The organism is Janthinobacterium lyxosi, from assembly GCF_051380665.1.
Taxonomy (GTDB): Bacteria; Pseudomonadota; Gammaproteobacteria; order Burkholderiales; family Burkholderiaceae_D; genus Janthinobacterium.
In genome coordinates, this window is sequence record NZ_JBNYXM010000026.1 from 1 (window position 1) to 57,671 (window position 57,671).

At 62.3% G+C, this 57,671-nt stretch carries 49 protein-coding genes and 1 rRNA gene (1 of these 50 running past the window's edge); 26 read left to right on the plus strand and 24 right to left on the minus strand.

Annotated features, from left to right (window positions below):
* From ACQ4WP_RS22265 to ACQ4WP_RS22285, 5 genes are all read right to left on the minus strand, one after another.
* A 16S ribosomal RNA gene (locus ACQ4WP_RS22265) occupies positions 1-107 on the minus strand; the annotation flags it as partial.
* 431 nt (positions 108-538) lie between these two features.
* Entirely contained in the window at positions 539-1,267 is a 729-nt protein-coding gene (locus ACQ4WP_RS22270) for a YfaP family protein (RefSeq protein ID WP_436524469.1), read from the minus strand.
* Between the two features lie 29 nt (positions 1,268-1,296).
* A complete protein-coding gene (locus ACQ4WP_RS22275; protein WP_436524471.1) occupies positions 1,297-2,994 on the minus strand; it encodes a DUF2300 domain-containing protein in 1,698 nt (565 codons plus the stop codon).
* Between the two features lie 5 nt (positions 2,995-2,999).
* Positions 3,000-6,449 (minus strand): alpha-2-macroglobulin family protein, encoded by a 3,450-nt coding sequence (locus tag ACQ4WP_RS22280; RefSeq protein ID WP_436524577.1) that lies wholly within the window; start codon positions 6,447-6,449, stop codon positions 3,000-3,002.
* Positions 6,337-6,960 (minus strand): DUF2138 family protein, encoded by a 624-nt coding sequence (locus ACQ4WP_RS22285; protein WP_436524473.1) that lies wholly within the window; start codon positions 6,958-6,960, stop codon positions 6,337-6,339. The genes ACQ4WP_RS22280 and ACQ4WP_RS22285 overlap by 113 nt, the downstream gene beginning before the upstream one ends.
* 164 nt (positions 6,961-7,124) lie before the next feature.
* On the opposite strand from ACQ4WP_RS22285, the gene ACQ4WP_RS22290 reads away from it, so the two are divergent.
* The 9 genes from ACQ4WP_RS22290 to ACQ4WP_RS22330 all read left to right on the plus strand — a co-directional run bounded on the left by ACQ4WP_RS22290 (position 7,125) and on the right by ACQ4WP_RS22330 (position 15,841).
* Positions 7,125-8,645 (plus strand): B12-binding domain-containing radical SAM protein, encoded by a 1,521-nt coding sequence (locus ACQ4WP_RS22290; RefSeq protein WP_436524475.1) that lies wholly within the window; start codon positions 7,125-7,127, stop codon positions 8,643-8,645.
* Positions 8,646-8,702: 57 nt separating this feature from the next.
* Complete coding sequence (locus ACQ4WP_RS22295; protein WP_436524477.1) at positions 8,703-9,836, plus strand: MlaE family ABC transporter permease; 1,134 nt, start codon at positions 8,703-8,705, stop codon at positions 9,834-9,836.
* Positions 9,836-10,738, plus strand: a complete 903-nt coding sequence (locus ACQ4WP_RS22300) for an ABC transporter ATP-binding protein (protein ID WP_436524479.1) — start codon at positions 9,836-9,838, stop codon at positions 10,736-10,738. Before ACQ4WP_RS22295 ends, ACQ4WP_RS22300 begins: the two co-directional genes overlap by 1 nt.
* On the plus strand, positions 10,738-11,697 hold the full coding sequence (locus tag ACQ4WP_RS22305) for an MlaD family protein (RefSeq protein WP_436524481.1): 960 nt from the start codon (positions 10,738-10,740) through the stop codon (positions 11,695-11,697). The genes ACQ4WP_RS22300 and ACQ4WP_RS22305 overlap by 1 nt, the downstream gene beginning before the upstream one ends.
* Positions 11,698-11,709: 12 nt before the next feature.
* Positions 11,710-12,324: an ABC-type transport auxiliary lipoprotein family protein gene (locus ACQ4WP_RS22310; RefSeq protein WP_436524483.1), complete on the plus strand. Its 615-nt coding sequence runs from the start codon at positions 11,710-11,712 to the stop codon at positions 12,322-12,324.
* 10 nt (positions 12,325-12,334) lie between these two features.
* Complete coding sequence (locus ACQ4WP_RS22315; RefSeq protein ID WP_436524485.1) at positions 12,335-13,522, plus strand: VanZ family protein; 1,188 nt, start codon at positions 12,335-12,337, stop codon at positions 13,520-13,522.
* Positions 13,523-13,562: 40 nt separating this feature from the next.
* Positions 13,563-13,880, plus strand: a complete 318-nt coding sequence (locus ACQ4WP_RS22320) for a (2Fe-2S) ferredoxin domain-containing protein (protein ID WP_034781335.1) — start codon at positions 13,563-13,565, stop codon at positions 13,878-13,880.
* Between the two features lie 48 nt (positions 13,881-13,928).
* A complete protein-coding gene (locus ACQ4WP_RS22325; RefSeq protein WP_436524487.1) occupies positions 13,929-14,582 on the plus strand; it encodes an alpha/beta hydrolase in 654 nt (217 codons plus the stop codon).
* Positions 14,583-14,695: 113 nt separating this feature from the next.
* Positions 14,696-15,841, plus strand: coding sequence for a D-alanyl-D-alanine carboxypeptidase family protein (locus tag ACQ4WP_RS22330; protein WP_436524489.1), 1,146 nt, complete (start codon positions 14,696-14,698; stop codon positions 15,839-15,841).
* A gap of 72 nt (positions 15,842-15,913) precedes the next feature.
* On the opposite strand, the gene ACQ4WP_RS22335 is transcribed toward ACQ4WP_RS22330, so the two are convergent.
* Genes ACQ4WP_RS22335 through ACQ4WP_RS22345 form a run of 3 tightly spaced genes read right to left on the minus strand, consistent with a single transcriptional unit; the run spans position 15,914 to position 19,854 of the window.
* Positions 15,914-17,299 carry a cytochrome c gene (locus ACQ4WP_RS22335; RefSeq protein ID WP_436524491.1) on the minus strand — a complete coding sequence of 462 codons (1,386 nt, stop codon included), beginning with the start codon at positions 17,297-17,299 and terminating at the stop codon, positions 15,914-15,916.
* Between the two features lie 14 nt (positions 17,300-17,313).
* Positions 17,314-19,110 (minus strand): GMC family oxidoreductase, encoded by a 1,797-nt coding sequence (locus ACQ4WP_RS22340; RefSeq protein ID WP_436524493.1) that lies wholly within the window; start codon positions 19,108-19,110, stop codon positions 17,314-17,316.
* 51 nt (positions 19,111-19,161) lie between these two features.
* Positions 19,162-19,854 carry a gluconate 2-dehydrogenase subunit 3 family protein gene (locus tag ACQ4WP_RS22345; protein ID WP_436524495.1) on the minus strand — a complete coding sequence of 231 codons (693 nt, stop codon included), beginning with the start codon at positions 19,852-19,854 and terminating at the stop codon, positions 19,162-19,164.
* Between the two features lie 230 nt (positions 19,855-20,084).
* Here ACQ4WP_RS22345 and ACQ4WP_RS22350 point away from each other — a divergent pair, with 230 nt between their 5' ends.
* Both ACQ4WP_RS22350 and ACQ4WP_RS22355 read left to right on the plus strand, forming a co-directional pair.
* On the plus strand, positions 20,085-20,648 hold the full coding sequence (locus ACQ4WP_RS22350) for a TetR/AcrR family transcriptional regulator (RefSeq protein ID WP_436524497.1): 564 nt from the start codon (positions 20,085-20,087) through the stop codon (positions 20,646-20,648).
* Between the two features lie 53 nt (positions 20,649-20,701).
* A complete protein-coding gene (locus tag ACQ4WP_RS22355; protein WP_436524499.1) occupies positions 20,702-21,628 on the plus strand; it encodes an aldo/keto reductase in 927 nt (308 codons plus the stop codon).
* Between the two features lie 3 nt (positions 21,629-21,631).
* Here the strand turns inward: ACQ4WP_RS22355 and pssA are convergent, their stop codons facing one another.
* A complete protein-coding gene (gene pssA, locus ACQ4WP_RS22360) occupies positions 21,632-22,372 on the minus strand; it encodes a CDP-diacylglycerol--serine O-phosphatidyltransferase (RefSeq protein ID WP_436524579.1) in 741 nt (246 codons plus the stop codon).
* A gap of 269 nt (positions 22,373-22,641) precedes the next feature.
* On the opposite strand from pssA, the gene ACQ4WP_RS22365 reads away from it, so the two are divergent.
* Entirely contained in the window at positions 22,642-23,592 is a 951-nt protein-coding gene (locus ACQ4WP_RS22365; protein WP_436524501.1) for a CAP domain-containing protein, read from the plus strand.
* 159 nt (positions 23,593-23,751) lie between these two features.
* On the plus strand, positions 23,752-24,333 hold the full coding sequence (locus ACQ4WP_RS22370; RefSeq protein ID WP_436524503.1) for an Hpt domain-containing protein: 582 nt from the start codon (positions 23,752-23,754) through the stop codon (positions 24,331-24,333).
* Positions 24,334-24,342: 9 nt separating this feature from the next.
* Here the strand turns inward: ACQ4WP_RS22370 and ACQ4WP_RS22375 are convergent, their stop codons facing one another.
* Positions 24,343-24,543, minus strand: coding sequence for a hypothetical protein (locus ACQ4WP_RS22375; RefSeq protein WP_436524505.1), 201 nt, complete (start codon positions 24,541-24,543; stop codon positions 24,343-24,345).
* Positions 24,544-24,722: 179 nt separating this feature from the next.
* On the opposite strand from ACQ4WP_RS22375, the gene ACQ4WP_RS22380 reads away from it, so the two are divergent.
* Positions 24,723-26,420: a M1 family metallopeptidase gene (locus ACQ4WP_RS22380; protein ID WP_436524507.1), complete on the plus strand. Its 1,698-nt coding sequence runs from the start codon at positions 24,723-24,725 to the stop codon at positions 26,418-26,420.
* A 24-nt stretch (positions 26,421-26,444) separates the two neighbouring features.
* On the opposite strand, the gene ACQ4WP_RS22385 is transcribed toward ACQ4WP_RS22380, so the two are convergent.
* The 6 genes from ACQ4WP_RS22385 to rpmH form a co-directional block, all read right to left on the minus strand.
* The gene (locus ACQ4WP_RS22385; protein WP_436524509.1) at positions 26,445-26,747 is read right to left on the minus strand and encodes a hypothetical protein; all 303 of its coding nucleotides are present in this window, start codon (positions 26,745-26,747) and stop codon (positions 26,445-26,447) included.
* 6 nt (positions 26,748-26,753) lie between these two features.
* Positions 26,754-28,133: a tRNA uridine-5-carboxymethylaminomethyl(34) synthesis GTPase MnmE gene (mnmE, locus tag ACQ4WP_RS22390; RefSeq protein WP_436524511.1), complete on the minus strand. Its 1,380-nt coding sequence runs from the start codon at positions 28,131-28,133 to the stop codon at positions 26,754-26,756.
* A 186-nt stretch (positions 28,134-28,319) separates the two neighbouring features.
* The gene (gene yidC / locus ACQ4WP_RS22395; RefSeq protein ID WP_436524513.1) at positions 28,320-30,059 is read right to left on the minus strand and encodes a membrane protein insertase YidC; all 1,740 of its coding nucleotides are present in this window, start codon (positions 30,057-30,059) and stop codon (positions 28,320-28,322) included.
* Positions 30,060-30,070: 11 nt separating this feature from the next.
* Entirely contained in the window at positions 30,071-30,331 is a 261-nt protein-coding gene (gene yidD / locus ACQ4WP_RS22400; RefSeq protein WP_102123285.1) for a membrane protein insertion efficiency factor YidD, read from the minus strand.
* Positions 30,328-30,765, minus strand: coding sequence for a ribonuclease P protein component (rnpA, locus tag ACQ4WP_RS22405; RefSeq protein WP_436524581.1), 438 nt, complete (start codon positions 30,763-30,765; stop codon positions 30,328-30,330). The genes yidD and rnpA overlap by 4 nt, the downstream gene beginning before the upstream one ends.
* 23 nt (positions 30,766-30,788) lie before the next feature.
* Positions 30,789-30,923: a 50S ribosomal protein L34 gene (rpmH, locus tag ACQ4WP_RS22410; RefSeq protein ID WP_010401996.1), complete on the minus strand. Its 135-nt coding sequence runs from the start codon at positions 30,921-30,923 to the stop codon at positions 30,789-30,791.
* Between the two features lie 513 nt (positions 30,924-31,436).
* On the opposite strand from rpmH, the gene dnaA reads away from it, so the two are divergent.
* The 5 genes from dnaA (at position 31,437) to ACQ4WP_RS22435 (ending at position 39,020) form a co-directional block, all read left to right on the plus strand.
* Positions 31,437-32,831 (plus strand): chromosomal replication initiator protein DnaA, encoded by a 1,395-nt coding sequence (gene dnaA, locus ACQ4WP_RS22415; protein WP_034781304.1) that lies wholly within the window; start codon positions 31,437-31,439, stop codon positions 32,829-32,831.
* Between the two features lie 149 nt (positions 32,832-32,980).
* Positions 32,981-34,087 carry a DNA polymerase III subunit beta gene (dnaN, locus tag ACQ4WP_RS22420; RefSeq protein WP_034754341.1) on the plus strand — a complete coding sequence of 369 codons (1,107 nt, stop codon included), beginning with the start codon at positions 32,981-32,983 and terminating at the stop codon, positions 34,085-34,087.
* Positions 34,088-34,168: 81 nt separating this feature from the next.
* Positions 34,169-36,667, plus strand: coding sequence for a DNA topoisomerase (ATP-hydrolyzing) subunit B (gyrB, locus tag ACQ4WP_RS22425; protein ID WP_436524515.1), 2,499 nt, complete (start codon positions 34,169-34,171; stop codon positions 36,665-36,667).
* 165 nt (positions 36,668-36,832) lie between these two features.
* A complete protein-coding gene (locus ACQ4WP_RS22430) occupies positions 36,833-37,753 on the plus strand; it encodes a bifunctional helix-turn-helix transcriptional regulator/GNAT family N-acetyltransferase (protein ID WP_436524517.1) in 921 nt (306 codons plus the stop codon).
* A 205-nt stretch (positions 37,754-37,958) separates the two neighbouring features.
* Positions 37,959-39,020 (plus strand): GGDEF domain-containing protein, encoded by a 1,062-nt coding sequence (locus ACQ4WP_RS22435; RefSeq protein WP_436524519.1) that lies wholly within the window; start codon positions 37,959-37,961, stop codon positions 39,018-39,020.
* Here the strand turns inward: ACQ4WP_RS22435 and ACQ4WP_RS22440 are convergent.
* Positions 39,017-39,367 carry a hypothetical protein gene (locus ACQ4WP_RS22440; protein ID WP_436524521.1) on the minus strand — a complete coding sequence of 117 codons (351 nt, stop codon included), beginning with the start codon at positions 39,365-39,367 and terminating at the stop codon, positions 39,017-39,019. The two genes, ACQ4WP_RS22435 and ACQ4WP_RS22440, sit on opposite strands and share 4 nt — an antisense overlap.
* 124 nt (positions 39,368-39,491) lie before the next feature.
* On the opposite strand from ACQ4WP_RS22440, the gene ACQ4WP_RS22445 reads away from it, so the two are divergent.
* Both ACQ4WP_RS22445 and ACQ4WP_RS22450 read left to right on the plus strand, forming a co-directional pair.
* Positions 39,492-40,502: a hypothetical protein gene (locus ACQ4WP_RS22445; protein WP_436524523.1), complete on the plus strand. Its 1,011-nt coding sequence runs from the start codon at positions 39,492-39,494 to the stop codon at positions 40,500-40,502.
* A 171-nt stretch (positions 40,503-40,673) separates the two neighbouring features.
* Complete coding sequence (locus ACQ4WP_RS22450; protein WP_436524525.1) at positions 40,674-41,825, plus strand: AI-2E family transporter; 1,152 nt, start codon at positions 40,674-40,676, stop codon at positions 41,823-41,825.
* Between the two features lies 1 nt (position 41,826).
* On the opposite strand, the gene ACQ4WP_RS22455 is transcribed toward ACQ4WP_RS22450, so the two are convergent.
* From ACQ4WP_RS22455 to ACQ4WP_RS22465, 3 genes are all read right to left on the minus strand, one after another.
* Positions 41,827-43,560, minus strand: a complete 1,734-nt coding sequence (locus ACQ4WP_RS22455) for a methyl-accepting chemotaxis protein (protein WP_436524527.1) — start codon at positions 43,558-43,560, stop codon at positions 41,827-41,829.
* A 345-nt stretch (positions 43,561-43,905) separates the two neighbouring features.
* Positions 43,906-45,516, minus strand: a complete 1,611-nt coding sequence (locus ACQ4WP_RS22460) for a hypothetical protein (RefSeq protein WP_436524529.1) — start codon at positions 45,514-45,516, stop codon at positions 43,906-43,908.
* A gap of 40 nt (positions 45,517-45,556) precedes the next feature.
* Complete coding sequence (locus ACQ4WP_RS22465; protein ID WP_436524531.1) at positions 45,557-46,471, minus strand: DMT family transporter; 915 nt, start codon at positions 46,469-46,471, stop codon at positions 45,557-45,559.
* Positions 46,472-46,573: 102 nt separating this feature from the next.
* Here ACQ4WP_RS22465 and ACQ4WP_RS22470 point away from each other — a divergent pair, with 102 nt between their 5' ends.
* The 3 genes from ACQ4WP_RS22470 (at position 46,574) to ACQ4WP_RS22480 (ending at position 48,656) form a co-directional block, all read left to right on the plus strand.
* Complete coding sequence (locus ACQ4WP_RS22470) at positions 46,574-47,362, plus strand: AraC family transcriptional regulator (RefSeq protein WP_436524533.1); 789 nt, start codon at positions 46,574-46,576, stop codon at positions 47,360-47,362.
* Positions 47,363-47,479: 117 nt separating this feature from the next.
* Positions 47,480-48,079: a MarC family protein gene (locus ACQ4WP_RS22475; RefSeq protein WP_070302926.1), complete on the plus strand. Its 600-nt coding sequence runs from the start codon at positions 47,480-47,482 to the stop codon at positions 48,077-48,079.
* A 31-nt stretch (positions 48,080-48,110) separates the two neighbouring features.
* The gene (locus tag ACQ4WP_RS22480; RefSeq protein WP_436524535.1) at positions 48,111-48,656 is read left to right on the plus strand and encodes a DinB family protein; all 546 of its coding nucleotides are present in this window, start codon (positions 48,111-48,113) and stop codon (positions 48,654-48,656) included.
* Here the strand turns inward: ACQ4WP_RS22480 and ACQ4WP_RS22485 are convergent.
* Together ACQ4WP_RS22485 and ACQ4WP_RS22490 are read right to left on the minus strand one after the other, a co-directional pair.
* Positions 48,621-49,802 carry an MFS transporter gene (locus tag ACQ4WP_RS22485; protein WP_436524537.1) on the minus strand — a complete coding sequence of 394 codons (1,182 nt, stop codon included), beginning with the start codon at positions 49,800-49,802 and terminating at the stop codon, positions 48,621-48,623. The two genes, ACQ4WP_RS22480 and ACQ4WP_RS22485, sit on opposite strands and share 36 nt — an antisense overlap.
* Positions 49,799-50,980: a serine hydrolase domain-containing protein gene (locus tag ACQ4WP_RS22490; RefSeq protein WP_436524539.1), complete on the minus strand. Its 1,182-nt coding sequence runs from the start codon at positions 50,978-50,980 to the stop codon at positions 49,799-49,801. Before ACQ4WP_RS22490 ends, ACQ4WP_RS22485 begins: the two co-directional genes overlap by 4 nt.
* Before the next feature lie 112 nt (positions 50,981-51,092).
* On the opposite strand from ACQ4WP_RS22490, the gene ACQ4WP_RS22495 reads away from it, so the two are divergent.
* A complete protein-coding gene (locus tag ACQ4WP_RS22495; protein WP_436524541.1) occupies positions 51,093-51,983 on the plus strand; it encodes a LysR family transcriptional regulator in 891 nt (296 codons plus the stop codon).
* A 232-nt stretch (positions 51,984-52,215) separates the two neighbouring features.
* Positions 52,216-53,931: a methyl-accepting chemotaxis protein gene (locus tag ACQ4WP_RS22500; RefSeq protein WP_436524543.1), complete on the plus strand. Its 1,716-nt coding sequence runs from the start codon at positions 52,216-52,218 to the stop codon at positions 53,929-53,931.
* On the opposite strand, the gene ACQ4WP_RS22505 is transcribed toward ACQ4WP_RS22500, so the two are convergent.
* Positions 53,928-56,033, minus strand: coding sequence for a S9 family peptidase (locus tag ACQ4WP_RS22505; protein WP_436524545.1), 2,106 nt, complete (start codon positions 56,031-56,033; stop codon positions 53,928-53,930). The two genes, ACQ4WP_RS22500 and ACQ4WP_RS22505, sit on opposite strands and share 4 nt — an antisense overlap.
* Positions 56,030-57,671, minus strand: partial view of a hypothetical protein gene (locus ACQ4WP_RS22510; RefSeq protein ID WP_436524547.1) — the 3' portion only. Its footprint extends 185 nt past the window's final position; only the last 1,642 of its 1,827 coding nucleotides appear in the window; its start codon lies off the right edge, out of view; the stop codon is at positions 56,030-56,032. Before ACQ4WP_RS22510 ends, ACQ4WP_RS22505 begins: the two co-directional genes overlap by 4 nt.

Consider the following 57,671-nt stretch of genomic DNA (forward strand, 5'->3'; position numbering starts at 1 on the left):
CCCGTTCGCCACTCGCCACCAGAGCAAGCTCCGTGCTGCCGTTCGACTTGCATGTGTAAGGCATGCCGCCAGCGTTCAATCTGAGCCAGGATCAAACTCTTCAGTTTAATCTCTGTTACTTTGCCATTTTACCGGCATGGTCGAACTATTTAACTAGTTCAAACCCCTCGCATTGCGAGGTGTTTGCTCACTCAAAAAACTGACAGGCTACTTCCGAAGAAGTATCCTATTTCATTATTTCTTGTGAACATTTGATATTTTAAGTTAGACGCCAATCCGAAAATTGACGCTGCACTTACATCAAATGCCCACACTTATCGACTGTTAATTGTTAAAGAACTGTATTCGGTACTGCTCTCGCGCTATCGACAAAGCGTTGTGTTTGTCAGCTGCGAAGAAGGAAGAGTATGAAGCGTTTGCAGCATTTCGTCAACCTTCTTTTTCACCCTGCTTTACTCGGCATTTGCATGCATCGTTCAGCGAGGGGGCGAATTATAGCCCTGCTCCGCACGCCCTGCAAGGGCTATTTACAGGCCATTTATGGCAAGACAAACGATTTTACCAAGGTCAGCTCGCCAGCGGCCCGCATCGGCACCTGGAAGCTCTGCAGCTTTTCACGCGGCGTACCTTCGTTGGTGATGATCGATATGCGGGCGACGGTCAGCATGGCGGTGTTCTCGCCGCTGCCGTAGTAATTGACATAGGCGTGATAGTTGCCCTTCAGCGGCGCCGCGCTGGAAAAGATTTCCGGGCCATAGCCGGTGGTCACGTCCACATCCAGCGCGCCACCATCTTTCAATACGCGATTGCCGTACCAGGCGTGACCACCGTCCGGCGTGACCACATGCAGATCAAGATCGGTGCCGGCGCTGTCCCACGACAGCACAATACGCAAACGCGCCTGCGTCTTGCCCTGGTAGCTGTCGACAAACTGGGTGCGCGCGCGGCTCCTGCCATCCGGAGAACGCACTTCCACGCTGTTCGCGCCGCTGGCGAATCCATAGGGGCGGCCGTAGCTGCCGTCCTCGCCCACCTCCATCGGCATCACCACGCCATTGACCACCAGCGTGGCGGGCTTGCCCTTGACGGCGCCCGCGATACGTCCTCGTATCTGCGCCGTTTCGGCCTGGCCCGGCTGCAGGTTGACCGACGCGGCGGGGTAATTGACTGCTTGCGTATAGTCCTCGCGCGCGCCAGCCGAATTACGCCAGCCGCCCTTTGGTGCATCGATGGTGACCTGGGCCTGCGCCCAGAGTGGCAATAGCATCAGGGGAATCGAGCAACGGATATAAAAACTCACAGGGCCTCCAGGTTAAGGTCGACGAGCCGGCGGGCCAGCCGCTCGACATATTCTTCGTCCTGGCCGCGCGGATGGCGGCGCAGGCCAAGGTGCAAATATTCATGGGCCAAGGTGATGCGGTCTTCGCGCGTGGCCAGCGGGCGCATGAAGATGCGGTTGCGCAACTGCTCCGAATACGGCGCGCCGCTCGATAAGGCACAGACCAGCGGCGCTTGCGGCGGCGCCTCGTAGCCGGCCTCGCGCAGCAGCACGCGCTGCCAGCGCGGCACGGACCGCGCCAGCCAGTCCTCGTTCTGCGCCAGGCGACGGCAACGCGCGCCGGTATTGCCAAAGGTGCTCAGCGCGCCGCCAGGATAGGCTGCCGCCAGCAATTCATCATAATGCTTGCCCTGTTTGGCCTGGCGCAGCGCCTCGCTCCACGCCATCGTGCCCTCGGACGGCTGGTTGCTGTGATAGCGCACGGTGACGCCATCGACGATCAGCTGGTCGGTCCAGCGCGCAATCGCCAGCGCCGCCGGCGTGGCAGGACTGGGACTGACGCGCTGGGTCGCGCTGCTGTCGGCGATCTGCTGGCAGCCCGCCACGCTCACCGCGTTCTGCTGCAGATACGTGCGCGCGGCAATCGCCAGCGCCTTGGCCGCTTCCGGCTCATTAGTACTCGCTTCGCGATCGAGCACCCGCGCCACATATTCATTGACGCCGAAGCGGCCGCGCAATTGCGGACGGCCGCCCTTGTCTTGTACCAACATCAGCTCGCCGATGCTGCGCAAGGCGAGGTTCTGGCCACTCTCGAACTGCACATGGTAGCGGCCATGCAGCGGCCCGGGCACGGCCACGCCACGCTCGCCGCGCACGGCGCGAATCGGATAGCGCTTGAAGTAATCGACCACCACGCAGCCACCGTCGTCGGCCGCACCCACTGGCGGCAAGCTGGCGGCAAGCCTGGGCGCCCACTGTGCAAAGACATTGCTGCTGCCGCCCGCGCCGCCAAACCAGATCGGCGTGCCGTCGGCCAGCCAGCCGGCCGCGCCGCCGATACGTTCGTCTGCCCGGCGCTGCTCGTGCCAGGAATACGTCTTCACGCGCAACTGGCTGCCGAACCAGCGCGCCGTCCCGGCCCCGCGCCCACCGCGTCCATCCAGCACCACGCGCAACAGGGCCGCTTCCGCTTCCTGGCGGCTGGCGGCCGGGATGCTGTCCAGCGCGCGCAGCAGGCTGTCCAGGCGCACCATGCGCGCCGGCGCCAGCTGCGCGGGATCCGCCAGCCAGGCGAAGTCGCCCGCAGGCGCACTACCCAGGCGGCCAGTCCAGTACTGGCGCCATGAAGCCGGCGCGATCATCAGACGCCTGGGCGAGAAAAATGGGCCGCAGGATTGCGCCAGCGCCGCGTCGTGGCCAATGCTCTGGCCCGCATCGCAGCAATACACTTCTTCCGGATCGCGGCCGCCGCAGCGGTAGTCCGGCATCGCCACCTTGTTATCGGTCGCGTACACATACACGAACAGCTTCCACAGGCTGGCCAGCGGCACTTGCCGCGCGCCGTCAAACGGGGGCGGGGCCACGCCGCCCTGGCGCAGCTGCCGCACTTCGGTCTTGCCGTCGCGCCACCAGGCCACGTCCAGCGATTTTGACGATGACTGCGCCCACGACGGCGCGGCCAACAGCATGGTCGCCATCAATGCAGGAAATGCCACACGCATCACTCGACCTTCAGCGCACGCGTAGTCTTGCCGCCGCCCTCGAGCGCTGTCTGCTCCGGCTGATACATGCGGTAAAAGCGCGCCGGCGGCAGCACATAACTGCCCTTCTGCGCAAAGCGCAGCAAATGACGCACGGTCACGTCGCCGGCCAAAGGCTCGATTGGCACGGCATAGCCGTCGCGGCGCTCGGTATGACGCGCGCGTTCCAGCGCGGCCGGCTTGTCGCCCGCCATGACCATGCCCCAGGTGGTCGATTCGACCATGGCCCCGGGCGGCAGCGCCACCTCCAGCAGACCAAAACGGTGCTTCGCACCCGGCGCCGCTTTCAGGGTGATTTCATCGAGGTACAGCGCGTCCGTGCTGAGCGTTTCGCCCGCCTTGACCAGTTCCGTCGTGTAGCCGCCCTTGCCTGCCTTCATGCGCAAGATGTGACGTTCAACGGTGACCGGCAAGTTCTGGGGTTCGGCGGCATGGCTGTCGTACTGCACCACGGCCACCGTGCCGGCCGGTGCCGGAGTCGATGCGGCGAGACGCAATTTATCGGGAATACTCTTGGCGTCCGTCCAGCGCCAGAGCGGCTGGCCGCTGCGGCTGTCGCGTTTTTGCCAGGCGCCGTCCAGCGCCACGGCCGGTCCCTTGCCGAACGATGCGCCGCCCAGCTTCTTTTGCACCCAAAGCAAGGTCATCGCGCGGTCCAGCGTCGGCATCTCGGCGCGCACGCTGGCCAGTACCGCATCGGCCTGCGATGGCGGCACTTCGCCAGCCAGCATCAGCAAGGCCTGCGCCACCGGCGCCTTGGACTCACGCAAGACTTGCCAAGCGCTGGCCACTTGCAGCTGCAGTGAATGCGGCAAGGCGATGCCATTCTGGCTGGCGACCAGCGCCACCAGGCCCAACGACATCGCTTGCGCTTCGCGATCAAGGGCTCCGCCCGGCAGCAGGCTGCCGCTGTCGCCCGCCTGGCGCGGCTTGCCGCCCAGGATGGCGATCGCGCTGTCATCCACCAGGCCGGCAGCCAGCGTCTGCGTAGGCAAGCCCATTTCGCGCGCCATCCACAGCACCAGCGCGCGGTCGCCCATCGCGTCCTTCAAGCCATGTTCGCTGTAGACGGCCAGCAGCTTGTTCCAGTGCTCGGGCGGCAGCTCGATGTGCAGCGCGCGCGCCGCGTACCAGTCGGCGTAATAGGCGTAGGCTGTCATCAAGGCATTGCCGGCCGTGGCGTTGCCCCACCAGGCGAAGACGGCGTTGGGACCAGCCATGGAGACCAGACGCAGGCGCTGCGCCGTCAGCAGCGTTTGCAGGCGTGCACTTGCCGCGCCGGCGTCCGGCCCCAGGCTTTGCGTGGCCAGCGCGAGCGGAATCAAGCGGCTCGCCGTCTGCTCCACGCAGCCATACGGATAGTCGATCAGGTCGTCGGCGATGCGCGCGAACTGGCTGGCCGCGCCCTGCGCGAACGAGACGCGGATATTGCGCGCGTCCGCCGGCAACTTGAGCGCTAGGTCACCCATCGCACTAGTAGCACCATCAAGCGGCAGCACCAGCGTGCGCGGACTGCTCCAGGCGGCGGGCAAGGTTTGCATGGCCGTGTCGAGCGCGTCGACCAGCTTGCCGTTCTGTTTTACTTCCAGGCGCAGCGGTCCGGCCCCTGGAACGAGCGGGAATTCGACATAGTTCACGCCCGGCTTGGCGGACAGTTTTTCCGTCTTCGGCTGCGCCCCACCGGAGAGGACAACGTCGAGCGCCTGCTCCTTGCCCGTCTGGTTGAACACGGCCACCGAGGCACGCGGCGCATCGCCGGCACGCATCCAGTCCGGCGCGGTCCACTTGGCATAGTAGTTCTTGTCCGACCGCAGATAGGCAGTGCGCTGGCCCACGCGACCTTGGCTATCCATCGCACGGCCCGTGATGCGCCAGCGTGTCAGCGCATCGGGCATGCTGAAGCTCACCCGCGCATTGCCATTCGCGTCGGTTTTCAGCGACGGCGCCCAGTAGGCGGTGTCGATATTGTCGCGGCGCGGGCGCTCCAGCACCTTGACGCCACGCTCGTTGTAATTGTGGCGCGCGGGCGCACCGGCAGTGCGCCCCTGCGCCATGTCGTAGCTGATGAAGGACAGGCTGGCCGTGGTGCGCACGTTGTTGCGGCGCGGATGGTAGAAGAAGTCGCCGATGTCCGGCGCGATTTCCGGCTGCAGCACATAAATCATTTCATCGACCACGCCCAGCACCACCATGGTGCTCAATGGCTTGCCGTCCAGGGAGGCCTTGACGTCCAGGGTCACCTTCTCGCCGGGCTGGTAGACCTCCTTATCCATCTTGAACTGCAGCGCGATGCGCGGCTCGATCACTTGCAAGCCGGCGTTCTCGAACACGAAGTCGCCATTGCGCGTGTACGCCACCGAGAACGTCATGTTCGGGCCGTGCTCCTCCTTGACGGGAATGCGCACGCGCCACTGCCGCGGCGCCACGCGCTGCGCCTGGTACCAATCAGCGGCGCCGGCCATCAGGCCATATTGCTCCACCTTGTCACGCTCAAGCGTCAACAGCGCCTGGTCGACCTTGTCGGAAAAGGTAATCAGCGCCTCGGCGATGTCGCCCGGACGATAGCGGGCGCGATCCAGCACGATCTCGATGCTGCCCGGCGTCGTCTGCACGCCATCGCCGGAGACCCAGTGGCTGGCGGCGGCCAGCAGGTTGCCGCGTTCGTCGCGCAGCGCCAGCTGATATGAGCCGGAGGCCGGGAATGTCACGTCCCAGCCCTTGGCAACTGGGTCGAACGCGCCCTCGGTCTTGCTCTGCTTTTCCAGCTGCACCATCTCCCAGCGCACGGGTCGCGCCGCGCCCTGGCCATCGGCCACCAGGTCGAAATGCACGGCCTGGCCCGGATCGGAAAACTGGCGCGTGGCCTTCAACTGGTAGCTGCTGCTGGAGCGTTCTATCATCAGCTCGCGCGTCGTTTTGACGCGGTAGGCCGCGCCATCGGTCGCCAGCACGGTCAAGATGTAGCGCGAGGGATCGGCGGCGGGCGGCAAGGTGAAGTCCACATTGCCGCTGCCGTCGCTGACCACTTCTTCGGTTTTCAGCGACACCGGGAACAGGCCGCTGTAACGCAGCTCACCCTCGACCATGGTGTTTTTCTGGCTGCGCAGCGACAGTGTCATCTTCGCGTTTTTCACCGGTTTGCCGTCCGGGTAGCGCAGCGCGATGCTGCCCTTGACCGCCTCGCCCGTCTTGAATTCCGGTTTCGATGGCTGGACGTTGATTTCAAAGTGCGGCTTGACGTATTCGGCCACGCGGAAGGCCGCGCCATACACACCGTCCTTGTAGCTGAAGCGCAGCTCATAGCCACCGGCGGTGGCTTCCGCGGGCAGGCGGAAGCGCGTGTCGGCGCCCGTGTCGCCGGACAGCTGCAACGTTTGCGTCAGCAGCGGCGTGCCGTTCGGATTGAGCACGGTCAAGCTCAGCGGCGCACCAGCCGCTGCCTGCGATGCACATTTGCGTATCCTTCAAGGCGATCTTGCCCGCTTCTTCGAGCAGGCGCGTCAACTGGTTGCGCGACACGGCGATGGCGAAATGCTTGAGCGAGCCGTCTGCGTCGCGCCACAGGGCCACTTCCGCCGGCTGGTCCAGCACCATGCGCAGCAGCTGGTCGCCCCATCCCAGCGCATGTTCGTAGGCGATGCGGCGCAAGCTGCCCTTGAGCCCCAGCCTGTCTTCGCTTTGCTCGTAATAGAACAGGAAATCCTCGCGCAGCACGTCGCGCGCCAGCGGCACCGTCAGCAGGTCGCGCGGCAAGGTCGACAGGCTTTTCGTGCGGACCAGCGCGTCAGGCCGGGATAAATCCAGCTTCAGGCTGTTGACCGGCCCCATCACGCCCCAGCCGAAGACCCGGTAGCCGACCAGCGCAGCGGCCACCACCGCCACCCCGGCAAGTGCCCCGACCAGGACTTTTTTATTAAGCACTTTTTTATCTTGTACTTTTTTCGCCAGCACCTTGTATCCCTTTACCCTGCCGTAGCATTGACAAGTTAGTAATTATTAACAAATGGTGACATGGCATTTGTGGCCGCAACGCACCAGTGACGGGACAGCGTAAAATAGCGGTTTCGCCGTTTCAATCGCCTCCCATGACCATCCTGCTCTCCACCCTGAACGCCCGCTACACTCACGCCTCGCTGGGCTTGCGCTATTTGCTGGCCAATATGGGGCCGCTGCAGGCACAAACGCGGCTGCAGGAATTCGTCATCGGCACCAAGACGACGGAACTGGTCGAACGCATCCTGACGAACAAGCCGCGCATCATCGGTTTTGGCGTGTATATATGGAACGTCGAAGAAACAACGAAACTGGTCGCCATGCTCAAGCGCGTGGCGCCCGAAGTCATCATCGTGCTGGGTGGGCCGGAAGTGTCGCACGAGGCGGGCGAGCAGGAAATCGTCAAGCTGGCCGATTACCTGATCACGGGCTGGGGCGACGTCACCTTCCCCAAGCTGTGCGGCGAGATCCTCAACGGGCCGAAACCGCTGATGAAGATCCACGCGGGCGTGCAAGCGCCGCTGGCGGAACTGCAGCTGCCCTACTCCTTGTATACAGACGACGATATCCGCCACCGCACGATTTACGTGGAAGCGTCGCGCGGCTGTCCGTTCAAATGTGAATTCTGCCTGTCGGCACTGGACAAGACGGCCTGGCCCTTCGCCCTGGAGAACTTCCTGGCCGAGATGGAGTCTTTGCATGCGCGGGGTGCCCGCCTGTTCAAGTTCGTCGACCGCACCTTCAACCTGAACATCAAGACCAGTTTGAAGATCATGCAGTTCTTTCTGGACAAGATCGAAGCCAATCCGGACGATCCCATCTATGCCCACTTCGAGCTGGTGCCCGACCACCTGCCCGATGTCTTGAAAGAAGGCATCAGCAAGTTCCCGCCCGGTGCACTGCAGTTCGAGATCGGCATCCAGAGTTTCAATCCGGACGTGCAATCGCTGGTCAGCCGCAAGCAGGACAATCAAAAGGCGGCCGATAACATCCGCTGGCTGTGCGAAGAATCCAATGCCCACCTGCACGTGGACTTGATCGCCGGCTTGCCGGGCGAGGATGAAGCGAGCTTCGCGGCCGGTTTCAACAAGCTGGTGGCCTTGAAACCGCATGAAATCCAGTTCGGCATCTTGAAACGGCTGCGCGGCACGCCCATCATCCGCCATACGGAAAACTATGGCATGGTGTTCGATCCGCACCCGCCCTACACTATCCTGGCGAATAAACACCTCGATTTCATGAGCATGCAGCGCCTGGTGCGCTTCGCCCGCTACTGGGACCTGGTCGCCAACTCGGGCCGCTTTGCCAATACGGTGCAATGGATGCTGGGCGACACGCCGTTCGAAAACTTCATGGACTTTTCGAACTGGCTGTACGCCCATACGGACGCCACGCACCGCATCGCCATGGAACGCCTGGCCAAGCTGGTGGCGCAATGGCTGCAGACGCGCGGCATGAGCGCGGTCGAGGCCCATGCCCTGTTGGCCAGCGACTATGCGGGCGGCGCGCAGGCGGCCGCACAGTCCAAGCCAGGCGAAGTGAGTACTAGCAGCGCCAAGGTGCGCCCGGACGTCGCCCTGCCACAGCGGCAGGCGCGCCACCTGGCGTCCTGACAGCCCGGCGATTGAACAGCGGTGGCGGTCTGCGCCATTCTCCCTTAAACTGGCACGATGCCGACTGTACAATCGCCGAAACTGACCCTCTCCCAGACCAACTCCCAACAGGGAGCGCTTGTCACTGCCAGCGGCACCTGGCAGGTGCACGCCCTCGCGCATGACAATGCGATCAAGGCCATCGACGCCCAGCTCCAGCCCTTGCAGGGCGACGCGAATGCCAGCTGGGACCTGTCACAGATCGACAGCATGGACCATATCGGCGCCCAGCTGTTCTGGAATGCCTGGGGCAAACAGCGTCCTGCGCAGCTGACCCTGGCGCCGTCGCAGGAAGAGTTTTTCCGGCGCATCGAAGAGACGGGTCCCCTGGAAACGCCACCCTCGCGCGCCAACCGCCTCACGCCCGTGATGAAACTGGGCATGACCATTTTGCTGTTCTTCGAACACTTGAAGGGTTTTATTGCCCTCGTGGGCCAGGTGACGCAGGATATCGGCCGCTTTGCGCGCCATCCCATGCGCGGACCGTGGCGTGAAATTTCCGCCAATATTTTCCATGCGGGCTTCCAGGCGCTGGGCATCACGGCGCTCGTCGGCTTTTTGATCGGCGTCGTGCTGTCCTACCTGTCGGCGCAGCAGCTGCGCGCCTTTGGCGGCGACATTTATCTGGTCAACCTGCTGGGCATGAGCGTCATCCGCGAACTGGGGCCCTTGTTGGCGGCCATCCTCGTGGCCGGCCGCTCGGGCTCGTCCATCACGGCGCAGCTGGGCGTCATGCGCGTTACAGAAGAGCTCGACGCCATGCTGGTGATGGGCATTTCGCACGGTTTCCGCCTGATCATGCCGAAAGTGCTGGCCCTGGCCATTTCCATGCCCCTGCTCGTCATCTGGACGGATACGGCCGCGCTGATCGGCGGCATGGTGGCGGCCAAGGTGGAACTGAATCTGTCGGCGCGCTACTTCATCCAGAAGCTGCCGGACGCCGTGCCGCTGGCCAACTACATGATCGGCCTGGGCAAGGGCGTCATCTTCGGCATGCTGATCGCCCTTGTCTCCTGCCACTTCGGCCTGCGCATCAAGGCCAATACGGAAAGCCTGGGGCACGGCACCACCACCGCCGTCGTCACGGCCATTACCGTGGTGATCCTGGCCGACGCCGTGTTCGCCATCGTCTTCAATGGAGTGGGATATTGATGGCGGACAACGATAACGTTTGCAAGGTGAGCGAGGGCAAGGAGGGCCGGTTCAACCTGCATGGCAGCGCACCCGTGGTGGAAATCACCAACTTGTGGACCAAGTTCGGCCGCACCGTCGTGCACCAGGACTTGAACCTGGAAATCGAACGCGGTGAAATCCTCTCCATCGTGGGCGGCTCCGGCACGGGCAAGACGGTGCTGCTGCGCCAGATGCTGGGCCTGGAACATCCGGCACGCGGTTGCGTCAAAGTCTTCGGCGAAGATATCAACCAGGCAAGTTCCGACCAGTTGCAGCAGTTGCGCAACCACTGGGGCATGCTGTTCCAGCAAGGCGCCCTGTATTCGGCGCTGACCGTGTTCGACAATGTGGCCCAGCCGATGCGCGAATTGCGCGTGCTGCCCGAAGCATTAATACGCGACGCGGTATTATTAAAGATGAATATGGTGGGCCTGGGCCCGGAACATGCGCTGAAAATGCCATCGGACTTGTCGGGCGGCATGATCAAGCGTGTGGCGCTGGCGCGCGCCCTGGCGCTGGAACCGAAGCTGCTGTTCCTCGACGAACCGACGGCGGGCCTGGACCCGGACCTGTCGGAAAGTTTTGTCTCTTTGATCCAGTCGCTGCACCGCGAGCTGGGCTTGACGGTGGTAATGGTCACGCATGACCTCGACACCCTGTTCGCCCTGTCCACGCGCATCGCCGTGCTGGCGGAAAAACACGTGATCGCCATCGGCCCCACGCGCGAGGTGATCGAAGTGGACCACCCGTTCATCAAGCAATTTTTCCTCGGTGACCGCGGCCAGCGCGCGCTGGCCGTCCTCGATGAAAAACAGGCGGCGGCGGACAAGGCTGCGCAGCCAGGCGCTGACGCCGGCACAGACAAGAAAGCGGAGAAGTAATGGAAAACAGATCACATGCCCTGATGACGGGATTTTTTACACTCACCCTGCTGGTGGCCGCCATTTTGTTCGGCGTCTGGTTCAACCGCGACCGCGTGGAGCGCGTCCCTTATTTGCTCGCCACCACCCTGTCCGTGCCGGGCCTGAACCCGCAGGCAACCGTGCGCTACCGGGGCCTGGAAGTGGGCAAGGTCGACGCCATCGATTTCGACACACAAAAGGCGGGGCAAATCCTCGTGCACATCAGCGTCGCGCCCGACACGCCCGTCACCAACACCACCTTTGCCACCCTGGGCTACCAGGGCGTGACGGGCATCGCCTACATCCAGCTCGACGATGAACAGGTGGGTTCCACATTATTGGGCACCAGCAAGAACAAGCCTTCGCTGATTCCCCTGCGCGCCGGCTTGCTCGACCAGCTGGAAAAGCGCGGCAAGCGCATCCTCGACCAGGCCGAGCAGATCACCAACAAGGTCAACAACCTGCTCAGCCCCGACAACCAGGCGGCCATGCTGGGCGCCTTCAATGAAGTGGGCAAGGCAGCCAAGGCCTTTGGCGCCATTCCGCAGCAACTGGAGCCGACCCTGACGCAATTGCCGCAGCTGACGGAACAAACACGCCAAACCTTGACGGCCGTCAGTACGGCCAGCAAGAACGTGTCGGACTTGACGGCCACCTGGAAAAAGCTGGGCAACGATATCCAGGCACCCGGCGGCGTGCTCGACAAAGTCAATGGCACGGTCGACCGGGTCGGCAATTCGGTGGAAACGGTGGCCAATGGCGTATCACTGGAAGTGCTGCCGCAGGTAATCGAGCTGAGCGGCGAAGCGCGCTCCTCGATGCGCGCCCTGAAAACCACCATGAGCACGCTCAATGAACAGCCGCAGAGCATCTTGTTCGGCGCCCCAGACATCCCGCCCGGTCCGGGCGAGCCCGGTTTTTCGGCGCCGGGCAAATAAGGAGAACACAGCATGCAACTCCCTCGCAATCTCACCGCACTCATCCTGGCCGGCGCTTTCCTGCTGGGCGGCTGCGCCAGCCGCGGCCCCGTCCCCACTTTTTATGATTTCGGCCCGGTGGCGCCGATGGCGACCGTGCCGGCGAGCACGCCGCCCGTGCCCGTGCTGGTGATCGCCGACGCCAACGGCCCTTCGTGGCTGGACAGCCAGCGCATGTATTACCGGCTGCTGTACGCCGATGCACAGCAATCGCGTCCGTACGCCTACAACCGCTGGAACACGCCGCCGCTGCAACTGTTGAGCCAGCGCCTGAAAACCCGCGTGGCGCAAAGCGGCGTGAAAGTGCTGTCGACTACGGACGCGGCCGCCGGCATTCCCCTGCTGCGCATTGACGTCGATGATTTTTCGCAAAACTTCGATACGCAAACGCACAGCAGCGGCCATGTGTCGCTGCGCGCCTCGCTGTTCCGTGGCCACCGCCTGATCGACCAGAAAACCTTCAGCCGCAGCGGCCCGGCCGGCAGCGCCGATGCGCAAGGCGGCGCGCAGGCGCTGGCGGCAGCATCGGACGCCATCGCCACCGACCTGCTGGTCTGGCTGGGCACGCTGAACCTGCCGAAAGAGTGACCGCAGCACGATGACCGACCCCGCAGCCCCTGCCAGCCCGCCAGCGCCACTGCCGCCCGTACGCTCGTCGCCCGTGTCGCGCGCGACCCTGCTCGCCTACGTCTTCCTGATCGTCTACGCCAGCTGGTTTCCGTTTACGGGCTGGCACAGCAATGGCTTGTCGCCGCTGACTTTCCTGGAAAACACGCGCATGCCCCGTTACTGGACGGGCTTTGACGTGGGCATCAACATCGTCGGCTACATCCCGCTGGGCGCGCTGATCGTGTATTCGCTGTTTCCAAGGATCACGGGTTTCTTTGCCGTCATCGTCGCCAGCCTGTGCGGCATGTTGATTTCCGGCAGCATGGAAGCCGTGCAAACCTATTTGCCCAGCCGCGTGTCGTCGAATCTCGATTTTTATACGAATGCGGCCGGCTGCTTTATCGGTTCCATCATCGGTGCCTTGACGGCACGCAAGCTGCTTGACCATAGCAATCTGTACCGCTTGCGCCAGCGCTGGTTTGCCCAGCACGCCAGCCAGGGCCTGGTGCTGGTGGCCTTGTGGCCGCTGGCGCAGATCTATCCGCAAGGCTATCTGTTCGGCCTGGGCCAGCTGCTGCCCATCCTCTCGGACTGGCTGTCGCAGCTAACGGGCATGGAGATCGACCTGGCCACGTATCTGCGTCCCGATGTGATATTAACCGTCGAGCAATATTGGCTATCAGAAACCATCATCACAGCTTGCGGCATGACGGGCGCCGTGCTCACCTTGCTGTGCCTGCTGCGCCGCGCGGCACCGCGCGCCGTGCTGATGCTGATCCTCATCGCCGCCGCCTTGATCGTACGCTCGATGGCCAGCGCGCTGCTGTTTTCGCCCGAGAACGCCTTCGTCTGGATCACGCCGGGTGCCCAGGGCGGTTTCTTGATCGGCCTGATCATGCTGGGCGGCCTGGCGTTCGCGCCCCATGTGGCGCAGCGCCGCATCGCGGCCGCCACCTTGCTGCTGAGCCTGGTGATGGTGAATACGACACCGATCAACCCGTATTTCATGTCGACCTTGCAAGGCTGGGTACAAGGCAAGTTTCTCAACTTTAATGGCGCGGCGCAATTCCTCGCCCTGCTCTGGCCTTTCATGGCCCTGTGGTTCCTGTGCCTTCCCTCGCACCGCCTGAACCGGCAGGACGATGCGCAGCGCCAGCGTCGCGAAGACCACCCATAAGCGCTATCATGGCGTATTGATGAATCAGCAGGAGAACAGTATGAGCGACGCACCGTATTTTGAACGCCACGTTTTTTTCTGCATGAATAAACGTGAAGACGGCCGCAACAGCTGCGGCGACCATGGCGCGGAAGCGGCGCAAAAGCATTGCAAACGCCGCATCAAGGAACTCGACATGAATGGCGCGGGCAAGATCCGCATCAACCAGGCCGGCTGCATGGACCGCTGCGAAGAAGGCCCGCTGCTGGTCATCTACCCGGAAGCGACCTGGTACACCTATGTCGACACCAGCGATATCGATGAAATCATCGATACGCACCTGGTGGGCGGCAAGATTGTCGAACGCCTCAAAATCTAAGCCCCATATTTAATCCTAATTTAAGCCTACGCCACCAGTATGAGCATCATGAACAGAAACTCGGAAAAATTTACCCTCGCCGGCCATGCAGGAAGCATGGAAGGCTTGCTCGATTTCCCGGCAGACACCCCGCGCGGCATCGCCCTCGTCGCCCATCCGCATCCGCTGTATGGCGGCACGATGGATAACAAGGTCACGCAAACCCTGGCGCGCGCGTTTGTCGCCCTCGGTTACGTGGTGGCGCGCATCAACTTCCGCGGCGTGGGCGCCTCGGAAGGCGTGCATGACCATGGCGCGGGCGAGACGGACGACATGCATTTGCTGTATCAACACATGCGCAGCCTGTACCCGGGCTTGCCCGTGGCCTTGTCCGGTTTCTCGTTCGGCACCTTCGTGCAATCGAAACTGCAGGAACGCCTGGCCGCCGCCGGCACGCCCGTCGAGCGCCTGGCGCTGATCGGCAGTGCGGCCGGCAAGTGGGCCATGGCCGACATTCCGGCCGACACCATTTTGATCCACGGCGAACTGGACGACACGATTCCCCTGTCCGCCGTCTTCGACTGGGCCCGTCCACAAGACATTCCCGTAATCGTGATCCCCGGCGCCGACCACTTTTTCCACCGCAAGCTCAATCACATCAAGAACCTCGTGATTGCGCTGTGGCATGGTGACAAGCCCGCCATCGCAGCAGATGATCATTGAAGTGTGGGCTTACTACCGTCTCCACAGCTATAATTGATCCGTTTTTTCCACGCGGCCATGTCAGTAGCAACAACATGGCCCCCAGCCTTCATCTTTTTCGCAGACCAGCCTCCATGAAAAAACTTTTAGCGGCACTGGCCTCCAGTGTATTTTTCTTTTCCGCCGCCTACGCCCAGAGCGTTCCAGCCCCGACCATCGCCGCCAAGTCCTGGCTGCTGCTTGACGCCACCAGTGGCCAAATTATTGCTTCGCAAGATCCGGACGCGCGCATCGAGCCGGCATCGTTGACCAAGATCATGACGGCCTACCTGACGTTTGCCGCCATCCGCGAAAAGAAACTGGCACTGGACCAAAAAGTGAACGTCTCCGTACGCGCCTGGAAAGTCGATTCGAGCAGCTCGAAGATGTTCATCGACCCGGCCACCCCCGTGTCGATCGACGACTTGCTGCATGGCCTGATGATTCAATCGGGTAACGACGCCGCCGTGGCGCTGGCTGAAGCCGTTGCCGGCGATGAAGGCACCTTCGTCGTGCTGATGAACCGCGAAGCGCAACGCATGGGCTTGAAAAATACACGCTTTGCCAATCCGCATGGCTTGCCTAGCCCGGATAACTATTCCACAGCGCAAGACCTGTCCGTGCTGGCCAAGCGCGTGATCGCCGATTATCCGGAATTCTACAAAATCGATTCGATCAAAAGTTTCACGTACAACAAGATTACCCAGCCTAACCGCAACCGCCTGCTGTGGCTGGACCCGACCGTGGACGGCATGAAGACGGGCCACACGGAAGCAGCCGGCTATTGCATGATCGCTTCGGCCCGCCGTCCAGGCGGCACCGGCGAGCGCCGCTTGATCTCCGTGGTGCTGGGCACCACGTCCGACCAGGCGCGTACGCAGGAAAGCCAGAAGCTGCTGAACTGGGGCTTCCAGAACTTCGATACGGTCAAGCTGTACTCGAAAGGCCAGGCCGTGGCCACGCCGGAAGTGTGGAAAGGCTCGAAAGGCACCGTGAAAATCGGCTTCGCCCGCGATGTGCTCGTCACCGTACCCAAAGGCACGGCTGCCAAGATGAAACCGGTGCTGGAACGCAAGGACCCGCTGGTCGCGCCACTGGCTGAAAACGCCCCTGTCGGCAAGCTGAAAATGATGGTTGACGACAAGGTCCTGCTGGAACTGCCTGTCGTGGCACTGGAAACCATCAACCAGGCCACGATCTTCGGCCGCGCCTGGGATTCGATGCGCCTGTGGATGAAATAAGCAGTTAGCGGTTCCCAATAAAAAATGCCCGCAATCTCTGCGGGCATTTTTTTCGTCTTGCGCTACATCAAATTACTTCAGCGGCGCATCCTTCAGGTGCGGCTTGCGCGCCACGGGCGGGAAGGTGCCGTGGCGGCCTGCCGCAAACGTCGCTTCCGTCTGCGACGCTTCCACCGGCACAGCCACCTTGCGCACCTTGGCCACCTGCGCCGCCGTCACCGGTGTACCGCGGTTGCCCCAGCTGGTCTGGATGAAGGTCACCACTTGCGCAGTCTGCTCATCATTGAAGATGTCGGCATACGGCGCCATCGTCAGCGCCGATGGCGCCGTGCGCGTGGCCGGCACGGCGCCGCCCGACAGCACGATGTTGATGGCCGACGTGGGATCATTCGTCTGCAGCACGGCATTGCCCGCCAGTGCAGGGAAGGCCTTGTCGTAGCCCTTGCCGTCGGAACGGTGGCAACCGGCGCAGCGGTCCAGGTACAACTGCGCGCCCTTGGAATTGACGACGCCGCTGAACAATTGCTTGCCCAGCTTGTCATCGGCCACGAATGCCGGGGTGGCCGGATTCGATGGCGGCAAGGACTTCAGGTATTTCGCCATCGCCGCCAGGTCGCCATCCATCATATGCTGCATGGAATGGGCCACCACGTCGTTCATGGCGCCGAACGAGGCCGTATGGCTGTTGCGGCCCGTCTTCAGGAATTCAGCGATCTCGGCCGCGCTCCAGCGCGCCAGACCGCCGCCATGTTCATTGCGCAAGGAGGGCACGGACCAGCCGTCGATCACGCCGCCACCCGCCAGGAAGGTGGTGTTGCCCGCGTCCGTCAGCGATTTTTCCTGCATGCCCACGCCGCGCGCCGTGTGGCAGGCGCCGCAGTGGCCCAGGCCCTGCACCAGATAGGCACCGCGCAGCAATTGCGCGTCGCCGGTAACTGGCGCCTTGTAGGGCTGCGGCGTGGGGGCAAAGGCCCAGCGCCAGATGGTCAAGGGGAAACGCATCGACAATGGCCACGGAATGTCGGCCGCCTTGTTTGGCGTCGGGTCCGCTTTCACGCCATGCATGAAGTAGGCGTACAGGGCTTGCATGTCCGCCTCGCTCAGGCGCGAATATGACGGGTAGGGCATGGCGGGATACACGGTGTAGCCGTGTTTCGTCACGCCAGTGCGCATCAGCTTGTCGAAATCGGCAAAACTCCAGTCGCCGATACCGGCCTTCTTGTCGGGCGTGATATTGGTGGAATACACCTTGCCGATCGGCGTTTCCATGCCCAGGCCGCCGGCGAACGGCTGGCCCTTGGTGCCGGCCGTATGGCAGGCGATGCAGTCGCCCGCGCGGGCCAGGTATTCGCCCTGGCGTATCAGCTGGGCGTTCGGGGTGGTGGTGGCAGACAGGGCGGTGCCGGAAGCGAGCGCCAGCAACAGCGCGCCCACGGTGGTGGTGAGTGTGTTGTTCATCTTCTTGTTCTTTATCAAGCGACCAGGGGACGGGGATCTTTCAGGTATTGCTCGCGGATGGCCTTGGCCGACCAGTAGGTCAGCGCGCAAGCGAGGCCCGTCGGGTTGTAGCCGATGCCGACCGGGAACACGCTGGAGCCGACGGCAAACACGTTGTGCACGTCCCAGCTCTGCAGGTAGCGGTTGACGACGCTGGTCTTGCGGTCCGCGCCCATGGCCGTGCCGCCCGCCCAGTGGGTGGTCTGGTAGTTGCGCAAGTCGAGGTGGTCGCCCACGCTCTTGACGGAGACCTTGATCGCTTCCGGATTCATGGCTTCGGCCACCTTCATCATCTTGTCAGTGACGAAACGGCTCATCTTGATATCGTTTTCCTTCCAGTCGAAGGTAAAGCGCAGCAATTGCTGGCCATACTTGTCCGTGTAGGTCGGGTCGAGGTCGACATAGCAATCGCGGTAAGTCATGTTGGCGCCATGACAATCGAACGAGACCGTGTTCAGGTAGCTCTTCTTGACGGCCTTTTTCCAGGCCGAACCCCAGGCGGGCGTGCCATCCGGCGTGGCGATACCGGAGATGGGCTTGGAGCCGGCCGGGTTGCACCAGGCGGGCGAACCGCCCACGAAGCCCAGCGGGCCATGGTCGAAATTGTCGCCATTCCAGTCATCGAGCGCGACACCGGTGCCGCCGGCGCCGATGAAGGGATTGGTGTTCGTGTCTTCCTTGAAGAAAGTCTGGATGGTGGACATCATCTGGTAGGCGATATTGCGTCCCACCACGCCTTCATTGCTGACGGGATCGTATGGCTTGCCTATGCCCGACAGCAGGAACAGATGCGCATTGTTGTAGGCAAAGGCGCTGGCGATGACCAGGTCGGCCGGTTGCTCGACGGCCTTGCCGTCCGCATTGATATACGTCACGCCGGTTGCGCGCGCTTTGCCACCTTTGCTGCCGTCGAGATTGATGCGCACAACGTTGCAATTGGCGCGCAATTCAAAATTAGAGACCATGCGCAGGGCCGGCATGATGTTGACGTTGGGCGAAGCCTTGGAATAGTTGTAGCAGGCGTAGCCGGAGCAGAAACCGCAGAAGTTGCACGGGCCCATCTGGCAGCCGTACGGGTTCGTGTACGGCCCGGAGGCGTTCGACGAGGCATTGACAAACGGGTGGTAGCCGACGGCCTTGGCCGCGCGGCGGAACAGTTCAGCCGTGTACGGCACTTTTTGCGGCGCCAGCGCGTAATTGTCGGAGCGGTCGCCCTCGAACACATTGCCGTCGCCGACGACGATGCCATTGACTTTATACGCCTGGCCCGAGGTGCCGAAGACTTTCTCGACGAAATCGAAGTGCGGCTCCAGCTCGGCGTAGGTCACGCCAAAGTCCTGGATCGTCATGCCTTCGGGAATGAATTTTTTGCCATAGCGACGTTCGTAGTGGCTGCGGATTTGCAACTCTTCCGGCAAGACGCGCCAGTGCATACCCGACCAGTGCAAGCCTGCGCCGCCCACGCCCGTGCCGGGTTTGAACGCGCCGATCTGGCGGTACGGCACGGCCACGCCGGTGATGCTGTGGCGGAAGGTAAACGTGCTCTTCGACATATCCTGGAACAGCTTGCTGCGCTGGATGTAGGTCAGCTCGTCGAGGGTCTTCGGATAGGCGCCGTCGGGATAGGTGTCGCGGTACTCGCCGCGTTCCAGCGCGACCACGTTCAGGCCCGCTTCCGTCAATTCCTTGGCCATGATGGCGCCGGTCCAGCCGAAGCCGACAATCACGGCATCGACAGGTTTCATTTTCAAATCTGGTTTGATATCACTCATGATGGTTTTTCTTTTTCTTTGATCTGGTACAACAACATTGCGGTTACAGGCTCAGGCAATCGACACGGGAGGAAGGGGGTATTTTTTCCCGTACTGTTCCACCCAATCCATGTAGTCGGCGCGGGCGCCGGGGAAACCCACCATCTTCCAGGCCAGCATGTCCTTGTTACCGCCGTGCACGGGGTCGCAAAAGTATCCTTCGCGTGTGTTTTGCAGCAACTGGTTGAAGAAGATTTTCGACGGCACTGCGCCGATGTCCAGGGTGCCCTTTTGCAATTGCGTGATGACGACGTCGCGCTCGGCCCCGTTCAGCTGCACGAAAGGCTTGCCGGACTGCTTGTTGACGGCCGTATTCACGCCGGCCAGGGCGCTCTGGTACAGCTCGCGCGGCGCCATGTGGAACTGGTAGCCGAACTGTTCGATCGAGGGCACGAACGGCCCCTGCATGTACCACAGCGCGCCATACGCATAAGGCGTGTTCATCTGCGAGTCGATGAATTCATGCACGCCAGACTCCAGTGCGCCCGGCCCTTCGCCGTCGGCGGGAATCAAACGGTCAACCAGTGCGCTCAGGGTGGCCCATTCGATGGCATCGAAGAAGCGCGGTGTATAGGCAGGCTGGTCCTTGGAGACGGCCATGGCCAGGCCGCCGCCGGCACCGGCCAGCAAGGCCACGGCAGGCGCTGCGCCGACGGCCTTGCGCAGGAAGTTACGCCGATGGGGCGAAATCCCGATGATTTTCATAGGTTTTCCTCAGGCGGCACGAGCCGCCACAGTGATGGATGTGGGAGTCAGAAAGAAAATGCGGGTACGCGCCGCTGAGATTGCAGATTTCACGTAGAGATGACTGGAGTATCGCGGCGCCGCGCATCCACCTGTCGGTTAATTGACCAAGATGATTGACAAGCAGTTGCTTTGCATTTACGGTGCGCATCGTACCATAATTAAAAAAAACATTCAGAGACAGGCTCAACGTGATTAAAAATGCAGCAGCGCCGCGTGGACGTCCGCGCAAGGCGGGCGTGGAAGATGCGGTGCTCGAAGCGATCGTCATGCTGGTCAGGCAACATGGGCTGGAAGCGGTAACGATACAGATGGTGGCCGACGCTGCCGGCGTGGGGCGCCAGACGATATACCGGCGCTGGCCGCGGCGCGAAGACATGCTGCTCGACGCGCTCGTCAAGCGCACGGCGGAAAAGCTGCAGCGCGCGCTCGACATGCCGGATGGCCAGGAAATCGAGGCGATCTGCGCGCGCATCTTCGACAACTTGAACGCCGATGGCCGCTTTACCTGCGATTTATTGGTGCTGATCCACAACGATGCGGCGGCGCAGCTGCGCTTTCGCGAGCAAATCGTCGCGCCGTGGATCACCCTGGTGGTGCAGCGCCTGGTCGAGATCGGCGTGCGCGCCGATCTCGACCTGCGCCTGTTCGCCTTCATGCTGCAGTCGGCGCTGGTGTACCAGATGCAACTGGGCGGTCAGCTCGACGATGCCTTGCAGGAGCGTTGCTGCCGCTTTATCCGCAGCATGCTGTAGCACTGGATATAATCGTGGCGTAACCTTCTTCGCCACCACCAGAAAGCCAGCCCATGAGCCATGTATTTCCCACCAGCCTGCAAGCGCCACGCAGCCGTTTAAGCAGCAACGGCCCCGAACTGTCGCGCATCGTCGCCGGCATGTGGCGCATCGGCGAGTGGAATATGTCGGCGCAGCAGCGCCTGGCCTTCATCGAGCAATGCCTGGCGTTGGGCGTATCGAGTTTCGACCATGCCGATATCTATGGCGACTACAGCGCCGAAGGCCTGTTTGGCGAAGCGCTGGCCCTGCAACCGGGCTTGCGCGACAAGATGGAGCTGGTCAGCAAATGCGGCATCAAGCTGCTGTCGCCCCACCGTCCCGGCCATGCCATCCAGCACTACGACACGAGTGCGGCGCACATCACCAGTTCCGTGGAACATACCTTGCGCCAGCTGCACACGGACCGCCTGGACTTGCTGCTGATCCACCGTCCCGATCCGTTGATGGATTTCGACGAGATCGCCGGCGCGTTCACCCAGTTACAACAAGCGGGCAAGGTGCTGCACTTTGGCGTATCGAATTTCAGCCGCCACCAGTTCGAGTGCCTGCACCGGCGTTTCCCGCTGACAACAAACCAGGTGGAGTTTTCACCGCTGCACGTGACGCCCCTGTTCGACGAAACCTTCGACGGCTTGCAGGATATGGGGGTGGCGCCGATGATCTGGTCGCCGCTGGCCGGCGGCAGGCTGTTCCAGGGCGGCGATGCGAATGTGGAGAACTTGCGCAATGTCATCAAGCAGATCGCCGACCAGCTGCAGCGCCCGTTTGCCAGCGTGGTGTTTGCCTGGATCATGCAACTGCCTTGCCGTCCCTTGCCGCTGACGGGCACGGGCCGCATCGAGGCCGTGGGCGTGGCCGTGGAAGGCACGCAATTCACGCTCAGCCGCAGTGACTGGTTCGCCATCCTGCGCGCCGCGCGCGGGCACGAGGTAGCTTAAAAGTTAGTCAATCTCGTCCGGATCGTTAAATACCTGCGGCAAGGCAATGCCCCGCCAGCCCAGGTACCAGGCCAGGTTCAGCGCCAGGGTGGCGGCGATGTAGACGGCGAAGAACAGCGCGAAGAAGCTGGTCTTCAGCCACACCAGCAGGGCGATGGCAACGATCACCACCAGCAGCGCGGCCAGGCTTTTCTTTTGCTTGGAGCTGGGGAAACGCAAGGTCGACACCATCAGGCTGCCCACGCCCACCAGCAGCAGCATCAGCAGATAGCTGTGCAGCATGGAATCGATGGGCGCCGGCCACGCCACCACCACGGCCGCCACGCAGGCGGCACCGGCCGTGATCGGCATGCCGACAAAATACAGCGGGTCGGTATGCCCCACATTCACATTGAAGCGCGCCAGGCGCATGGCGCCGCAAGCGACAAAGAAAAAACTGGCCATGCCGCCAAAGCGCAGCAGCAGCGGATCGTGCACGCCCATCTGCACAAAGCCGTAGCAGTACAACAAGACGGCCGGGGCGCAGCCGAAATTCATCACGTCGGCAATGGAATCGAGCTGCACGCCGAACTGCGAACTGGTGTTCGTCAGCCGGGCCACATAGCCGTCGAGCGCATCAAACACCCCGGCCAGCACCAGCAGCGCCGCGGCCAGGCGATAGGCATCCGCGTCGCCCACCGCGGCGTTATCGACGGAAATGACGATACTGGCAAAACCGCAGGCTATCGACAGCAAAGTCACCATGCTGGGCAAGGCGTACTTGGCGCGCTGCAGGCGCGACTTGGGCAATGTGTTCAAATTTGTGGGCAATCAAAGTAGCTGGAATGAGGCAATGCAGCGGCAAACGCTGCGCTATGCTCATTCTACCCTGCGCAGCCGTGGCACCGCCTCCGCACGAGCACGCGACATATCTTTTCATGGATGCTCTACGACAGATCAAAATGCCTTAGAATCGTTTCACAGGGCAGCACACCGGCCCCCACCTCTGTCCGCCTACCTATACAGGAGTCAACTTGACTGTCTCGTCACTGCGTTGGAAACACTGGATACCCGCCATGCTGAGCGCGGCACTGCTGAGCGCCTGTGGCGGCGGCGATAGCGGCAACAAGACGTCGCTGAGCACATCGACCCCGGCCGGGCAGCTGACACAGGAGCCGGGCGCTCCCGTCCTCAGCAACAATATTGCCACCGATGGTTTCAACTGGTTCAACTACCGGCGCAGCCAGATCGGCCTGTCGCCAATGGTACGCAATGGCTTGATCGACAGCGCGGCCCTGGGCCATTCCAACTACTTGAATCTCAACAGTACGGTGGCGCACGAACAAGTGCTGGGCAAGCCCGGCTTTACCGGCGCCAAACTGGGCGACCGCCTGGCCAGGGCCGGCTACGTCGTCACGTCGCTGCAGGGCGAAGTCATCGCCGGCGCGAGCAACACGTCCGGCTTTTACCTGGCCGAAGAGCTGGTCACGGCCATCTATCACCGCTTCGTCATTTTCGAGCCGCTCTTCAAGGAAGGTGGCGCGGGCGCGGCCGTCAGCGGCGCCGGCTATGCGTATTTCACCACCGACCTGGCCGGCAACCGCAATTATGGCCCCGGGCTGGCGGCGGGACAGATCGTCACCTATCCCTTTGGTGGGCAGCAGAAGGTGGCCGTCAGTTTTTCCAGCGATAACGAATCACCCGATCCCGTGCCGAACCAGGACGTGGTCGGCTACCCGATCAGCGTGCATGCCAACTACGGCGCCACCGTCAGCGTGACGGCGTTCAGCGTGCGCCAGCGCGGTGCCGGCACGGACTTGACGGTGCGCCTGCTCACGAGCGGCAACGATGCACACACGCCGGTATCGGCCGCGTCCATCATTCCGCTGGCGGCCTTGACGGCGAACACCAGCTATGACGTGAGTTTCATCGGCAAAGTCAATGGCGCCGACGTCACGCACAGCTGGTCATTCGCCACGCGCTAACCCTGGCATCCCTCGCCAAGCGGGCGCAGTGTCGAGGGCGACTGGATGTAAAATAGCGGTTCCTGCTTTACTGACATTGACAAGTTTTGGGGCTCTCTGCACAGCATGCTGAAACCACACGCCACTTGCGATGATGATGCCGCCGTAGCAGCATCCGACATGGTCCGTATTCTCGATGTTGAGAACGGACTGGGCCGCATTATGGGCGACCGCATCCTGTACCTGAAAATCCTGCGCCGCTTCCTGCATGACCACGGCACCACGCCGTGCCAGATCCGCGCCGAATTCGACGCCGGCAACTATGCCTGCGCGCGCCTGAAAGCGCATACCCTGAAGGGCGCCGCCGGCATGATCGGTGCGCGCCACGTGCATGGCCTGTCGGCAACCTTGGAGTCGGCACTGCGTGCGCAGGCGCCCGATCTGGCCCAGCAGATGCTGCAGCTGGAACTGGCGCAAGATCAATTGCTCGGTGCGGTCAGCAGCATGCTGGGCACGCTGGAAGCGACCCATACGGCGGCGCAGGACGTGGCGCCCGATCCTGCCGCGCCCGCCATCCAGCTGCTGCTGGCGCGCCTGGCCAGCCATCTGCGCGAAGGCGATGGCGCGGCCATCGACATCCTGGAAAACTCGGCCAGCCTGCTGGCCGCCAGCCTGGGCGTGCACGTCTACCAGGAAGTGGCGGCCGCTGCGCATGAGTTCGACTTCGACGGCGCACTCGCGGCGCTGCTGCGGCGCCGCTGATTACCGAACTCAAGGGTGGTATTGCGCCTCTTCCGCATAAGCCATGCCGCAACTCTTGCCGCAAAAGCGGCGCACGGCGTCGAGCGGCTTGTCGCAATACCAGCACGCGCCTTTTGGCGGCAAGCTGGCGATCAATTCCGGTATGGCGGGCATTGGCCGCGCCAGTACCCCATATTCGCCCTGCACGATGTGCGGCTGTTTGCTGTCCATGGCGCTTCCTTTCCTAGCGGCACTTCAAGGCCGCTCAGCAAGATTACGTCAGCGCAGTTTGCAGCCCATGACATTTCTCAACGGCGGCCACGCTTGCCCCATAGGCACGCTGAAATTTCCAAACGACAACGTTGTCACTTAACACTACAATCAGTGTTCCGTTCACTTGCGCTTTCGCCATGAAACACATCCCTCTGCTGCTCTCCTGCTTGCTGCTCAGCGCCTGCGCCACGCGCGCGCCCACCGCCTACACCCTCAATTCGGGCGCCGAACGCACGCCGGAACAATTGGCGGTGGTGTTCGAACACGCCGACCTGACCCTGCGCATCGACCCGGCCAGCCGCAGCATCGCCGGCGATGCGCGCCTGACCTTCCTGGCGACGCAGCCGATCTCGCGCTTCGCGCTGGACCTGGACCGCAACCTGCCGGTCGATGCCATCGAAGTCGACGGCAAGACGCTGCGGCCACAGGACTATGCCAACCCGGACGGGCGCCTGAGCATGACCTTGCCGGCCACCATCGCGGCAGGTGCGCGCACCACCATCCGTATCGTCTACCATGGCGTACCGCACGTCGCCGTGAAAGCGCCGTGGGATGGCGGCATGGTGTGGTCGAGCACGACCGATGGCGCGCCGTGGATCGCCAGCGCCGTGCAAGGCGAAGGCTGCGACCTGTTCTGGCCCTGCATCGACCATCCGATGGGCAAGGCCCAGCTGATCGACCAGCACATCCAGGTACCGGCGCCGCTGGTGGCAGCAGGCAACGGCATCGCGCTCGGCATGGATGAGGCCGACGGCTGGCGCACCTGGCACTGGCGCGCCAGGCATCCGAGCACCTATGGCATCGCGCTGAACGTGGCGCCCTACCGCAGCCTGCAGGGCGAGTATGCGAGCCGCTACGGCAACCGCATCCCCCTGCAGTTCTGGTACCTGCCGGAAAGCGAGGCCAAGGCAGGCGCCCTGTTCGCGGAATTGCCGCCCATGCTGGATTTTTTTGAAAGCGTCATCGGCCCCTACCCGTTTGGCGATGAAAAAGTAGGCATCGCCGAAACGCCGCACAAGGGCATGGAACACCAGACCATCAATGCCTATGGCAACAAATTCGCCAAAACCAGCTACGGCTACGATGAATTGCTGCAGCATGAATTTGCCCATGAATGGTTCGGCAACCAGTTGACCAACAGCAACTGGGACGATATGTGGCTGCACGAAGGCTTCGGCACGTATATGCAACCCCTATATATGCAGTATCTGCGGGGCGAGCAGGAATACTTTGCTTCGTTGCAGCAAATGCGCGCCGGCATCGTCAACAAGGCGCCCATGGTCTCGGGCAAGCCGAAAAGCGAGGAAGAGGTCTACGACCTGAAAAAGGGCGGGCCGGGCGGCGACATTTATGTGAAAGGGGCGCTGGTGCTACACACCTTGCGCGGCCTGATCGGCGACGAGGCCTTCTTCCGCGCCGTGCGCCTGCTCGTGTATGGCACTGAACATCCGCAGCCGGGCCACTTCCAGCCGCGCTATGGCAGCACCAAGGAATTCATGGCCATCGTCAACAAAGTCACGGGCAGCAATTACGACTGGTTCTTCCAGGCCTATCTGTACCAGGCGGCATTGCCAGAGCTGTCCGCCGTGCGTGACGGCGGCACCTTGCGCCTGCTATGGAAGACGTCTGCTGACATCGCCTTCCCGATGCCGGTGGAAGTGCGTATCGGCAAGGAAATCCATACCGTTTCCATGTCGCTGGGCTTTGGTGAACTGCCCCTGCCGGCTGGCGCCACTTACACGCTCGACCCGCACTCACGCGTGCTGCGCCGCGCCGAGCATATCGAGACGTTCCAGAAGTTCAGGGGAGAACAGGCCAAGCGCAAGAAGAGCTGAGGCGCCGCAGGCCGGGGGCGGCCGCTATTTCCGGAAACTGCGCACCGCGTCATTGGCATTCTCGGCAATGACTTTTTGCAGCGTCGGCTGTTGCGCATACTTGGCGGACAGCCGTTTCCACTGGCGTTGCGCCTGGCCGCAAGAGCTGGCCACGGCTTGCGTGATCTCGCGCTGGCGCGCCTTGTCGTGCTCATCCCATTCGCCGGCAAAATGCTCGCACATTTGCGCATGCTCAATGAACTGCGCCACGTCGCGCGGCAACTTTTCCTGCGCCGTCGCCAGCAAGGGCAGACAGCACAGCACGCAAGCGAGCAGTCTTTTCATCATGTCCCCTTACTTGCCGATGCAAAAACGGCTGAAGATCACGCCCAGCAAATCGTCAGGTGAAAACTCGCCCGTGATGCTCGACAGCTGCACCTGCGCCAGGCGCAGTTCTTCGGCGAACAGGTCGAGCGACTGGTCGTCCTGCGCCGCATGCGCGGCAGCGATGTTCAAATGCTTGCCGGCCGATTTCAAAGCGATCAAATGACGTTCGCGCGCCAGGTACAGCGATTCGCCCGTCTGCTGCCAGCCGGCGATGCGCAAGAGCTCGGCGCGCAGCAAATCGATGCCGATGTGCTCGTGCGCCGACAGATACACGTGCGTGGCGTCGGGCAAGCTGTCGACGCCGGGCTTGTGGCCGGAGAGGTCAATCTTGTTCCACACGCGCACCACGGGCACGCCTTCCGGGAAGGCGGCGACGATGGTTTCGTCGGCCAGGGTGGGGCCATGGTCAGCGTCAAGCAGGTGCAGGATCACGTCCGCCTTGCCAATCTCGCCCCAGGTGCGTTCGATGCCGATGCGCTCGACGGCGTCGATGGTGTCGCCGGCGCTGCGGATGCCGGCCGTGTCGATGATGTTGAGCGGAATGCCCTCGATCTGGATGGTTTCGCTGACCTTGTCGCGCGTGGTGCCGGCGATCGGCGTGACGATCGCCACATCGGCGCCCGCCAGCGCGTTCAACAGCGACGATTTGCCCACGTTGGGTTGACCGGCCAGCACGACATTGAGGCCTTCGCGCAGCAGCGCGCCCTGCGCCGCCTGGGCAAACACTTTATGCAGCGCGTCGATGACGGCCTTCAATTGACCGCGCGCATTCGATTTTTCCAGGAAATCGATTTCTTCTTCCGGGAAATCCAGGGTCGCCTCGACCAGCATGCGCAAGCCCGTCACCTGCTCCACCAGCACATGGATGGTGTTCGAGAACGCGCCCGACAGCGATTGCGAGGCAGACTTGGCGGCCGCTTCCGTGGAAGCGTCGATCAGGTCGGCCACGGCTTCGGCTTGCGCCAGATCAAGCTTGTCATTCAAGAACGCGCGGCGCGTGAATTCGCCCGGTTCGGCCAGGCGCAAGCCGTTGTCCTTGCCCGCCTCCAGCACGCGCGCCAGCAGCAGCTGCAACACGATCGGGCCGCCATGGCCTTGCAATTCCAGCACGTCTTCGCCCGTGTACGAATGCGGGCCCTTGAAGTGGATGGCGATGCCCTGGTCGATGATGCTGCCGTCACTTTCCGTGAATGGCAGGTAGGTGGCATGGCGCGGTTTCAGCTGCTGTGCGCCGAACAGGGCCATCATCAGGGGAGCGAGGTTTTTGCCGGAGGCGCGTACCACGCCGATGCCGCCGCGTCCGGGTGCGGTGGCAATGGCGGCGATAGGGGAAGAGTCGAGTTTCATGGGGTAATTGTAGTGTATTCGGGAAAGGCTGCAGGAGCCGCGCTATTGTCAGCGACAAACAGGTGCACATGAAGGGGGCGCTCAGTGGAAAGCCGACAAAACCCACTTTTTTTTGACATCGTACCCATTGGGTACGATGTCAAAAAAAAGCCCGCGCGAGGCGGGCTTTCTGTTCGCTGGCCGGAATTACTTGGCGGCGACCGCGTATTTCTTGGTGATCACCCATTGCTGGCCGATCGACAGGACGTTGTTGACGACCCAGTAGAGTACCAAGCCCGACGGGAAGAAGAAGAACATCACCGAGAATGCCAGTGGCATGAACAGCATCATCTTCGCTTGCATCGGATCGGCCGGGGCCGGGTTCAGCTTGGTCGTGATGTACATCGAGATCGCGTACAGCACAGGCAGGATGCACCATGGGTCATGCTGGGCCAGGTCGGTGATCCAGCCGATCCATGGCGCACCGCGGATTTCCACGGACGCGTTCAGCACCCAGTACAGGGCGATAAACACGGGCATCTGGATCAGGATCGGCAGACAGCCACCCAGTGGATTGATCTTTTCCGTCTTGTACAGCTCCATCGTGGCCTGGTTCATCTTTTGCGGATCGCCTTTGTAGCGTTCGCGGATGGCTTGCATCTTCGGCGTGACCAGTTTCATCTTGGCCATGCTGCGGTAGCCGGCGGCCGACAGCGGGAAGAACGCCAGCTTGATCAGGATCGTGAAAGCGATGATGGTCCAGCCCCAGTTGCCCAGCACGCTGTGGATCTGTTCCATGACCCAGAACATCGGCTTGGCGATGATGGTCAGCCAGCCATAATCCTTGACCAGTTCCAGGCCAGGCGAGACCGGTTCGAGCAGGTGCGCGATTTGCGGACCCGAGTACAGCTTGCTTTCCATGCTGGCCGAGGCGCCGGGCGCCAGGGCAGGCAGTGGCAGCACGTTGCCGATGGCGTACAGGTTGGGGCCGACCTTCTTCGTGAAGATGTCGCGCTTGGCGTTCTCAGGCGGAACAAAGGCGGACACGAAGAAGTGTTGCGAAATCGCAAACCAGCCGCCGGTCGCCGTGGCCGGGTGCAGGCCCTTCATGGCGTTGTCGTTGCCCTTCTTCTCGTCTTCCACAGCCGCTTTTTCGATTTTCTCGAACGTCAGCTTCTGGTACTTGTCCTGTGGCGTGTACAGGGTCGGACCGGTGAAGCTGCTGTTGAAGAAGGAGTCGCCGACCGGCTTGTTGCCGTCATGCGTCAATTGCAGATACAGCTGTGGCGTCACAGGCGCCGCACCCACGTTGGCCACGTCGTGGCGCACGTCGATGACGTAGTCGCCGCGCTTGAAGGTAAACGTCTTGGTCAGCTTGACGCCACCCTCGACCGCTTCCATCACCAGTTGAATCATCTGCGTGCCATCGCTCAGGGTACGCACGCCAGGCTGCACGGTGAAACCGCTCGCATGGGTGGGGAAAGGACCGCCGACCAGGCCCGATTGCGCCAGGTAAGTATGGTTCGCGCCTTCGTCGAACAGCACTTCGTTTTGCTTGCCGTCGTCAGGCTGGCACCATTTGAAGAGGCCGAAGCAGCCGCCAAACCAGCCAGGATTGCCCGCGCCCTTGAACTTCAGCAATTCCAGACGCTTGACCTGGCCGCCCAGGGTGTCGATATCGACCTTGATGACGTCGGTGGTGATGGTAATCACTTCGCGCTTGAACGCGGCGGGATCGACAGCCTCACCCGGCAGGGCAGGCACGCCTGCCGCAGCCGCGGCAGCCAGGGCATCCGTCTTGGCAGGGGTCGCAGGCGCCTTGGCGGTTTGTTCCGTGTTCGCGGAGAACATCGACGGCTTGCCGTTCGAGATCATCCATTCGTTCCAGAGAATTACCAGCGAGACGGAAAACACGATCCACAGGATGGTACGTTTATTGATATCCATTAGGGTATTTGTCAGGAGTGGTTGCAACCGCAAGCGGTCGTTGAAGATTGTTTAGCATCGGCCGGCGGCACCGGGTCGACACCCCCTTCATTCCAGGGGTGGCAACGGCACACGCGTTTGGCAGCCAGCAGGCTGCCTTTGGCGGCGCCGTGCACGCGCAACGCTTCCATCGCGTAATGCGAACAGCTCGGATAGAAACGGCAATTCTGTCCCAGCATGGGGCTGATCAGCAACTGATAAGCGCGCAGCAGGAACAGCAACAGGGTTTTCATGGCGCGGACGGTGGTGGCGCAGCAACAGAACGGGCCTGGGCGGCGATTTGCGCCGCGAACAGGCGGCTCAATTCTTCACGCAGCTCGGCTTTGAGCCGGCTCGTGGTGGCCGGGCCATCCTTGCTGTTGACGGCACGCGACAAACGCACCACACAGTCGACCGGCGGCATCGCGCTGTTGCGAAACAGCTCGCGCGTGACGCGCTTGATCGTGTTGCGGGTCGCCGCGCGCGGCGCGAAACGCTTCGCCACAACGACGCCCAGCCGCGCATGCGGCAATTGATTGTGTCGGGTATACAGCACAAAATGCGCTGTTTTTTGCGAAGGGCGCAAACGAAAAACGGATGAAAATTCATCCGTTTTAACGATACGCCGAACGCGCGCGAAGTCGTGTGAACCTTCGCGTTGATTGCCGACTGGAGTACAGCTAGCCACGCGATCAGCTGTCAACGACAAGCCTAGACGGCCAGACGTTTGCGGCCCTTTGCGCGACGTGCGTTGAGCACATCACGGCCACCACGGGTAGCCATACGAGCGCGGAAGCCGTGCGTACGCTTGCGGCGAACGACGGAAGGTTGGTAAGTACGTTTCATGTTGGTCTCGCTAAAAACAAAAAAAATGCAAAATCGGGTCTGACGTCCCGTCAGTTTTTGGTGCCAATGACAATCGCGCACTTATGCCAAGGCACAAGCTGGCCAATCTCATCGCCCGCTTAATCCACGCTTAGTCCATATTGTCGTTCCAAATGAATAAACACGGAATACGGGCGGGGAACCCTGAATTATTCAGCATATGCCCCCCTCTTGTCAAGGATTGCCGTGATCGCCAGGAAATTTGCACGCCGGACCCCGTCTGCCGGCAAGCCCCCGCCACAGCCCGCGCCAGCACTGACTGTAACGGGATAACCGGGGGATAAGTCGCCTCTTATACACACGGCGCCCCACCCTGGCACAGAAAAATAACCGCCGTGCCTGTGGATAACTTTGGCAGTCGGGAGTAGAATAGCGCGTTACGTGTGGCGAGCCCTCGCGCGACGCCGGCCTTGCAACACGGTGAACGCAGGGCAGAATCGATACGCCCTCCCACACCTTTTCACATAGACATACATGGATAATTTCTGGCAGGCCTGTTCCGCGCAGTTGGAACTGGAGCTGACACCGCAACAATTCAGTGCGTGGATCAAACCGCTTATCCCTCTCGATTACGAAGAGGGCAAGCTGCGCATTGCTGCGCCCAATCGCTTCAAGCTCGATTGGGTCAAGACCCAGTTCGCCAGCCGCATCACTGCGCTGGCCATTCAGTACTTCGAAGCGCCCACGGAAGTGCAGTTCGTGCTCGACCCGCGCCTGGCCCTGCCGAAGAAGCCCGTCACCGCCAGCACCCCGGCCAGCGATCCGAATGGTGGCGCGCCCAGCGCGCGCGCTGCGGAGCCGCAGCCGAGCGTGCCGGAACTGAGCATCGGCGCGGCGCCGCGCCGCGAGCAGAGCCGCATCAACACCGACCTGACCTTCGACAGCTTCGTGACCGGCAAGGCCAACCAGCTGGCGCGCGCCGCCGCCATCCAGGTAGCGAACAATCCGGGCGTGTCATATAACCCGCTGTTCTTCTACGGCGGCGTAGGCCTGGGTAAGACCCACTTGATCCACGCCATCGGCAACCAGGTGATGGCCGACAATCCGGGCGCGAAGATACGCTACATCCACGCAGAACAGTACGTTCGCGACGTAGTGACCGCTTACCAGCGCAAGGGTTTCGACGACTTCAAGCACTACTATCACTCGCTCGACATGCTGCTGATCGATGATATTCAATTCTTTGGCGGCAAGAGCCGCACGCAGGAAGAGTTTTTCTATGCGTTCGAGGCACTAATTGCTGCGAAGAAACAGATCATCATCACTTCGGATACCTATCCGAAGGAAATCACGGGCATGGACGACCGCCTGATCTCGCGCTTCGACTCGGGCCTGACGGTGGCCATCGAACCGCCGGAACTGGAAATGCGCGTGGCGATTCTGCTGAAAAAAGCCAAGCAGGAAGGCGTGACCTTCTCCGACGACGTGGCCTTCTTTGTCGCCAAGCACCTGCGCTCGAACGTGCGCGAACTGGAAGGCGCGCTGCGCAAAATTCTGGCGTATTCGCGTTTCCATGGCAAGGATATAACGATCGATATCGTCAAGGAAGCCCTGAAGGACTTGCTGTCCGTGCAGAACCGCCAGATTTCCGTGGAAAACATCCAGAAAACAGTGGCCGACTTCTTCAATATCAAGGTTGCCGACATGTATTCGAAGCGCCGCCCCGCGAATATCGCCCGGCCGCGCCAGATCGCCATGTACCTGGCCAAGGAATTGACACAGAAGAGCTTGCCGGAAATCGGCGAGCTGTTCGGCGGCCGCGACCACACCACGGTGCTGCATGCCGTGCGCAAGATCGCGCTGGACCGCACCAAGAACCCGGAATGCAACCACGAATTGCATGTACTGGAGCAAACCTTGAAGGGCTAAGCACCATTTGGCAAGACTGGCTCAAAACGTGCTTTACCCTTATTATCTGGGAGGGCACCGCAGCCGGTCTGTCGGGGCTCCCCATGGCAACAATTGTTAAATTAATACGTTAAACGTCGTACTGTTCAACCTATACATTGAGGATAAATATGCAATTGGTCAAAACCACCCGAGATACCCTTCTCCGGCCACTGCAGATCGTGAGCGGTATTGTCGAGCGTCGGCACACTATGCCGATTCTGGCCAATATCCTCATCCGCAAAGACGGTGAAAATGTCTCCTTCCTGTCGACCGACACCGAAGTGCAGATCACCACGCACGCGGAAATCGGTTCCGGCGCGGACGTCACGGGCACCACCGTGGCTGCGCGCAAGCTGCTGGACATTTTGCGCGCGCTGCCCGAATCGGGCGACGTCACGATGACCCTGCTGAACAAGCGCCTGACCGTGCAAACGGGCAAGTCGCGCTTCGCCCTGCAAACCCTGGCGGCGGAAGAGTTTCCAACCGTGCAACAAGCGGAAAGCTACAACGCCTCCGTCACCCTGCCGCAGAAAACGCTGAAGCACCTGTTCAACATGGTGCATTTCTCGATGGCGCAGCAAGACATTCGCTATTACCTGAACGGCTTGCTGCTGGTTCTGGATGGCAATAATGTCATCGCCGTGGCCACCGACGGCCACCGCCTGGCGTTTTGCCAGGTCGCCACCGAGCAGACGTTTGCGCGCCAGGAAGTGATTATTCCGCGCAAGACCATCATCGAACTGCAGCGCCTGCTGGAAGAGAACGATGAGCCGGTGCAGCTGGACATCGCCGCCAACCAGGTGAAACTGACCTTTGCCGACATCGAGCTGATTTCGAAGCTGGTGGAAGGCAAGTTCCCCGACTACACGCGCGTGATTCCAAAAGGCTACAAAAACGACTTCACCATCGGCCGCGATGAACTGCTGCGCTCGCTGCAACGTGCCGCCATCATGACCAGCGACAAGTTCAAGGGCGTGCGCTGCATCATCACCCCGGGCAGCATGAAAATCAGCTCGACCAATGCTGACCAGGAAGAAGCCGTCGAAGAGCTGGAAATCGACTACGGCGGCGACTCCGTCGACATCGGCTTCAACGTGACGTATCTGCTGGACGTGCTGAACAACCTGAAATGCGAATACGTCAACATCGCGCTGGGCGACTCGAACTCGTCCGCCCTGATCTCCATCCCTGACAATGCGGACTTCAAGTACGTTGTCATGCCGATGCGCATTTAAGCGTAACCCAATGCAAAACTGGGGTCTGACCCGACAGGTTCAGGCCCCGCAATCAGCAATCGTTATTTGAGAAAGCAGTCCATGTCCGAGAATCCACAAGACACCCCGATCCAGGCCATCACGGAAGAATACGGCGCCTCCTCCATCCAGATCCTGGAAGGCCTGGAAGCCGTACGCAAACGCCCGGGCATGTACATTGGCGACACCTCGGACGGCACCGGCTTGCACCACCTGGTATTCGAAGTGCTGGACAACTCCATCGATGAATCGCTGGCCGGCCACTGCACGGACATCCACGTCACCATCCACAGCGACAATTCGATCTCGATCACCGACAATGGCCGCGGCGTGCCAACCGGCCTGAAAATGGACGACAAGCACGATCCGAAGCGTTCGGCGGCGGAAATCGTCATGACCGAGCTCCACGCAGGCGGCAAGTTCGACCAGAACTCGTACAAAGTCTCGGGCGGTTTGCATGGCGTGGGCGTGTCCTGCGTCAATGGCCTGTCGAAATTGCTGAAACTGACCATCCGCCGCGATGGCAAAGTGCATCACATGGAATTCGTGCGCGGCGTGCCGCAAGACCGCCAGATCGTCATGGTGGGCGACATCGCCACCTCCCCGATCAAGGTCATCGGCGACACGGACAAGCGCGGCACCGACGTGCATTTCTGGGCCGACGAAGAGATTTTCACGCACGTGGAATTCCACTACGAAATCCTGGCCAAGCGCATCCGCGAACTGTCCTTCCTGAACAATGGCGTCAAGATCAAGTTGTCCGACCAGCGCACGGGCAAGGAAGAAATCTTTGCCTTCGAAGGCGGCACGCGCGGCTTCGTCGAATACATCAACAAGGCCAAGTCGGTCTTGCACCCGACCATTTTCCAGGCCACGGGCGAGCGCCTGTCGGACCAGGGCACGAACATCTCGGTCGACGTGTCGATGCAGTGGAACGATGCTTACAATGAACAAGTGCTGTGCTTTACGAATAACATCCCGCAACGCGACGGCGGCACCCACTTGACGGGCTTGCGCGCGGCCATGACGCGCGTGATCAACAAATACATCGATGAACACGAGTTCGCCAAGAAGGCGAAAGTGGAAATCAGCGGCGACGACATGCGCGAAGGCCTGACCTGCGTGCTGTCCGTGAAAGTGCCGGAACCGAAATTCTCGTCGCAGACGAAAGACAAGCTGGTATCGAGCGAAGTGCGCGGCCCCGTCGAAGAGATCGTCGCCAAGACCCTGGCCGATTACCTGCAAGAAAAACCGAACGACGCCAAGATCATTTGCGGCAAGATCGTCGAAGCAGCGCGCGCCCGTGAAGCGGCCCGCAAGGCCCGCGACTTGACGCGCCGCAAAGGCATCATGGACGGCCTGGGCCTGTCGGCCAAGCTGGCCGACTGCCAGGAAAAAGACCCCGCCCTGTGCGAACTGTACATCGTCGAGGGTGACTCGGCAGGTGGCTCGGCAAAACAAGGGCGCGACCGCAAGTTCCAGGCGATCTTGCCGCTGCGCGGTAAAGTGCTGAACGTGGAAAAAGCCCGTTTCGAGAAAATGCTGTCGTCCGAGCAGATCACCACCCTGATCGCCACCCTGGGCACCTCGATCGGACCGGACGAATTCAACGTCGAAAAACTGCGCTACCACCGCATCATCATCATGACCGATGCGGACGTCGACGGCGCCCACATCCGTACCCTGCTGCTGACCCTGTTCTATCGCCAGATGCCGCAACTGGTCGAGCGCGGCCACATCTACATCGCGCAACCGCCGCTGTACAAAGTGAAAGCCGGCCGCGACGAGCGCTATCTGAAAGATGATGCCGAAGAAGCAAGCTACATGATGTCGGTGGCGCTGAACACGGCCGTGCTGGTGCCGCGCGAAGGCGCGGAAGGCATCTCCGGCGAGACCCTGACGGAACTGGTGCGCAAGTTCAACCTGTCGAACACCATCATGACGCGACTGACACGCGTCATCGACCGCGCCGCCCTGACGGCCATCATGACGGGCGTGCAGCTGGACCTGTCGACCCTGGACCTGGCGGAAACCTCCGCCCTGGCCCTGCAGACGGCCATCAACGACAACGCCGTGCGCGTGCACGTGCGTTCCGACGATTTGTCGGAAAAACACAAGCTGCACATTGAACGCATGCACCACGGCAACATCAAAGTGACGGCCATCGACGCCGACTTCGTGCAAGGCCCGGATTACGCCGTGCTGAGCAGCGGCGCCGCCACCTTCGAAGGCTTGATCGGCGAAGGCGCCTTCGTGCGCCGCGGCGAAGGCGAGCGCATCAAGGAAATCGCCGTGGTCGACTTCCACCAGGCCATGCAATGGCTGCGCGACGAAGCCGAACGCACGGTCTCGAAACAGCGCTACAAAGGTCTGGGTGAAATGAACCCGGCCCAGCTGTGGGAAACCACGATGGACCCGACCGTACGCCGTCTGCTGAAGGTGCAGATCGAAGACGCCATTGCGGCGGATCAAATCTTCACGACGTTGATGGGCGACGACGTGGAACCACGCCGCGCCTTCATCGAAAACAATGCGCTGCGTGCGGGCAATATCGACGTGTAAGCCAGCTTCCCCTGGTTTCCGTGACAGCCAAGGCGGCCCTCTTCAGGGCCGCTTTTTTTTGCCTACCAGCATGGCGACTTAGGACCATAGACAGTACTTCTACATTGACATACTTGCCTAAAGCAATCAATAATCTGCCATAAGCAAGCAAATGGGAGGTGTCACATGCAGGCGGATCAACTCAGCGGGCGCACGGAGATCGTACGTAGTTTCAACCGTTTCTATACGCGCCAAATTGGCGTGCTACATGAACATTTGCTGGATAGCGCGTTTTCGCTGACGGAGGTGCGCATCCTGTACGAATTGGCGCACCGGGAACAACTGACCAGTGCAGACCTGTGCCGCGAGCTGGGCTTGAACGCGGGCTATCTGAGCCGGGTCATTGCCGGATTCGAAAAGCAGGGGCTGATCGCCAAGACGCGCTCACCCACGGATGCGCGCGCGGCGCAATTGCAGCTGACCGAACAGGGCCAACGCACACTCGCGCCCTTGGTCGATGCATCGCGGCGCGAAGTGGCGGCCATGCTGGAACGCTTGCCGCCAACGGTGCAACAGGAACTGGTCGATGCCATGGGACAAATCCAGGGCTTGCTGGGGGAGCCATCGCCCGCTTATGTCCTGCGCAACCCCCAGCCGGGCGACATGGGTTGGATCATCCACCGGCAAGCCGTGCTGTATGCGCAGGAATATGGCTGGAACAACGAGTACGAGGCACTCGTTGCCGAAATCCTCGCCAAGTTCGTGCGGGAATTCGACCCTGTCCGTGAGCGCTGCTGGATCGCCGAGAAGGACGGCAAGGTGATCGGCTCGGTCTTCATCGTGCACCAGGACAACACGACGGCCAAGCTGCGCCTGCTGTATGTCGATCCCTGCGCGCGTGGCCTGGGCATAGGCAGCCGCCTGGTCGATGAATGCCTGCGCTTCAGCCGCCAGGTGGGCTACACGAAAATGGTGTTGTGGACCAACAGCATCCTCACCGGCGCGCGCCGGATCTACGACAGGGCTGGCTTCGAACTGGTCGAGGAAGAGGCGCATCACAGCTTTGGCAAGGACTTGGTCGGCCAAGTGCTGGCGCGCGACCTGTAAGCAGGCGCTTGCCAGCCCCTGGCATGGAAGCGACTGTGGCGGCGCCAGGACAGTGCCCACCGTTTTCCTCGCCCATATCCCCACTTCCGCCAAGAAACCAGTACACTAGTTCTTGGGCGCAACTAATTTTGTACGCGCGCCACGCGCCTGCCGTTGCCGGGAGGCGTCCCTGCCGCAAGGCTTGTTGTCTGCCTGGACAAATGCCATGTTCACTTCGCGCAGCCTGTCTTTTGCCTTCTATTACCTGTTCTTTTCAGGAGAACGGGAGCAGCAGCAGCGCTTTTTCAAGGAACTGCATTTCATTTCGATAGCCATCCTGACGTTTGGCCTGGCTTGCTGGTTGGTCACGTTCAGCCTGACCTTGCCACGCGCCTCGCTCGATCATGCGCATGCGGCGATGGCCGTGACGGGCATGGTGGTGGGGCTGGTGCTGACCAAGTATGCGAAGTCGCTGCAAGCCATCATCGTCAGCGGCACCATCAGCGTGCTGTTCATCGCTTTCGGTTTTCGCGTGCTGATGCTGGGCACGGAAGACCCCGCTTTCTGGGTGTTGCCGCTGGGCGTGATGATCACGCTGACGACGGCACCCATCTTCAGCGGCATCGCGTACTACCTGGGCGTGTCGCTGTGCGTGTGGGCCATGCTGGGGCTGGGGCAGTTTCCCGTGCATGCGGGCCAGGCCGACCAGCATTGGCCCGTGCTTGCCGTCACCATCAGCATGATCATCGGCCTGGCGCTGAATATCTATTTTCTCGTCTTGCGCATCCATAATTACCGGGCCCAGCGCGAACTGACGACGATGGCCTACAAGGATGGCTTGACCGGACTCAACAACCGCCGCATGTTCACGCAAAGCGCCCGCGCCTTACAGCGTACGGCACACACACCCGCGTATTTTTTAATGATCGACATCGATGACTTCAAGCAAATCAACGATGTGTACGGCCATGATGCGGGCGACGAGGTGCTGAAAAAGATCGCCGAAGTGATCGCGGGGCTGTCGGGCGAGCACCTGTGCGGCCGCCTGGGCGGCGAGGAGTTCGCCATCATTTACCTAGGAGAAAAGAACGCCGCCTGCGCCTTTGCCGCACAACTGGTCGACAGCGTCGAGGCAGCTTTCGTGCCGGAACGCAAGGTGTCCGTCAGCATCGGCATGGCGGAAATGATCAAGGAAGCGGACTTGTCGCACAGCTACCGGCGTGCCGATGAATCGTTGTACCAGGCCAAGAAGAACGGCAAGAACCGCTACGTGCTCAACGCCGCCTAAGTATCGCCATTGGGGCTAGCGTCGAGCAGCGCCAGCAAGACTTGCGGCGAAATCTTCCATGGATCGCGCTGCTCGAGGTCCACCTCATCCCAGCTGTCCTGGGCTCCGATCTTGAGGATGGTCAAGGGAATATCCTTGCTTTCAAAGAACGCCAGCATGCGGCGAATCAGGCGGCAATCCTTGGCGTGGTCGTCCGTATACAAAGGGCAGGTATAGAAACACCCCTTCTCTCCCATGCGCAATTTCCTGGCCACGCCGAGACGCGAGTAGCCCACGTACTTGTGCAGGAACTCGGTTACTACCTCATTGTCAACGGGAATACTGCAGGAAATGGTGATCTTGGCCATGATAACGGGGGACAGTGATTCAACAACCAAGCTTAGCAGAAAGCGTTTCATTCCTGAAATGCTAAGATCTCGGCGCGCGCATGCCGGCAAGCGGACCGGCATGGCGTCTCGACAAGGATTGCCATTGAACACCCCAGGAAAATTCACTCTGCGCATGCTGTCGCTGTGCACCGCCCTGTGTCTGCCGCTTTCAGGCATGGCACAAGCCATTTCTGCCGAGGACGCCGCCTTCGTTGCGGCCACCGTGCCCGTGCCCTCACCGCCGCTGCGCCTGAGCGCGCATCCCGAAATCCGCGCCGACGTGTTCAAGCTAGTCGGCTATGCGCGCGGCAGCTATACACTGGGCAATGCCCTGATCGCGCGCCAGGTGCTCGACAGCATGCGGTCACTGGACGACATCACGCGCACCATGCTGCCCGACGGGCGCTCGGTGCTGGCCTCCATTAATGCCAGCGAACACGGTGCGCAGCGTGCCGCCATGCTGTTCGACCCGCAACGCAAGCTGTTGGCACTGGCCCTCGTCAACGGCCATTGCCAGGCCGCCATCGGCGATGCCGCGCCCGCCTGCCTGCCGCCCACGCACGCCGTGCTGACGGTGTTCCTGCCAGCGGGCACAGAGGACGAGATGGCCGCGCCGCTGCTGGTGTGGGCGCGGCAGCTGCCAGCGATGTTGGCACAGGCTGCCCCGGCACAGCGGCAAAGCATTGCCGCTGTGGAATACATCACCACCCGCCCCGGCCAGCCCGGCTGGGAAGCACGCGACGTGCCGCCCGGCTTTCCCACCAGCTTGCTGCACCTGCTGCTGCCGAACGCGGAACTCAACAGCAGCTCCAGCGGCGGCAAACTCATCGCACCGGCGGGCCTGGCCGGATTGCCGATGCGCACGCCCACGGAAGCGGCCGAGGCCGGCGACGAAGCCATGCCCGATGCCCACATCACCCTGCGCAGCTATGCCGACTTCCACTGGGTGCTCAACACCTACGCCAAACTGGCCAAGGGCGCGCAAGTGAAGGGCCATGACGACAAGGTTGTGTTCACCGGCAGCGATACCAGCGGCCGCTACACGCTGACCCTGCGCGAGCCGGACAAGGAAAACGGCGTCTTCATCACCGTGGCCAGCTGGCGGGAAAAATAGGCCGGAGGGGAGTTCGGACAGGGGAAAGCATTGCTATTACGCACAGGAGCATGGCATTTTGGCATTTTGCGGTATGATTTCCGGCCGTGCGGCGCGGCCCGATCCCCGCCTTGCCCACTCAGTCCGTCAAGCCAGCCACGCTTGCGTCGCATCCTGCCTTAAGGAATCCATATGTTCGGTTTTAACTTGCGCGTTGCCAAGATGGTGTGGACGGCTTTCCTCATCGCCTTCCTGCTATTTCTCACCTACAAGGTCTCGTCGACCCTGATCGTGGTGGTCTTTGCCATTTTCTTCAGCTATCTCGTGTATCCGCTGATCGGACTACTGGAGCGGTATGGGCCGAAGCGCCTGCCGCGCACGGCCAATATCGGCATCGTCTTCCTGGTGGTGATCTTGCTGGTGGCGATACTGGGCTCCATCTTCGGCGCGCGCATCGAGCAGGAGGCGATCAAGCTTAGTGATCAGTTGCCGACTCTGCTCAAAGGCAACAATTTTGCCGAGCGCATCCCGTTGCCGGAATTCATGGAACCCTTGCGCGCGCGCCTGCTGTCGTTCATGCAGACGCAGCTGAGCAGCGGTACGGGGCAAGCCATGCCGCTGGCGAAAGAACTGGGCCTGACCGTCATGCATGCAGCCAGCAACCTGATCTATCTGGTGCTGGTGCCCGTGCTGAGCTTTTTACTGATAAAGGAAGGGCCGGACATGCGCGACGGCTTGCTGTCCTTGCTGAACCGCCCGAACAAGAAACTCTGGGGCGCCATCATCGATGACCTCGACATTTTGCTGTCGCGCTATGTGCGCGCCCTGCTGCTATTGTCGATCGCCACTTTTGTGTCCTACAGCATCGCCTTTTCCCTGATGGGCGTGCCGTACAGCCTGCTGCTGGCGGGTGCCGCCGCCCTGCTGGAATTCATCCCGTTTGCCGGTCCGCTGGCCGCCGCCATCATCGCCGTCGTGGTGGCCGGTTTCAGCGGCTTCGAGCACGTGTTCTGGCTGATCGGCTTTATCGCCGCCTACCGTTTGTTCCAGGATTACGTGGTCAATCCGTACTTGATGAGCGAAGGCGTGGAAGTGAGCCCGCTGATGGTGATCGTCGGCTTGCTGGCCGGCGACCAGCTCGGTGGCGTAGTGGGCATCTTCCTGTCCGTGCCTGTGATGGCTGCCATCAAGATCGTCTTCGTGCGCGCCAGGGCTGCCTTGCAGGCGCGCCACGATGCGCTGGAGAAAGCGGAACAAGCGGCAGAGGAAGCGCGCGCCCAGGCCCTGGCCGAGGCGGCGCTGCTGCAGGAACAGGGCAGCAAGGTGGCCCTGGAAGCGCAGTAACTTAGAACTCTTCCCACTCGCCGCTATTATCGGCGGCGGGCTTGGCGGGACGCGGTTTTGCAGCAGCGACAGGTGCTGCCGCGGCGCGGGCCGGCGCCAGGCGCAACGCCGGGCGTTTCAAGGCCGTGCTGGTGGCGGCCACGACAGGCTTGCGCAAGGCAGGCTTGGCCGCTGCCGGGCCGCTATGGTTGGCGTCGAGCTTGAAGATGCTGACCATCTCGGCCAGTGCCGCCGCCTGCTCTTGCATCGATTCCGAAGCGGCTGCCGCTTCTTCCACCAGTGCCGCATTCTGTTGCGTCACGGTATCCATTTCCGCCACGGCCTGATTGATCTGGCCGATGCCCAGTTCCTGCTCGCGGCCGGCGGCGCTGATTTCGCCCATGATGTCCGTCACGCGGCGGATGCTGGATACGATCTCGTCCATCGTCGTACCCGTCTGGCTGACCAGCGCGCTGCCGGCACCCACGTTCTGCACCGACGCTTCGATGAGCACCTTGATATCCTTGGCGGCGCTGGCCGAGCGGTGCGCCAGGTTGCGCACTTCCGTGGCGACGACGGCAAAGCCACGGCCTTGCTCACCGGCACGCGCCGCTTCCACGGCCGCGTTCAGGGCCAGGATGTTCGTCTGGAAGGCGATGCCATCGATCACGCCGATGATATCGGCGATCTTTTTCGACGATTCGCTGATGGTGCCCATGGTATCGACCACTTGCGCTACCAGCACGCCACCCTTGACGGCCACATCCGAAGCGGAGACGGCCAACTGGTTCGCCTGGCGTGCATTGTCGGAATTCTGCTTGACGGTCGAGGTCAGCTCTTCCAGCGACGAGGCCGTTTCTTCCAGGCTGGAAGCTTGCTGCTCCGTGCGGCTGGACAAGTCCAGGTTGCCGGAGGCGATTTCATTGCTGGCCGTGGCGATGGCGCCGCTGCCGTCGCGTACGCCGCGCACGGTGCTCGACAGGCGTTCCTGCATTTTCTGCAAGCCCGTCAGCAAGGCGCCCATCTCATCGTGGCGCGTGATGACGATGTGGTTGGCCAGGTTGCCGTCCGAAATGGCGTCGAAATGGCGCAGGGCCTGGTCCAGCGGGCCAAAGATGGCGCGCAGCAGCAAGATGCTGGAAATAATGGTCAGCAAGGCGCCCACTACCATGCCGATGATGGCCATGGTCACTTGCGTGTGGTAACTGGCTTGGCTGGCCGCATACATTGCGGCGGCCGAGGTAGCCTGGAATTGCGTCAATGTTTCGGCTGCCTGGTCCAGGGTGCGGTACAGGGGCGTGAGACCCTTCATCATCAAACCGTCCGCTTGTGCGACGTTGCCTTCACGCAAAGCCTTGCTCATGACCAACAAGCCATTGCTCATATAATCGCTGCGCTTCTTGTCCATGTCGTCGGACAGGCGCTTTTCTTCCGCGTTTTGCGGCAAGGCCAGGTACACCTTCCAGGACTTGTTGGATGCCTCCATGAATTGTTCGGCACGGGCCAGGGTATCCTTGGCGTCGGCCGCATCGGGATGCACCATCACGCGGTCCATCGTGAAGCGCGCGCGGCCCAGCAGAATCTGCGATTCGCCGATGGCTTGCGTCGATGCCAGCTGATTGCTGTAGACCTCGTTGAGAGTATTGTTGGCCGATTTCAGGCTGATGATACTCATGACGCCCAACACGGCGATCAGCAAGCCCAGCACACTCATGGTGGCGATCAGGCGCATTTTTATTGTTATATTCGACAGCATGCAATTTTCCTTGGTAAGGGCGCAACCATTCCTGCGCATGCCGGACGGATAGCACAAGCGCCAGATGGGCGGGACAGTTCTTAATTGTTCAGGACAAAATTCGGTCGACGGAGCGTTACTGGCGGCTGGGGGAAGGCGGCCCGCTCATCATCGTCAGGAGTGAAATACAGGGCAACAGGGTTGAGGTTTCCTGTACTTTTAATTTCCTTACTGCAAGATACAGGGAAAAATTACCAGTAGCAACATCCAGCATGGATTTTCACGCTTTGTAACAAGCGGATGATGTTTTTTGCGCAGAACTGGCATTCCGCTGTCGTGCGCGGTCGCGCCGGAATGCCAGGTATGTTAATAGACGGTTTCTTCGATGAGCTGGCCATCGTCGCGGAAAGACTGGTGCAACCCAAGCTTCCTGCCCATATTGTAGGCACCGACCTGACTGGGCATGCCGTTCTTGAAATTCTCGATGCTAACGCCATGCAGCACGCCCTTGTTCCAGTTGCGGTGAAATTGCGGCAGTTCGCCATCGGGATAAAACAGGGTTTCCGCACCATCGCGCTTGCCGTCGGCAAAAATACCCTGGTAACGCCGCTTGCCATCCGGATAAAAACTTTCCATCGTGCCATCGAGCACGCCCAGGCGGTAATGCTCGACCAGCTGCAGCTGACCGCTGGCCGCATACTGCTCCAGCTTGCCATCTGGCTTGCCATCGAGCATGGTCAGCACTTGCCTGCCGCCATCCGGCGTCGCCATCTTCCACGGTCCCTGCTTGACGTCATCGACGTAGTTACCGCCACCGCCAGGCTCCGTCCACTGGCCCTGCTTCTTGCCATTCGCATAGTTGCCCTGCCATTGCACCACGCCATCGATGCGGCGCTCGCTGAGCCCATTCAAGCGGTCTTTCACAAAATGGTCATAACCGGTGAAACTGTGCATGTCCGCTTCGCGCCATTCGGCCACGCCCGGGCTCACTTCCCAACGGCCCGTGCGCTGGCCCTTGAACATCTGTCCCGTGGTGGTTTCATCGCCGCTTGCATACGTCCATGGCCCTTCGGCCTTGTCATCGACAAAGGCGCCAAACGAGCGGATGGTATTCGGCTCTTCGTAGTGCCATACACCGGTACGCTTGCCCTGCGCATACTGACCCCGGGCGAACACGCTGCCCACGCAGCAATTCACGTCGTATTCGATGAATAGCCCATCCTGGCTGGCGGCAAAGCGCTGCGGCTGCGTTTCCCAGGTGATCCACTTGACGTGGTAACTGGGCGCATGGCCCCCTTGCCAGCCCTTGCCCAGCAGATACGTGACGGTGAGGAAATGGCCCTCCTTTTCCTGGAAGGTTTTTTTATAGGCAAACGCGGGCGCTTCCGTTGGCTTGCCAGGTAACAACTCACCATCGATATTGAAATAGCCGACCAGGGTGCCATGCGCATGCTCGATGGCGTCGAATTCGGCCACGCCCGTGGGCGCATACGCGATGCTGTAGTCGATCAGCTGCAGGAATGCCAGCGCCGCGCGCACCCGTGCTTCATCCATGGCGGCGGCGCCGCGCACGATGGCGTCCAGCGCGGGCTGCAAGCTGGCCACCTTGAACATCCTGCCGCCGCTGCGCTCGTAGCGGTAGGCATGCAAGCCGTATTGACCGCCGCTGCGGCTGAGCACCAAGGTGGTTTCGCCTTCGCTGTCGAGGTCCAGCTGGAACACGGCCTCGATGCTAGCCTTGCCGTATTTGTCCAGGTTCATGCGTTTCTCGCTGCCTTCATTACACTGGCAATAGTAGCCGTTGACTTCGCCACTTTCCCGCAGGAAGGCCAGCACCACGCCGCCGTCGCGGCGCTCGACGGCGCTGGCGGTGGCCATGGGAGCGCCTTCATAAAAACGCGCTGCCGCCTGTGCCGGCGCCAGGGTGCCCAGCGCCAGCAGCGCCGCCATCGTGCTCATCCAAAATGTTTGCCGCATGTCAACTCCACTACCGAAAACCGCCATTATGCATGGCTGTTCAGGCAAGACCGGACACCCCAGGACGCTGGCCAAACAGGGGCCGCTGCACCGTCTGCGCCAGCAGCACGCCCAGCAGCGAGATGCCGCCGCCGACCAGGTGATACACGTGCATGCTTTCGTGCAGCCAGACGATGGCCAGCAAGGCCGTCAGCAAGGGCAGCAGATTGACATAGATGCTGCAGCGGTTCGGCCCCAGCAGTTTGACGCCTTCGATCCACAGGTAGGACAGCACGATGGACGAGCCGATGCCCGCATAGCCGATCAAAGGCAAGGTGGTAGCGTCCAGCCTGGCGCTGCCGGGCGGCAGCAGCAGGAACAGCGGCAACATGCACGCCAGGGCTGCCAGCGCCTGGCAATAAATGGCTTGCCAGGCGGGAATGGATAAACGCCAGCGGCGCAGCAGCACGCCGTACAGGGCAAACACCAGGCAGGCCAGCAGCATCAGCGCATCGCCCGCATGCACGCCCTGCTGCAGCAAGGCCAGCACATCGCCGCGCCCCACCAGGTACAGCAAGCCGCCAAACGACAGCACGCCGCCGGCCGCCATGCCGACCGTCAGGCGCTCGCCCAGCAGCAGCACGCTGAGCAAGGCCGTCATCAGGGGCGCCAGCGCCGTGACGATGGCCATATTCGTCGCCGTCGTCGATTCGGCGGCGCGGTAGGATAGGCTCTGGAACAGCGCCATCGACATCACGCCGCACAGCGCCAGCTGCCACCACTGGCGACGGATGGCGGCGCGGTTGCGCCACAGGGGACGCGCGATAAACGGTGTCATCACCAGCAAGACCAGCACCAGGCGGTAAAAAGTGATGGCCGTGGGGGCGATGCTGGACGCGGCCAGCTTGGACACCACGACGTTGCCGGCCCACAGCAGCATGGCCAGAAACGGATACAGATAGGCGCGCACAGGCATGTGTAGCTCCGGGAATAGTTGCGGGGAACCATCATGCCGCAGGCGCGCCGCGCCTTCTCGCGCTAAAATGTCTGCACCTATCGCAAAACTGACCTTATTTTTATGGATTGCACCTCCCCCGCCTTTCAGGAATTGCTGCCCGTCACGGCGCGCGCCATGGCGCTGGCCGTCGACTATGCGCATGGCCACGTGATTTCCGTGCACCGCCACACGCATGCACAGTTGCTGTATGCCATCGAGGGCGTGATGACCATCGAGGCGCAGGGCGGGCGCTGGGTGGTGCCGCCGACGCGCGGCGTGTGGCTGCAACCCGGCATCGCGCACCGGGTGCGCATGAGCGGCGCCGTCAAGATGCGCACCGTCTTCATCGATTGCGCCAGTTCGCCCCTGCTGCCGCGCCACAGCTGCGTGCTCGACATCAGCCCCCTGCTGCGGCAATTGATCGTGGCGGCCGTCGACATCGCGCCCGACTTCACGGAAGGCAGCCGCGACTGGCATCTGCTGCAATTGCTGTTGCACGAACTCGACAGCCTGCCCGTGCTGCCCCTGTATTTACCCTTACCCGTCGATGCGCGCCTGCGCGGCATCTGCGCGCGGCTGATGGCGCAACCGGGCGAACAGCAGACGGTGGCGTACTGGGCGCAGGAACTGGCAATCACCGAGCGCAGCCTGCACCGCTTGTTCCAGAAACAGACGGGCATGCGCTTTGGCCAGTGGCGCCAGCAGGCCCGTTTGCTGCGGGCGCTGGAACAATTGGCGCACGGCAGCAAGGTCATCGACGTGGCCATGGACAATGGCTACACCAGCCAGAGCGCGTTTACCGCCATGTTCAAGAAGCATTTCGGCACCACGCCCACCGCGTTTTATCAGGCAAAAGTCATCGCGGCATAAAAAAATGCTGCTATGCATCAATAATCATGGGCGAGAGTCGCCGCGCTTGTTATCATCGCAAGCCTTATCGCACCGCGCCCATCCTGGCAGCGGTGTTGACCTCATTCTCACGCCACCATGACACAGAATTTCTTCCAGACTTTTATCCTGCTCTTGCTTGTCACCGATCCGTTCGGCAACGTTTCCCTGTTCGTCAATGCCCTGAAACGGGTACCGGTCGAGCGACGCTGGAAAGTCGTGGTGCGCGAGTGCATGATCGCCTTCGGCATCTTGCTGCTGTTTATGTTCTTCGGCCGCCATTTCCTGAACGCCTTGCAATTGTCGGAAGTGGCCCTGCGCATCGGCGGCGGCGTGATCCTGTTCCTGATCGCCATGCGCATGGTGTTTCCGCAGCCCAACGCGGGCAATAGCGACCACGAGATGGGCGGCGAACCGTTCATCGTGCCGCTGGCCATCCCCGCGCTGGCCGGCCCGTCGGCACTGGCGACCGTGCTACTGTTTTCCTCGCATGAAATGAACGAAGTCATCGCCCATGTGGCGGGGCTGACGGCCGTGGCCGTGGTCTGGCTGGCCGTCTTCCTGTGCGCCGAACGCTTGCAGCGGGCGCTGGGTCCCAGGGTCATGACGGCGTTTGAACGGCTGATGGGCTTGATTTTGACGGCGATGGCCATTGAAATGTTGCTCGCTGGCATACGCGCATTTTTGAAATCCGTTTAACATTGTCATTCATCCACTGAAGGAGTCCAGCATGAGCCGTTGCGCCCACCTTTGCCTGATGGCCGATTACAACCAGTGGATGAATGCCAAGGTCTACGCGGCGGCGGCCGGCCTGCCGCCCGGCGAACTGCAACGCGAGCGGGGCGCCTTTTTCGGCTCCCTGCTGGCCACGCTGAACCATGTGATGGTTGGCGACACGCTATGGCTGCAGCGCTACGCGCAGCACCCGGCCGGCTTTCCCCTGCTCGACCCGATCCGCGCCATCACGCCACCCGCTTCGCTCACACACCCTCTATTCGCGGCCGAGGATTTTGCCGCCATGCATGCGCACCGGCTGTGGCTGGACCAGCTCATCATCGACTGGGCCGCCACCCTCCTGGAAGAAGACCTGGACCATTTGCTCGACTACCGCAACAGCAAGGGGCCGAACCGGCGCGAGTTTTTCAGCCTGCTCATGCATTTCTTCAATCACCAGACGCACCACCGGGGCCAGGCCAGCACGCTGCTGTCGCAAGCGGGCGTGGACATCGGCGATACGGATTTACTGTTTCGCATCCCCAACCATATCGGGGACTGACGGCAAGCGGTAGCGCCACGCCTTGAGCAAGATCAAGCCCAGCGCCAGCACACCCAACAGCGCGCCACAGGCCAGCGCCCCCTGCATGCCGTAGCGGGCGATGGCCATGCCACCGGCCAGCGCACCCACTGTCACGCCCAGGTTGATGGCGGCGATATACACGCCGATGGCAAACGCGGGCGCCTCGCGCGCTTCGCTGCTGAGCCACACTTGCGTGACGATCAGCCCGCTCGTGTGCGCCGCGCCCCAGAACAGCAGCAGCACGGCCAGCGCCACCCAGCCGCTGCCGCTGCCCGCATACTGGTACAGCAGCCAATACGCCAGGCCCAGCAGCACGGGCTGCAGCAACACCGTGCGCAGCACGTGCGTGCCCAGCTGGCGCCCCGCAAACAGATTGCCCGCCACGCCGCCCACGCCAAACACCACCAGCGCCAGCCCCGTCTGGCGCGCCGACAAGCCCGCTTCCTGCTGCAGATACGCGGCCGCATACGCATACACGGCAAACATGGCGGCAAACACCAGCACGGCAGCGGCAATATTGAGCCACAGGGCCGGCTTGCGCAGCACGGCCAGCTGGCGGCCATACGCCATCGGCGCCTCGCGCGGCGTATCCGGCAAGAACAGGTACAAACCCAGCGCCGCCAGCGCATTCACCAGCGCGCAGGCAAGGAACGATGCCTCGTAGCCATACTGGGCGGCGATCCACGTCGTCAACGGGATGCCCAGCACCATGCCCATGCTGGTGCCCGTAAACGCATGCGCGCCGGCCCGCGCCGATTGCTGCGGCGGATACAGGGCGACGGCGGCCACCATGGCCAGCGAGAAATACATGGGGTGGAACAGGGCCGGCACGATGCGCAGCGCCAGCAGCAGCTCGAAGCGGGGCGCATACGCCGAGGCCACGCTGGCCAGCGCGAACACCAGCAGGGAGACGACCAGCACGCGCTTGCGGCGCCAGCGCGTGGCCAGCAGCACGAGGAAAGGCCCGCCCACGGCGATCACCAGCGCGAACAGGCTCACCAGCGATCCCGCCTGCGCGGCCGTCACGCCGTAGCGCTGCATGATCATCGGCAGGATGCCCACCACGCCAAACTCGATGCAATACACGCCGAACAGGCCCAGCGCGAGGAAGACGATGGGCTTCATTGCCCTTGCTCCACGCCATACACCGCCTGGCACATTTCCATCACGAACGGACCCGCCATGCCTTCCAGTGCCGTATTCGTGAACGCCACCACGGACAGTTCGCGGGCCGGGTCAACAAACCACGAGTGACCATACGTGCCGCCCATGCGCCACGTGCCCGCCGCTTCCGGCGTGGCGGCCAGTTGCGGATCGGTCAAGACGGTAAACCCCAGGCCGAAGCCCCGTCCGGGCCAGAACGGCAAGTCGAAGCCGCCCGTCTGGCTTGCGCCCATCTGGCGCGCCAGCGCAGGCGCCAACAGGGGCGCGCCGCCCAGGCGCAGGGTTTCCAGCAGGCGCATGAAGTCGGGGGCGGAGCCGACCATGCCGGCGCCGCCGGACGGGTACGCGTGTGCGTCGAAGGCGCGCGCCGGCGACAAGCTAAAACCTGCCATGCCATCGAGAAACGGCAGATGGTCTTCGCCTTCGTCCAGCAAGCGGCGCGGCCGGGACTCCCCCGCTGCGCGGTCTGCATACGCCACGGCCAGGCGCGCCGGATCGGTAGCCAAAAAACCCGTGTCGCGCATGGCCAGCGGCGCCGTCACCAGGGCAGCCACCGCCTGCGCCAGCGGCAATCCCGCCGCCTGCTCGATCACGCCGCCCAGCACATCGGTGGCAATCGAGTACGCCCAGCGCGCGCCCGGCGCATACGCCAGCGGCACGGTGGCCAGGCGGTGCAGGTTGTCTTCCAGGCTGACGGTCGACGCATCCATGCCGTCGGACACGCCCGCCTGCGCATACGCGCCGCCCGGCGGCTGGAAGAAGCTGTAGTCGAGTCCGGCTGTGTGCGTAAGCAGGTGGCGCACGGTCATCGCCGCCACGGCGCCGTCCGGCTGGCGCGGCGCAAAATACGGCAGCCAGCGCGCCACTAGGTCGTTCAGCCCCAGCCGGCCTTGCCCCACCAGCGCCAGCGCGGCCGTCGAAACGATGGGCTTGCTGACGGACGCCAGGCGGAAGACGGCGTCTTCGCGCATGGGCCTGCCCGCTTCGCGGTCCAGGTAGCCGGCCGCGCGGCGGTACACCTCCTGGCCACGCTGGCGCACCAGCACCACGGCGCCCACCAGGCGCTGCTGCTGCAACACGGTGTCCAGCAGGGGATCGATGCGGGCGGACAATGCCGCTGGAGAGAAGTTGTAAATCATGGCGGAACCTTTCAAATGATCAAGCAGCCAAGGTAAGGCAGGTGCGATCAAAGAAAAATGGGCTATAGTTTCTGTTTGTGCGGACGTTGGCATCCGCAATCAAAGGAAAAAAATGGATAACCTGGCGGGATTCACGGCCTTCGTGCAGGCGGCGGAAATGCGCAGCTTCGTGGCGGCAGGCCGGGTGCTGGGTATTTCCGCCTCGGCAGTGGGCAAGAGCATTGCGCGGCTGGAAGCGCGCCTGGGCGTGCGCCTGTTTCACCGCAGCACACGCAGCATCGCGCTGACCAGCGAAGGCACCGTGTTTCTCGAACGCTGCCGGCGCATCCTGGGCGAGATCGAAGCGGCCGAGCGGGAGTTATCCAACAGCAAAAGCGCACCGCAAGGCCGGTTGCGCGTCAGCCTGCCGCTGGTGGGCAGCCTGCTCAACCCCGTGCTGGCCGCGTTCGCGCGCGCCTATCCGCAGGTAGAACTCGATCTCGATTTCAGCGACCGCCGGGTCGACGTGATCGAGGAAGGCTACGACGCCGTCGTGCGCGCGGGCGAAAGCGCCGACAGCCGCCTGATGAGCCGACAGCTGGGCCAGTTCCAGCTGCAGTTGGTGGCCGCGCCCGCCTATCTGGCGCAGCACGGCACGCCCCTGCTGCCGGCCGACCTGGTGCAGCATACTTGTTTGCTGTACAAGTTTCCCAGCAGCGGCAAGGTCGAGGCCTGGCCCCTGCCCGAGTGGCCAGCCCTGCAGGCGGCCGGCTTGCCGGCCCTGCTCAACTGCAACAATGTGGAAACCCTGCTGCACTTTGCCGAAAGCGGCCTGGGCATCGCCGCCCTGCCCGACTTTGCCGTACGCGCGGCACTCGCTGCTGGCCGCTTGCACCCCGTGCTGGACGCGCACCGCCAGCACGCGGGCGCCTTCCGCATCCTGTGGCCCAGCAGCCGCCACCTGACGCCGAAACTGCGCGCCTTCATCGATTTCCTGGCCATCCACGTGTTTGCGGAAAGCTGACGACGCCTGCTGGCGCCGCGCCCGTTGTTTCCACACGACAACTTATTTAATTTGCTAACAATTTTCAAACTTTTCGGGGATTTGATACAAGTTTTTGTATTGCAGTGCGGAATTTTGAGGAACAATTACAGGCTGGCCGCCCTTACGTATTAACCCGTAGTGGCAAGGCATGGCCGTGCCTGGCGCCTGGCCTGTCGACGTTTTTCCTCACTTCCGTACCACGAAAGCAATCATGTCATTCACACAATTCAAAATCGGCACCCGGCTCGGGATCGGGTTTGCTGTCGTCCTCGGCCTGCTGGTGGCCGTCTTGCTCGTCGGCCTGTACTCCATGGGGCAACTGAGCGCACGCACGCACGACATCGTGGCCGACAAGAACGTCAAGATGGCGGCCGCCAATACCATGAGCGACAACGTGCGCAACATTACCCTGGCGATCACCAGCGTGGTGGTGGCGCCGACGGAAGCGCTGGTGCAGGCGGAACTGGCAAAAATCGGCGAAGCGCGCAAGAAATACGGCGCCGCCAAGGAAACCTTGCAAAAGAAAATCTCAACGGACAAGGAAACTGCCCTGATGGCCGACCTGGACGCGGCCCTGAAATCGGGCGCACCACTGAACAACAATGTCATCGAGCTGCGCAATGCGGGCCAGACGGAAGAGGCGATCGCCTTTTTGACGCAGCAGGCGGCACCCAGCCTGAAGATCGTGCTGGGCGCGCTCGACAGCCTGGTTGCCTATGAAGCTCAGCAGGCGGCGCAGGCGGCAACAGACGCCGAAACGCTGAGCGCCAGCGCGCGCACCTCCATGATTGCACTGGGCAGCGTGGCCGTGCTGCTGGGCGCTTTTGTTGCCTGGATCATCACGCGCTCGATCACCCATCCCATCAATGCAGCCGTGGCCGTGGCGGAAACCGTGGCCTCGGGCGATTTGTCGTCGCACATCGTCGTCAACTCCAGCGATGAAACGGGCCGCCTGCTGGGCGCCTTGAAAGCCATGAATACCAGCCTGCTGGGCGTGGTGGCGCAAGTGCGCCACGGCACGGATGCGATCTCCACGGCATCGGGCGAAATTGCCGCCGGCAACCTCGACCTGTCGTCACGCACGGAAGAGCAAGCCAGTTCGCTGGAAGAAACAGCGTCGGCCATGGAAGAACTGACCTCGACCGTGAAACAGAACGCGGACAATGCGCGCCAGGCGAACCAGCTGGCAAAAAGCGCATCGGAAGTGGCCGTGCGCGGCGGCAGCATCGTCGCGCAAGTGGTCGACACCATGGGCACCATCAATGCGTCGTCGAAGAAAATCGTCGACATCATCGGCGTCATCGATGGCATCGCCTTCCAGACGAATATCCTGGCCTTGAACGCGGCCGTGGAAGCGGCGCGCGCCGGCGAACAGGGACGCGGCTTTGCCGTGGTGGCAACAGAGGTGCGCAACCTGGCGCACCGCTCGGCTTCGGCCGCCAAGGAAATCAAGGAACTCATCGCCGCCTCCGTCGCCAACGTGGACACAGGTTCGCGCCTCGTCAATGAAGCGGGCCAGACCATGGGCGACATCGTCGACAGCATCGTGCGCGTAACCGACATCATGGGCGAAATCACCTCTGCCACGCACGAGCAGACCATCGGCATCGAGCAGATCAACATGGCCATTGCCCAGATGGATGAAGTGACGCAGCAAAACGCGGCCCTGGTGGAAGAAGCGGCGGCCGCCTCGCAAAGCATGCAGGAACAGGCAGGCGAGCTGGCGCACGTGGTGGGCTTCTTTAAAACCGGCAACGCCGTTGCCGCATCTCAACCCGCAGTCAAGCTGGCCGCCGCCCGCAGCAGCATCCCGGCGCCAGCACCAGCGCGCCCCGTGGCCCGCAAGGCAGCCGTGCGCCAGGCCGTGGCCGCCGCACCGGCACGCCGCAGCAATGCTGGCGCCGAAAGCGAGTGGGAAGAGTTTTAAGGGACTTTAATGGGCTTTAAGGGGGCGTCCCGCCCCGGCACGGCGAACAGGGCTGGCAAAGCCCGGTTCGCCTTCAGCGTTTGCCGCAAGTAGGTCTCCAATTGCGCTCCCGGTGCAGCTGGCGCCGGGCCGCCAAGATGCTGCTGCAGCAATTGTTCTAGCAGATACACCGCAGCCTGACGATACAGGGGCAGGCGCGGATTGTGCCCCTCTTCAGGATCGACCAGCAGACTGACGGACTTGCCGGACAGCTGTAAACGGGCCACATAATCGGTCACCGATGTGATCTGCACCGTGCTATCCCTGGCGCCAGCCATGATCAGCAGCGACTTGCTGACCTGGTCCGTGTGACGTACGGGGGCGGCGGCCTCCAGCGTCCACATGGCAGCGCCATCCTGCAAGTCCACGCCCAGATCCTGTAAACGCAGCGGTAATGCCGGGTCGCCACCCGGCGCGCTGGCGATGGTGCGCAGGGTGCGCGCGAAGTCCGCCGACGGCGCGATGGCCATGCCGAACTGAAACAGCCTGGGCGTGTGGGTCAGCGCCAGCAAGGTCGCATAGCCGCCAAAGGAATGGCCGGCAATGGCCAGGCGCTGCCGGTTGCCCACCCCTTGGCGCAGCAGCCAGCGCACGCCATCAACGATGTCGGCCTGCACGCGGCCGTTACCCAGGTCGCCACCGGCCGCCGTCATGTAATGCAGGCCATAACCGACGGAAGCGCGAAAATTCGGCTGGAACACGGCGACACCGCGGTTCGCCAGCAATTGGACCAGTGGTGCGTAAGCGGCGTTGCTCCGTTCCCACGGCCCGCCATGGACCAAGGTCAGCAGCGGCATCGACGCCGCCACCTTTCCGGGCGGCAAGGTCAAATATCCATGGACGAGCACACCGTCTGACGCCCGGTAATGGATGGCGCTGGTCTGCGCCAGCTGGCCTGGAGGCAAAGGCTGGCCAGCCGCGCGCTGCGCCTGCAGGATTTCGCGCGTGCTGCGCCGGACACTGTCGTACAGCCAATAACGGTCCTGGCTCAGGCGTGATCCGCTCTCGGTCAGCAACAGTGTCGCCCCGCCTCGCGCCGCTTCGATGAAGACGCCACCCTGGCCGAATTGCCGGTCGATATCCACCACGGCGCGGCGCGCCAAGCGTGTCAGCCCGGCATGGTGCAGCATGGGCGATTCGAACAGGGCAAACAGCGGCGTACCCTGGTCCGCATCACTGATCACCCGACGGATATCCGCCAGGGCGGCGTGGTCGGCATGCACGACGCGACGCTTGCCTTGCGCCAAATCAATCTCCACCAGCACGCTGCGGTCGCCATGTTGCGCCATGAGCATGCTCAGCCGGGAAGCATCAGGCGCAGCAGCCACCAGCGTGCAGTCATCCACGCGCTGGCAACGCAACACCTCTTGCCAGCCCGCAGCCTGGCGACGCGCGATGCTGCGCATGCCGTCGCTGGCGACGGTCATGGCAAAGCCCAAGCGACCCGTGGCGTCCAGCAGGAAGCCGGAGAGTTGTTCGCCCTGGTACAACAACTCGCGTTGACCTTGTGTATCCATGCGCTCCAGGCGATAAGCGCCGCTGGCCGCATGGTAGCTTGACATCAGCACATGGCGTGCGTGAGCGGCGTCTGCGGGGAACAAACGATGCTCGGCCCTGCCGTCGAAGGCGGCCAGCTTGTAGCTGGTGCCGTCGACGACGGATACAAGCGACACGCCGTCCTGCATGACCAGGAACAGCGTGCTGCTGTCGCCGGACCAGAACAAGGCCACCTGCCCAGGTAACGTCAGCAGGCGCCTGGTCACTTGCGTGCGGGTGTCGAGCACATGCAGGCTGGCTTTTGCCCCCTCACCATCCAGATACGCTACCGACGCCCCGTCCGGCGACAGGCGTACCGCATGCAGACGCGGGCGACGCTCGAAGGCATCGCTGGGAATGCGCGGCGCAGGCGGCAGCGCGGCATTGCGTGCCAGCAATGGCGCCAACGTCAAGGTCCCAGTCACGGCACCGGGCGCCGCCAGGGCCTGCTCCAGAGTCAAGCCAGCCGCCAGGGCCACGACAGCGCGCCAGAGACAGTACCGGTGGCCCAGGCCCAGGCCCATCATGTGGTCAACGCAGCGGCAAGCGGGCGCGCCTGCGGTACTGGCGAGCGCGGATGCAGGATCAGCAGCGTCAGCAGGCAGGGCGGCCCCAGCAGCGCGCAGGCCAGCAGCCAGATGCGCGGCACATCGGCGGCACGCCGCCAGTACCACGCGCCCATTACGCTGAGCAAAGCGGCCAGCAGTGCGGCGCTCCAGACGGCAGCCGGACGGGTGGCATGCCGGGCATCGTCCTCGGTCAAATCCGGCACGGCGCCATCGGCATACATCCGCTGCGGCAGATTGACGAGCGCATGCAGCACGGGTGAGAGCCACCAGTCGGCGTATTCGAACAGCAGGGGAAAATCGTGGTCGATGGCGCGCGTGGCGACCGGCTGCGCACGGCCGCTGGCGTCGATGAACAGCAACGCTTGCGTACTGCCTGGCACGCCTGACTGCATGGCGCGTCCACCAGTGATGGAAACCAGCGTACCGTCGAGCAATGGCGCAATGTCAACGCGCTCCAGGTTGCTCAGCGGAACAGGCAATGGCAGGCGGAACACTTCCATATCGGCAGCACCGCGTTGCGCCGCCGCGACAGGCGCATAGGCGAGCAGGTGACCATTGCTGAGCACATACACCCGTTCGCCGATTTTCTTCGGTGCCGCAACGGCTTGTTCGCCGGCCGGCAAGAGCGCCTGCAGCCGTAGCGCATGGCCAGCCGGGTCGAATACCAGCACCATGTTGCCGGTGAGCACATTTCCGGCAAATACGGGTACGCCGGGAAACGCCTGCAAGTCGCCCAGTCCATGCAGCCCCAGCTGATTGACGAGGGCGCCCGTGCGCATGTCGTGCACGTCGAAACGCATGCTGCCGTGATTGAAGGTCAGGCGCTGCTGCAGATCGCTCAGTTCGGCCTGCGGCGGTACGTTCTGGTTCGACAATTGCTGTCGCACGGCATAGCGCGTGATCGTCGCTTGCAAGGTTCCCACTTCGAGCAAAGGCAACTGGCGCCGCCACAGCGGCGCACGCTCATCCTGGGCGCCGGCCAGGCCGGCCAGCATCAGGCTGCGGCCATCGGCGCGGCTCACGTCCGCGTAGCCGCCAGCCGGCGGCATGGCCATCGTCTGCGGATGCTGGCCCAGGCCAATCTGGGCGATGTGAAAGACCGCCAACGTCCCCCACAGCAACAGACAATACATGCCCACTACCAGGGGCACCGCCTGCGCCAGCGTGGCGGTGCGACCGCCGGTAGGCGGCATGCGACTGGGCGTGAAACTGGCGTGCGCGTTCCACATCAACAACACTGCGCAAGGCAGCGTCGCCAGCAGCAGGCTGACCGCGCTGGCCGCGTGCATCAGCATCAGATAGGGTAGCAGGACAAGCAGGAAGGCACAGCGCAGGCGGCTGATCATGATGGCGGCGCCGCACAACCAGGCAATCAGCGTCATCATCGCCAGGTAAGGCACGGCCAGGTAGTGGCGCATGTCGGCCGTGCGCGGCGACAGAAAATCAGTACCCAGCACGGTCAGCAGCAGCGGCAGGCCGATGGCCAGGGCGATCAGCGTGGCCGACGCCAGCATCAACCCTGCCAGGATGGCGCCGGGAGCCAGTGGCCGGTGCAGCAGCCACAGCCAGCGGCTGGGCTGGCGATAGCTGCCGATC

Excerpts from the sequence above, each read along its gene's own strand:
- ACQ4WP_RS22270 (WP_436524469.1), bottom strand. The coding sequence starts at position 1,267 with ATGCTATTGCCACTCTGGGCGCAGGCCCAGGTCACCATCGATGCACCA.
- ACQ4WP_RS22290 (WP_436524475.1), top strand. The coding sequence starts at position 7,125 with ATGACCATCCTGCTCTCCACCCTGAACGCCCGCTACACTCACGCCTCG.
- ACQ4WP_RS22295 (WP_436524477.1), top strand. The coding sequence starts at position 8,703 with ATGCCGACTGTACAATCGCCGAAACTGACCCTCTCCCAGACCAACTCC.
- ACQ4WP_RS22300 (WP_436524479.1), top strand. The coding sequence starts at position 9,836 with ATGGCGGACAACGATAACGTTTGCAAGGTGAGCGAGGGCAAGGAGGGC.
- ACQ4WP_RS22305 (WP_436524481.1), top strand. The coding sequence starts at position 10,738 with ATGGAAAACAGATCACATGCCCTGATGACGGGATTTTTTACACTCACC.
- ACQ4WP_RS22310 (WP_436524483.1), top strand. The coding sequence starts at position 11,710 with ATGCAACTCCCTCGCAATCTCACCGCACTCATCCTGGCCGGCGCTTTC.
- ACQ4WP_RS22315 (WP_436524485.1), top strand. The coding sequence starts at position 12,335 with ATGACCGACCCCGCAGCCCCTGCCAGCCCGCCAGCGCCACTGCCGCCC.
- ACQ4WP_RS22320 (WP_034781335.1), top strand. The coding sequence starts at position 13,563 with ATGAGCGACGCACCGTATTTTGAACGCCACGTTTTTTTCTGCATGAAT.
- ACQ4WP_RS22325 (WP_436524487.1), top strand. The coding sequence starts at position 13,929 with ATGAACAGAAACTCGGAAAAATTTACCCTCGCCGGCCATGCAGGAAGC.
- ACQ4WP_RS22330 (WP_436524489.1), top strand. The coding sequence starts at position 14,696 with ATGAAAAAACTTTTAGCGGCACTGGCCTCCAGTGTATTTTTCTTTTCC.
- ACQ4WP_RS22335 (WP_436524491.1), bottom strand. The coding sequence starts at position 17,299 with ATGAACAACACACTCACCACCACCGTGGGCGCGCTGTTGCTGGCGCTC.
- ACQ4WP_RS22340 (WP_436524493.1), bottom strand. The coding sequence starts at position 19,110 with ATGAGTGATATCAAACCAGATTTGAAAATGAAACCTGTCGATGCCGTG.
- ACQ4WP_RS22345 (WP_436524495.1), bottom strand. The coding sequence starts at position 19,854 with ATGAAAATCATCGGGATTTCGCCCCATCGGCGTAACTTCCTGCGCAAG.
- ACQ4WP_RS22355 (WP_436524499.1), top strand. The coding sequence starts at position 20,702 with ATGAGCCATGTATTTCCCACCAGCCTGCAAGCGCCACGCAGCCGTTTA.
- pssA (WP_436524579.1), bottom strand. The coding sequence starts at position 22,372 with ATGGTGACTTTGCTGTCGATAGCCTGCGGTTTTGCCAGTATCGTCATT.
- ACQ4WP_RS22370 (WP_436524503.1), top strand. The coding sequence starts at position 23,752 with ATGGTCCGTATTCTCGATGTTGAGAACGGACTGGGCCGCATTATGGGC.
- ACQ4WP_RS22375 (WP_436524505.1), bottom strand. The coding sequence starts at position 24,543 with ATGGACAGCAAACAGCCGCACATCGTGCAGGGCGAATATGGGGTACTG.
- ACQ4WP_RS22380 (WP_436524507.1), top strand. The coding sequence starts at position 24,723 with ATGAAACACATCCCTCTGCTGCTCTCCTGCTTGCTGCTCAGCGCCTGC.
- ACQ4WP_RS22385 (WP_436524509.1), bottom strand. The coding sequence starts at position 26,747 with ATGATGAAAAGACTGCTCGCTTGCGTGCTGTGCTGTCTGCCCTTGCTG.
- mnmE (WP_436524511.1), bottom strand. The coding sequence starts at position 28,133 with ATGAAACTCGACTCTTCCCCTATCGCCGCCATTGCCACCGCACCCGGA.
- yidC (WP_436524513.1), bottom strand. The coding sequence starts at position 30,059 with ATGGATATCAATAAACGTACCATCCTGTGGATCGTGTTTTCCGTCTCG.
- yidD (WP_102123285.1), bottom strand. The coding sequence starts at position 30,331 with ATGAAAACCCTGTTGCTGTTCCTGCTGCGCGCTTATCAGTTGCTGATC.
- rpmH (WP_010401996.1), bottom strand. The coding sequence starts at position 30,923 with ATGAAACGTACTTACCAACCTTCCGTCGTTCGCCGCAAGCGTACGCAC.
- dnaA (WP_034781304.1), top strand. The coding sequence starts at position 31,437 with ATGGATAATTTCTGGCAGGCCTGTTCCGCGCAGTTGGAACTGGAGCTG.
- dnaN (WP_034754341.1), top strand. The coding sequence starts at position 32,981 with ATGCAATTGGTCAAAACCACCCGAGATACCCTTCTCCGGCCACTGCAG.
- gyrB (WP_436524515.1), top strand. The coding sequence starts at position 34,169 with ATGTCCGAGAATCCACAAGACACCCCGATCCAGGCCATCACGGAAGAA.
- ACQ4WP_RS22430 (WP_436524517.1), top strand. The coding sequence starts at position 36,833 with ATGCAGGCGGATCAACTCAGCGGGCGCACGGAGATCGTACGTAGTTTC.
- ACQ4WP_RS22435 (WP_436524519.1), top strand. The coding sequence starts at position 37,959 with ATGTTCACTTCGCGCAGCCTGTCTTTTGCCTTCTATTACCTGTTCTTT.
- ACQ4WP_RS22440 (WP_436524521.1), bottom strand. The coding sequence starts at position 39,367 with ATGGCCAAGATCACCATTTCCTGCAGTATTCCCGTTGACAATGAGGTA.
- ACQ4WP_RS22450 (WP_436524525.1), top strand. The coding sequence starts at position 40,674 with ATGTTCGGTTTTAACTTGCGCGTTGCCAAGATGGTGTGGACGGCTTTC.
- ACQ4WP_RS22455 (WP_436524527.1), bottom strand. The coding sequence starts at position 43,560 with ATGCTGTCGAATATAACAATAAAAATGCGCCTGATCGCCACCATGAGT.
- ACQ4WP_RS22460 (WP_436524529.1), bottom strand. The coding sequence starts at position 45,516 with ATGCGGCAAACATTTTGGATGAGCACGATGGCGGCGCTGCTGGCGCTG.
- ACQ4WP_RS22465 (WP_436524531.1), bottom strand. The coding sequence starts at position 46,471 with ATGCCTGTGCGCGCCTATCTGTATCCGTTTCTGGCCATGCTGCTGTGG.
- ACQ4WP_RS22470 (WP_436524533.1), top strand. The coding sequence starts at position 46,574 with ATGGATTGCACCTCCCCCGCCTTTCAGGAATTGCTGCCCGTCACGGCG.
- ACQ4WP_RS22475 (WP_070302926.1), top strand. The coding sequence starts at position 47,480 with ATGACACAGAATTTCTTCCAGACTTTTATCCTGCTCTTGCTTGTCACC.
- ACQ4WP_RS22480 (WP_436524535.1), top strand. The coding sequence starts at position 48,111 with ATGAGCCGTTGCGCCCACCTTTGCCTGATGGCCGATTACAACCAGTGG.
- ACQ4WP_RS22485 (WP_436524537.1), bottom strand. The coding sequence starts at position 49,802 with ATGAAGCCCATCGTCTTCCTCGCGCTGGGCCTGTTCGGCGTGTATTGC.
- ACQ4WP_RS22490 (WP_436524539.1), bottom strand. The coding sequence starts at position 50,980 with ATGATTTACAACTTCTCTCCAGCGGCATTGTCCGCCCGCATCGATCCC.
- ACQ4WP_RS22495 (WP_436524541.1), top strand. The coding sequence starts at position 51,093 with ATGGATAACCTGGCGGGATTCACGGCCTTCGTGCAGGCGGCGGAAATG.
- ACQ4WP_RS22500 (WP_436524543.1), top strand. The coding sequence starts at position 52,216 with ATGTCATTCACACAATTCAAAATCGGCACCCGGCTCGGGATCGGGTTT.
- ACQ4WP_RS22505 (WP_436524545.1), bottom strand. The coding sequence starts at position 56,033 with ATGATGGGCCTGGGCCTGGGCCACCGGTACTGTCTCTGGCGCGCTGTC.